The sequence below is a fragment of the Niastella caeni genome, assembly GCF_004834005.1.
Classification (GTDB): domain Bacteria; phylum Bacteroidota; class Bacteroidia; order Chitinophagales; family Chitinophagaceae; genus Niastella; species Niastella caeni.
Genome location: NZ_STFF01000003.1, coordinates 57,672 through 115,342, shown reverse-complemented (window position 1 = coordinate 115,342; position 57,671 = coordinate 57,672). Strand labels below are relative to the sequence as shown.

Sequence of the window (57,671 nt, the reverse complement as noted above, 5' to 3'; positions counted from 1 at the left end):
CAGCCGTAGTGACGCCTTCTTCCGGATTGCTGGCAGACCTTACATTAACCGGCCTTCAAACCGGTTTGCACCAGGCATATAACAGCATTACACTTGATCTTGAATTTGTATCTGATGGTAATTTCACGGCAGAAATTGTGAGTGCGACAACCATCGAAACGGCGTATGTTGGTTATCTATGCACTTACTATGTATATGATGATCTGGGCCAGTTGCGTTTTGTGATCCCGCCAAAAGCAGTGGCGCAGTTGCTGACCAACAACTGGCAACTGACGCCAGATATCATTAATGAGCTTTGTTTTCGGTATGAATATGATGCCAAAAAGCGCATGATCGCCAAAAAAGTACCTGGCTCCGGCTGGGTATATATGGTATATGATGTGCGCGACCGGTTAGTGTTTATGCAGGATGGTAACCTGTACGGAAAAAGTCAATGGAAAGTAACCCTATATGATGCATTGAACCGGCCTGTCATAACCGGTATAATGGCCGGTTATAGCGGTAACCCGACTGCATTACAACTGGCTGTAACAGCGCAAACCACCAGTGACAACGCAGTTACCATTGAAGGCATAACCATAAATAAAAACCCAATTCCATCAGGCGCTACCTTCACTGCACTGACTAAAACTCATTATGATTATTATAGTTGGACCAATAAAACATATACGACTGCATACAATAGTTTATTAGATGCCGGTTCTAATTTACATGCAGTAGCCATGCCATCGCAGGCGCATACAACAACTATTTCCCTGATCACTGGAATGCAAGCAAGAAAAATTGTGGATCCTGATAACCTGGCTGCAGGCGACTGGCTTACAACGGTCAATTTTTATGACAACCGCAACCGGGTGATACAGGTGTACCAGGAAACCCACAAAGGAACTGATATAATCACCAACCGGTATGATTTTACCGGCAAAGTGATCTGTGCCTATCAGGATCATACTGGTCCAGGTGGAACACCCGCCAGTGTTCACGTAAAAAGCAACTTTACATATGATCATGCCGGCCGGTTACAGGAAGTGTGGAAAACGATCAATGATGATGCGAGTAAAAAAACGCTGATTGTTAAAAACGAGTATGATGAACTGGGACAGATGAAAAACAAACAGTTGGGCCACAAAAAAGAACTAACCGGTAACTATACTGCTCCCACTAATGATCCTATTGAAGTATTGAATTATTCTTACAATATCCGTGGTCTACTGACCGGCATCAATAAAGCGTATGCGAATGGGACCAATATAGTGAATGGGCTGGAACCCTGGTTTGGCATGGAATTGAATTATGACAAAGGATTCCAGATAAATCAATACACTGGTAACATTGCCGGCGCCAAATGGCGCAGCAAAGGCGATGGTATACAGAGAGCCTTTGGCTATTCCTATGATCCATTAAAACGGATATTAGGCGCAGACTTTTCTCAGTTTGATGGAACAACTTACATCGATCATCCAACTATGAAGTTTGATATAGTGATGGGAGATGGACTTACCGTTTCATCGGCCTATGATGAGAATGGCAATATCAAGGCTATGAAACAATGGGGCTTGAAATTGGGTAATAGTACGCTCATTGATGATCTGCAGTATGAGTATCATAAAAAAGGTAATAAACTACGATATATATCAGATAATGCGGTTGATGCCTCGGGGGTAGTTGGGGGAAGTTGGGGGTTAGGCGATTTTACAGACAATAACAAGAATAGTAACGATTATGGCTATGATGCCAACGGAAACATGATCGCAGACCTGAATAAGAAAATGGCGGGCCCCACTGATGTTGACGTAACTGGCGGGGCGATCAGGTATAATCATTTGAACCTCCCCTGGCAGATACAAATAGGCGGAGGTAACAAAGGGACCATTACGTTTATTTATGACGCCAATGGTATAAAGTTGCAAAAAATAACTTTTGATAAAGGTGCCACAGTCAAATATAATAATACCGATTATACCAGTGATATTACCACCACTATCAACTATGTTACCGGCATGGTGTATGAAAGCAAAACATATTCAAACAGTAATTTAGTTGCATTAAATTATACCGACAAACTGCAGTTTATAATTCAAGAGGAAGGTCGCATCAGGTATATAGAAGCAACAGGAACAGCAGCGGCCCGGTTTGAATATGATTATTTTGTAAAAGACCACCTGGGTGATGTGCGTATGGTACTATCGGAACAAAAGGAGCAGTTTGGATATATGGCTACCATGGAAAACGGCGCCGGTAATGCGATACGAAACCAGGAAAACCAGTTATTCAGTAATCTGGCTGCCAGTGAGTTTTCAGCCCAAACTGCAGGTTATCCGGTTGGCGGTTCGGCAACAGATCCTAATCTGGTTGTAGCAAAAGTGAATGGGAGCAGTCAGAAGAAAGGGCCGGCCATTGTATTAAAAGTGATGGCGGGTGATGTGGTGGATGTAGGGGTTAAATCTTTTTATCACGACCAAGCCAATCCGGGAGGGACCGTTAACGTATTGAACGATATTCTTTCCTCACTGGCAGGTGGTATTGTATCTGCCTCAGGTGTAACAAAAGGAACCCTGGCTGAATTAAGTGATCCCGCTTCCAGTCCATTATTGGGAGCTTTAAGTACTTTCCGGCAAAATAAAAATCAGGACATACCTAATAAACCCAAGGCATACCTGAACTGGGTGCTGGTTGATGAACAATTTAAATACGTAGGTACCTTTCCTCAAAGTAATGCCATACCGGTAGGTGGAGCTGAACAGGTAAATCCTCTGGCATACCCTGGGATCAACATCACTAAAAACGGCTATTTATTTATTTACGTAAGCAATGAAACCGAATACTGGGATGTATACTTCGACGATCTCGCAGTAACCCATTATCCCGGACCGTTACTGGAGGAAACCCATTATTATCCCTTTGGGTTGACCATTGCAGGCATAAGCAGCCAGGCAATAGGTAAACTGGATAATAAGAATGAGTATAATGGCAAGGAAAAACAGGAAAAAGAGTTCAGTGATGGTAGCGGGTTAGACTGGTATGACTATGGCGCAAGAATGTATGATGCGCAAATTGGTGCCTGGCATGTTATTGACCCTATGGCCGATAAGTATGCACCGGTGTCTCCTTATGTTTATGGCATTGATAACCCGATCTCTGTTATTGATCCCGATGGCCAAGATGTAGTAGTATCGTACCGGGATGAAAATGATAAGGAACAGAAAATCACCATCTCGTCGATAAAAGATATCGAAAAATTAAAAGATATAAATAATAAATTTGTTAAGGCTGTTTACGAAGCATTTAACTACCTTAAGGACGACAAAGTATTTCAGGAAGCGGTTACTACAGATAAAGCCACTGCATTAATTAAATATCAGCCACACTACCAGGGAATGGCAATTCCGGATGTCGGTGATAATGGAGAAACCTTAGTTTTATGGGATCCAAGAGTTGGAAGTGCGATATTATCGGATGCTACAGCACAAAATAAAGATATTACCAAACGGAAGGTAATTGGAACCCAGTCTCCGGCGTTAGGGTTGCTGCATGAATTAGATCACTTTGTAGAAGAAGCTTTGCATCCGGGAGAGTATGATAAGAATCGAAAAATTCCGGATAAAAATTACAGCAATAAAGAAGAAAAAAGAGTTATTGAGGGCTCGGAAACCAATTTTGCAAAAGCGCATAAAAGTAATGGCGAAACTGTAAGCACTAATCATTTCAATTTTGCTATTTATACGGCCGGGCCTACTTCAACAAAAATGGTGGGTCTGCCACCTACGGAAGCACAAATGTTTGAAGCAGCTGGTCAAAAGGGCCTTCCTAAAATACAAAAAGGTAATTAATGAAAATATATCTTTTCATCATATTGTTTACAGGGTGGTATACCCTTGGGTATGCCCAGGATAGTGCCGCACTGTACTATATCCCGCTTCAGGCAACAACCCATGCTAACGTTGATTTTTATTCAATTAATAGAAATGCCGATCCTTATCCTATCAGCGACCGTGTATTAATAGGCCAGTTGAAGGGAATCATAGAAGATAGTTTAAAAGGGAAATATGTTGGACGCGTCCATAAGAAACATACTTACGAATTAAGAATTGTAATGAATATTTATCACGGTAGTAAGCTGGTAACGAGATACGGAATCGCTTATATCGGCGAAAAAATGATCTTAAACAATAAAATATATTCTATCGAAAACGTTCGTTCTCTGGAGCGGTTTATAAAACAAAATTTTAAACCGGTAACAGATAGGCAGAAAGGATTGTTTTTATTCCCGCGTGATCTGTGAATCAAATAATCCCGATGTAAAAGATCAAAACGTCATTGTTACAAAAAATCGTCGGCCCAATTGTGCCGGCCGTACAAATAAGTCAACCAACCATGTTCAGAACAACTGCCCTGTATTTCGTAGCATTTTCAGTAATGTTAAACATATTTGTAAGTTCTGCTCAGGCGCAACAACAAAACCGTCCTGCTGCAGCAGGAGTTTCCACCCCTTCAGTGCAACCTTTGCCAGTGATAAGCGGTAGTGTAAAAGTGAACTATGTGCGCCTGTGGGATGCCATGGGACCTGTCAGCGATCCTGGTGCAATGGTAACCGCCGGTTATCAGGATGTAAAGCAAACTACACAATATATAGATGGGTTAGGGCGGCCGTTGCAAACCGTGAACCGGCAAATTTCCCCGCAGGCAAAGGACCTGGTAGCGCCGGTGGTGTATGATGATTATGGAAGAGAATCATTCAAGTACCAGCCGTATGTATCAACAGAAAGTAACGGATTGTTTAAAATCGATCCGTTCAATGCGCAAAAAACGTTCATGCAGGTGCAGTATCCCGATGAGCAGGTGTATTATGGTAAGATCGATTATGAAGCATCCCCGTTAAAACGGGTGGTTAAAACGATGGCGCCGGGTAATAATTGGGCCGGTAGCAATAGGGGCATAGGCAAGGATTACCTGGTGAACACGGCGGCTGATGGGGTGAGAATTTGGAATATCACCAACAACTCACTGACCTACATTAATAATGATGTAACAACGAATATTCCCTTTATTGCAGCGACTACCTATGCTGCCGGGGAGTTGTATAAAAATGGAACCACCGATGAAGCAGGCAACAAGGTGATAGAGTATAAAGATAAGGATGGGCTGGTGGTGTTAAAAAAAGTGGAGTCAGGTGATAATACAGCCGTAGTGACGCCTTCTTCCGGATTGCTGGCAGACCTTACATTAACCGGCCTTCAAACCGGTTTGCACCAGGCATATAACAGCATTACACTTGATCTTGAATTTGTATCTGATGGTAATTTCACGGCAGAAATTGTGAGTGCGACAACCATCGAAACGGCGTATGTTGGTTATCTATGCACTTACTATGTATATGATGATCTGGGCCAGTTGCGTTTTGTGATCCCGCCAAAAGCAGTGGCGCAGTTGCTGACCAACAACTGGCAACTGACGCCAGATATCATTAATGAGCTTTGTTTTCGGTATGAATATGATGCCAAAAAGCGAATGATCGCCAAAAAAGTACCCGGCTCCGGTTGGGTATATATGGTATATGATGTGCGCGACCGCGCCGTGTTTATCCAGGATGCCAGTTTGCGCGACAAGGGACAATGGGCCGCTACTTTATACGATGGGTTTAACCGGCCCGTGATGACGGGGATCATGAACTGGAACATCGGCTCTGCTTCAGCATTGCAGCAGGCTGTAACAACGCAAACCTCCAGCGACAATGAATCTGTAGTTGATGGCATTACAGTAAACAAAAATCCCCTTCCTTCAGGGGTTACCTTCATTGCTCTCACTAAAATGTATTATGATAATTATAGCTGGACCAACACAACATACTCTACTGCATATAATGGCTTGCTTGATGCCGGTTTTAACCGGCATGTGGCAGCTATGCCATCGCAGGCGCATAGTCAGGCTATAGGTTTGGTTACCGGCTCTAAGGTGCGGGTTATAACCGATCCGAATAACCTGTCGGCCGGCAACTGGCTTACGACAGTAAATTTTTATGATAACCGGAAGCGTTTAATACAAACTCATAGCCAAACCCTCAAAGGAAATGATATACTAACCAATCTGTATGATTTTACCGGTAAAGTGTTATGCGTCTACCTGGATCATGCCAATCCCGCTGGTACGCCAGCCAGTGTACATGTTAAAACCGGGATGGAATATGATCATGGCGGGCGGTTGAAGAAAGTATGGAAAATGCTCAATGACGATGGTAAAAAAGTGGTCATTGCGGAAAATGAATATGATGAGCTGGGCCAATTGAAAAATAAAAATTTAGGGCATAAAAAAGATATTAACGGCAATTATACATCGGTTCCAATAGAAACACTCGACTACAGCTACAATATCCGTGGTTGGATGACTGGTGTAAACAAGGATTATAGCAATGCCAATGGTACTGACCGGTGGTTTGGCATGGAATTGAATTACGACAAAGGGTTTGACCAGAGCCAATATAATGGAAATTTGGCCGGCACTAAATGGCGCAGTAAGGGTGATGGCGAGCGGCGTGCTTATGGCTATACGTACGATAAGGCAAATAGATTATTGGGCGCTGATTTCACGCAATTTGCCGGAAGTAGCTATACAGATCATGCCACCATCAACTTTGATATGGTAATGGGCAATGGCACAGATGTCAACGCTGCCTATGATGAAAATGGCAATATCAAAGCTATGAAGCATTGGGGGCTTAAGCTCACCAACAGCCAGGTGATAGACGATCTTCAGTATTCCTACTTTAATAACGGCAATAAATTAAGTTCAGTTACTGATAATGCCCCGGCGCAAACCGGCGCCAGCCTGGGCGACTTTACCGACAATAATACGAGTGGTAATGATTATGGGTATGATGTTAATGGGAACATGCTTTCCGATAAGAATAAAAAACTGGCCGGTAGTACAGGCATCGATTTGACCAGTGGCGGCGCCATCAGGTACAATCACCTGAACCTGCCCTGGCAGATAAACGTAGAAAATGGAAACAAAGGGACCATCACTTATATTTATGATGCAACAGGCGCCAAATTGAAAAAAATAGCTTTTGAAAAGAGCGCCACAGTGACCTATAATAACAGCAGTTTTACCAGCGATATTACCACCACTACCAGCTATGTTAGCGGAATGGTATATGAAAGTAAATCGTATGACAACGGAAGCCTGTCTGCACTGAATTATACAGATAAGCTGCAATTTATGAGGCATGAAGAAGGCCGCATTCGGTATATCGACGCTACAGGAACAACGGCGGCGCATTATGAATATGATTATTTTGTAAAAGACCACCTGGGTGATATTCGCATGGTGTTAACAGAAGAGCAAAAGCAGGATATTTATCCGGCCGCTACCCTGGAAGGGGATGTGAATACAAGCACTGATGCTGCTTACATTGAAAAGGGCTATTACAATATCAATAGTGCTTATGTGGTGAGCAGCTCGGTGGCTACCGGCATCAGCACCTATCAAAACAACAACGGAAATCCACCGTATAATAATAATCCCAACAGCAACCCCACTGCTAATAGCACCAAGCTATACCAATTAAATGCCACTACCAATAAAGCAGGGTTAGGCATGACACTGAAAGTAATGGCAGGTGACCAGATCAACATCTTTGGGAAATCGTACTGGTTCAACAACGGCGGTAATTATAGTGATAAATATCCCATTCCGGTAAACAGTATCCTGGATGCGTTTTTAGGTACTCCGGCCATGTTTGGAAAGGGTTTAACAACAGTGGGCATCAGTACAACCCCGCTCGTTGATGCATTGGATGCGTTTAGAACTCGTAACGATGGTACAAGCACCCCCTGGGCTTATATAAACTGGATATTTTTCGATGAACAATTTAACTTTGCTGGTGGTGGTTTTGACCGGATTGGCAGCAACGGCGTTGTTAAAGATCATAACAATGTAACCATACCTACGTTGACCGCTCCCAAGAACGGGTACGTTTTTGTATATTGCAGCAACGAGAGCCAGTACAATGTGTTCTTTGATAATTTACAGGTGATCCATTCGCGCGGGCCCTTACTGGAAGAAACGCATTATTATCCGTTTGGATTGACGATGACTGGAATAAGTTCGAAAGCAAGTGGTAAACTGGATAATAAGTATGAGTATAATGGAAAGGAGAAACAAGAGAGAGAATTTAGTGATGGCAGTGGGTTGGAATGGTATGATTATGGGGCGAGGATGTATGATGCGCAGATTGGGAGATGGCATGTGATAGATCCATTAAGCGAAAAGTATTATTCTATTTCTCCTTATGCATACACGGCAAATAATCCCATTACGTATATCGACATTGATGGTAACGTAATAGGTAATCCAAATGATCCTCAAGTAAAAAGATACCAGGCTGTGTTAAGTAAAACAGAGGCAGGAAGACAGTTATGGAATAGCATGGAGACAAGTACGCGTACCATCTTCATATTTGAGCACAAGGCGTCAAAAAATGATGTTGTGGGTACAGCAATGAAAGCGACTAATACACAAGGACTGACGTCCCCAAAGAACGAATATGATAAATTAAAAAATACCGGTATTGTAAAGGAGGCAGATCATCTTAACAGTGACAATTTTACATTTAATGCTGAAACCGGAAATTATGACAAGACGTCGGAGTGGGATAATACGATTGTCTCTATTAGCTACGACGCTCTTAAATCTGAGGCGTTACAGATTGCATTAGATTATAATGTTGATGGAGCTACCGCTATGGAAATGGCCATTAATAAAATAGTAGGCCACGAAGTAAAGCATACATTGCAAAAATCAGAGGATTGGAAGCCGAAGGAGAAAGGTAAGGATGGGAAATATAAAGAGCAGAAAAAAGCAAAAAGTAAAGATTATGATGATAGGGAACATGAAAAAGAAGCAAATGCTGCAGCCGGCGATGTTCAGAATGAATATATGCATGATAATAATATCAGGCATTAATAAAATTGTTTGCATTGGGACTATTGTATCAGGCTTACTTGCCTGCAATCCGGCTTTTTCTCAAGATGTATTCTTTTTACGTGATGGAAAGGTTATTAGTGACAGTTCTTTCCGTATTGAGAGTGGTAATAAAAGAAGATCGATCAGAATAGGCTCAAGCTCTTCTGACTCTGTTTTTTTGCCTTTGCCTGTTAAAGTGATTAACATCGCGAGCATAGAGAATGTCTATGGCCTGATGCTTGAAACTGAGGATAAATATTATATTTATTTGGGAAACCTTAATAAGATCTTTGTTCAAAGAGGGCAAAGGATACTTAATGGCAAAGTTGTAGGACAGGTTCTTTTTGACAGTAGTTTTCATTTAAATCTTTTGGATATAAGTATTAAGAAAGATGATAAGGATTTAGATCCCGATGAAATATTAAACTATCTCCGGTTTATAAAGTAGTGTTAATAAGAAGTTGTATAGGGCCGAATAAGAATTAACGGTCGCCCCAGCCGGGGTGGCCGTCTTTTTTATATGTAAGCAATGCGGTAATCACGCAAGTGGTCATTCAATGCTCACGACATTTTTTCTGCACATCTATCGTCCAAATCTACACGCCTATTGACAAAACTGCACGTCTATTAATTTAGTCAGCCGTTTTTTATAATCTGGCATACATTCGCAACGCCACAACCAAAACAACCTGGGCCTGTATTTATGAATATTTTTCAATTCCGCCAACTGGTTATATCCAGCTTACTGATCACCCTATTCGCACTGATAAACCAAATTGACGTACATGCACAATCAGATCCCGATATCGAGCGGCCGCCGATAAGAGTTCCTTCGGCCAATGCTGCTTCTTTAGGCAAATACGGCGATATTCCTGTTTCGCAATATACCGGCATAGCGAATGTGAGCATTCCTATTCAAACACTGGAATACGCAGGTCTTTCAGTGCCTATCTCTCTTAGTTATCACGGCGGAGGTATAAGGGTAGAGGAGGAAGCCAGTTGGACTGGTTTGGGTTGGTCGTTAAATGCGGGTGGAGTAATAACCCGTTCAATCAGGGGGCTCGACGATTTTCCGGAATATGGTAGTAACCCCGGAAGAGGTTATTTTAAAGAAGATGCGATCCCTTCGCTCAATCATCCTATTAACCCTTATGTTTATGAACATTATACCCAGGGGGAATACACGATGGTGCATGCATTCAGTAACTACGGTTCATATAATTATCCAATAATAGACTATCAACTATCAATAGCGGGCGGAAACAGAGATGGGCAGCCTGATATTTTTAATTTTAATTTTAATGGAATTTCCGGTAAGTTCCTGATCGACAAAAAAAGGAATGCTACTGAATCGTATCACGTAGTATTGTACAGCAAAGCCAACTTAAAGGTTCAATTGGCTAATAACGATCTCACAGGCCAGCAGGGTTTTACCATTACCGATGAAGCAGGAAATGTATATTGGTTCCAGCAACTGGAAGTATCCAGAAGCAGATCGGGGCCGTGCAGGACCGGTAAACTGTTGTACGACCCCTCTATGCTACCAGAACCGGGATGGTGGTACCAGGTAGCTGAACTCAATAGGGACATAAGAAATGATAATTTTGCTAATTTTTATCATCCTTATAGTCAGTTAGTATATAACAACTATATTTCTTCCTGGTACCTTACAAAGATGGTTAATTCAGCGGGGGCTGAAATTAACTTTACCTATAACCAGCTTTCACAATATATTAAATCGCTTCCAACAAGAAGCCAGAAAGTGGTCAGCACAGAGGTTACGGTTAATCCATACGCCTTTAATTTTTCTTTTACCATTAATGAAACAAAGAATGTTTATCTGCAGCAAATTAGTTATCCCGGCACAACGGTAACTTTTAATACGTCTGATCGGATCGATATGCAGCCCGTCAATAATGTATATGCAAAAAAGCTCGACAATATCGAGTTCCGCTATTCGAATAACCTCAAGAACAAATGGTATTTATATTATGGCTATATGAACAGCGGATCCGGTATGCCTGATTATATTTCCAAAAGGCTGAAATTAGATTATGTTCAGCAGGGTGATGGCGGAAACTATGGGCCAAGGTATTTATTTGAGTATAACAACACCAACTCTTTAATATTACCCGATAAGGATTCATATGCGCAGGACCATTATGGATACTATAACGGCCAGTTGAGCAATGACAGCAAGCCTTATTTTGTTGAATACATGCCTTATTATATGGCCAGCAATGCGCCGTTTAGCTGGATAGGGCAGCAGGCATGCGACCGAAGCGTACATGCTGAATTTGTGGAAGCCGGCCTGTTGAAGAAAATAACTTATCCTACCGGCGGGGTTACCAGTTTTACTTATGAATCGAATGACTTTGCCAATGGCGACAGAATGAATTATTATGCCGGTAATTATCACCTTGTTGAAGGGAACCAGGACATACATGATATTCCTTCTCTTGGTGCAATAGCGGATGACAGAGTAACGCAGGGGGCTGGTTGCCGCATAAAGGAAATTACGAATTATGAGTATGCCGGTAAAATAACTTCGCGTAAGGTATTTACCTATACACAGTACGTGGGTGGAGGTTTGTCTACTGGCAAGATCATGTTCGCCATGAAGCATTTCAGTTTTGAAACCTGGAGCACATCACCATCATATAAGCTGTTTTCTTATAACCAATATGCCAATCCATCTTCTGCTGCCGGCAGCCCACTGGGTTATAGCAAAGTGCAGGAACTGCAGTACGACGCGCAGAATCATTATAACGGGTATATTGAATACACTTTCGAGAACGAAGTGGAGTCTAATAGCAGTATGTTTATTTACAAGCATCCTTGTCCGGTTCCTTCCCCCGACAGGTGGGAATATACGCCCGATCAATCTACTCCTTATTTTGTCTTTTGCCCGCTTCCTAACATGGTTAACAGAAGGGAAGTGTATCCTATCAATATTCCTAACGTAATTCATGCATCTAACGGAAATAATATTGAATATTCAGTTTATAACGCGAACGGAAACCTGGTATATCAAAAGGTAAATGTGTATGAAGAGAAAGATAAAGAAAAGATAAAATGCATCGAAAATCACCCACGTACAGGTAATGGCGATGTTTTTTCTATAATATTTAGTGAAACGGCTGCTTTTAAAGCGCTGACGCAATCGACCGTTTACCAGGATGGGGCAACCAGCATTACCAAATATTCTTATGATCCTAATTTCAAACACTATAAAGCAGTTTCGATAGAAACAAGCAACAGTAAAAAAGAAACGGTTACTGCCAATTTTAAGTATTTCACCGATTACAATGTTACTGCAGCATCGGGACCGGCAGCCCTCGGCATAAAATCACTGGCCGATAAATATATCCTGTCGCCGGTTGAGATCATAAAGCAAAAAGCGGTAAATGGTAATACCGTTATCACAAGCGCTGCCTGTTTTGAATATGCTGCAGGTAATGGCAAAATGCAGAATGTATATGCCGCGGATATCAAGGCGCCGGTTGCTACCGCCAGTTTTGCCAATAGTACGGTTAATGCCTCCGGCGTATTTACCAAAGATCCAACATATGAATCCAAAACCAGTGTGGGCAGTTTTAACAATCTGGGTGCGCCGAATGATATTACCACCGTTAGTGAAAGATCAGCTTACCTGTATGGCTATAACCAGGCCTACCCGATAGCCCTGGTTGCCAATGCCAAAAGCAATGAAGTGTTTTTTGATGGTTTTGAAGAAGCCGGCTCCTGGAGTGGGGTGGTATATGATAATACCAAAGCGCGAACCGGTTTTCAGTCTGGAAAAATTGAGAAAACTACCGCAGGTGAATTATACTATCACAGTACCAAATGGCTGGATGTAGCACTTGCCGCACCGGTTAAATACAAGTACTCGGGATGGGTATATAGCAACGGGCCGGGTGTTGAAATCTTTTTCTTCATGAAGCGGGCCGGTGAATCAGGGTATTTTAGCTACGTAGATGCGATTGCTACTTCAACCACCGGGCAATGGGTATACCTGGAAAAAGAATATACGGTTCCGGCAGATGTGGTTGCTTTGAACATGAGGATAGATAACAACGGCGGTGGAACGGTATGGTTCGATGACATCCGGCTGCACCCTTCTGCTGCCCAGATGACCACGTATACGTATGATCCGTTAATCGGGATTACGAGCCAGACCGATATCGCAAATCGCCCCAGCTATTATGAATATGATGCGTTGGGGCGGCTGATCGTAATCCGCGACCAGGACCGGAACGTGCTTAAAAAACTCTGCTATAATTTTTCAGGCAATCCGCAAAACTGTGATAATGTGCTGCTGTATTCCAACATGGGCATCAGCGGTAATTTTACAAAAAATGATTGTGGCAGCGGATATATACCCGGCACAGTGACCTATAATGTTTACCCGGGAACTTACACGTCTACGGTAAGCCAGGCCACGGTAGACCAGCAGGCTATAGATGATCTCAATGCCAATGGGCAGAACTATGCCAATGCGAACGGCGCCTGCACTTTGATAGTGTATTATAATGTATTTAAGTCCGGTATGTTTCAACGGAACACCTGTACGCAGGCAGGGTATGAAGGTAGTTGGGTAACCTACCACGTTTTGGCAGGGACATATAGCTCATTGATCAGCCAGGAAGATGCCAATCAAAAGGCACAGAATGAAATAAATGCCAATGGTCAAAACTATGCCAATACCAATGGTACCTGCAATCCGAAAGTATATTATAATGTCTATAAATCCGGGCTCTTCCAACGTAATACGTGCGATGCAGGTTATCTGGGCAGTTGGGTAAAATACGAGGTTTTGGCAGGTAAATACAGCTCATTGATCAGCCAGGAATATGTTGATCAACAGGCCCAGAGCGATATAGATGCCAATGGTCAGCACTATACGAATGTTATGGGTACCTGTACACTGATACCTACATCAGTAAATATCAAAAATTCAAACAACACTTCAAGGGAATTTTATGTAACGTTTACCAATACCTCGACTAATACGGTTTATAACTTTTTAATATATCCAAATGGGGGCGGTGCATCACTGGGAACTATTCCAATTGCCACCTATAATATATCCATAACGCCAGCACAACCAGGTGGAAGCACTGAGTACGAGTGGTGGGTCGGCAGTTTATATCAGGCCGGCGGCACTTCAATATCGATGACCGGAGAAAACTTAAGTAGTGGTGAAATAAACATCCGAATCGATCTGTACTAGAGAATCAAAATCATTACGGCCCTAAATAAATCAACCAACCATGCCCAGAGCAACTGCCTTTTATCCTGTAGTGATTGCGGTAATGCTAACTGTATTGATAAGTTCTGCCAAAGCGCAACAACAAAACCGGCCTGCAGCAGCAGCGGCTTCCAATCCTTCGGTACAACCAGTGCCGGTTTTGGGTGGCGGTGTAAAGGTAAATTATATCCGTAGTTGGGATGCGATGGCGCCAATAACCGACCCTGCTGCTTTAGTAACTGCCGGCTACCAGAATGTAACGCAGACCACACAATATGTAGATGGGTTGGGGCGGCCCTTGCAAACCGTTGCCAGGCAGGTTACGCCGCAGGCAAAAGACATGGTAGCGCCGGTAGTGTATGATGATTTCGGAAGAGAGCAACTCAAATACCTGCCCTATGTTTCAACAGACAACAATGGCTTGTTCAAAGTAGATCCATTTAATGCGCAAAAAGCGTTCATGCAGACGCAGTTTCCCGATGAGCAGGTGTTTTACAGTAAAAAAGAATATGAAGCTTCTCCATTGAACCGGGTAGATAAAACCATGGCGCCGGGTAATAGTTGGGCAGGTGGCAACAGGGGCGTGAGTTTAGAAAATCTGGTGAACACGGCGGCAGATGGGGTGCGCATCTGGAATATCACAAGTAATCCGCTGACCTATGCAAATAAAGATGTTTCAACGAATATTCCAACAATTACTGTTAATTATAATGCAGGGGAACTGTATAAAAATGTTACTACCGATGAATTGGGAAATAAGCTGATAGAGTATAGAAATAAAGATGGTAAAGTGGTGTTAAAAAAAGTGGAGTCCGGCGATAATACGGCCGTTGTGCAACCTCCATCCGGATTGCAGTCAGACCTCACTTTAACCGGCTTTCAAACCGGCTTACACCAGGCATATAACAGCATCACGCTTGATCTTGGATTTGAATCCAGCACAGATTTTACTGCAGAAATTGTGAATGCAAATACAAATACCATTGAAGCAGCGTATGTTGGCTATTTAAGTACATATTATATATATGATGATCTGAACCAGTTACGATTTGTGATCCCGCCCAAGGCGGTTGCGCAATTGCTGCTCAACAACTGGCAACTGACACCCGATATTATTAATGAGCTCTGTTTCCGGTATGAATATGATGCCCGGAAACGGATGATCGCTAAAAAAGTACCAGGCGCCGGTTGGGTATATATGATATACGATGTACGTAACCGTCTCATATTTACACAGGATGCCAATCAGCGCGACAAGGGACTGTGGGCGGCGAATTTATACGATGATTTAAACCGCCCGGTAATGACGGGTATTTTGAATTGGAGCAGCGGTAACCCCGATGCATTACAACAGGCTGTAACAACTCAAACCGCTAGTGACAATGCATCAACAATTGAGGGCATTACAGTAAACAAAAACCCCATTCCATCTGGCGCCACTTTCGTTGCACTGACCAAAACGTACTATGATAATTATAGCTGGACCAACAAGACCTTCACCGCAGCATATAATGGATTACTTGATGCAGGAAGCAATCTGCATGTGGTTGCCATGCCATCGCAGGCGAATACGCAAACAATGGGTTTGGTTACCGGATCGCAAGTGAGAGTATTAACCGATCCTAATAACTTATCAGCCGGCAACTGGCTCACCACCGTAAGTTTTTATGATGACCGCAACCGGGTAATACAAACGCATAGCCAAACCATTAAAGGAAATGATATACTAACTAACCTGTATGATTTTGCAGGTAAAGTGCTGTGCAGTTATCTGGATCATACAAACTCAACAGGTGCACCTACCAGTGTTAGGACGAAAACAGGGATGGAATATGATCATGCCGGTCGGGTAAAGAAAGTATGGAAAATGCTCAATGATGATGGTAAGAAAGTGGTCATTTCGGAAAATGAGTATGATGAGTTGGGCAAGCTGAAAAGCAAAAAGCTGGGACATAAGAAGGATATTAATGGCAACTATATAACAGATCCTCTGGAAACACTCGACTACAGCTACAATATCCGCGGCTGGTTAACGGGTATAAACAAGGACTATAGCAATGCCAGTGGCCCTGACCGGTGGTTTGGGATGGAAGTAAACTACGATCGGGGATTTGACAAGATCCAATACAATGGCAATGTTGCGGGTACCAAATGGCGCAGTAAAGGCGATGGCGAACGCCGGGCCTATGGCTATACATACGATAAAGCCAATAGAATATTGGGGGCTGATTTTACGCAATTTGCCGGCAGTGCTTATACAGATCATGCCACCATCAACTTTGATATGCAGATAGGAGATGGGACAACTGTTGCATCGGCGTATGACGAAAATGGCAATATAAAAGCCATGAAACAATGGGGGTTAAAGTTGACCAGCAGCCAGGTAATAGATGATCTGCAATATACCTACTTTAATAACGGCAATAAATTAAGTGCAGTTACTGATAATGCTCCTGTGCAAACCGGCGCCAGCCTGGGCGACTTTACCGATAATAATACCAGCGGTAATGATTATGGGTATGATGGCAATGGTAACATGATTGCAGATAAGAACAAAAAGCTGAATGGTATTGCCGATATGGATCAAGCCAGCGGCGCCATCACATACAATCAACTGAACCTGCCATGGCAGATACAGGTTGATGGCGGCAATAAAGGCACTATCACTTATATTTATGATGCAGCGGGTACAAAATTGCAAAAGATAACTTTTGAAAAGAGTGCCTCGGTAACCTATAACAGCAGCAGCTTTACGAGTGATATTACCACTACTACCAGCTATGTTAATGGAACGGTGTACGAAAGCAAAGCGTATGCAAACAGCAGCCTGGCAGCGCTCAACTATACAGATAAGCTGCAGTTTATGGGCCATGAAGAGGGTCGCATTCGTTATATAGCCGCAGCAGGGACTACACCCGCTAAATTTGAATATGATTATTTCATAAAAGATAACCTGGGTAATGTGCGCATGGTGCTCACGGAAGAACAGAAGCAGGACATTTACCCGGCTGCTACCCTCGAAGGCAATTTGAATACAAGCACAGACGCAGCTTACGTTGAAAAGGGCTTTTACAACATCAACAGCGCTTATGTGGTGAACAGTTCGGTAGCAACCGGTATCAGCACCTATCAAAACAATAATGGAAATCCTCCGTATAATAATAACCCAAACAGCAATGCGACGGCAAATAGCGCCAGACTATACCAGTTAAATGCTACCACCAACAAAACGGGGCTGGGGATGACGTTGAAGGTAATGACAGGTGATCAGATCAATATTTTTGGAAAGTCGTATTGGTTCAATAATGGCGGCAACTTTAATGACAAGTATCCGATTCCTGTAAGCAGTATCCTGGATGCGTTTTTGGCAACACCCACTATGGCGGCAAAGGGTTTAACGACTGCAGGAATAAGTACGACTCCACTTACGGATGCATTGAATGCCTTCAGGACCCGTAATGATGGTACAAGCGTGCCCTGGGCGTACGTTAACTGGATATTTTTTGATGAACAATTTAATTATGCCGGCGGTGGTTTTGACCGAATCGGGGGCAATGGCGTTGTTAAAGATCATAACAATGTAACCATACCTACTTTAACTGCGCCTAAGAACGGGTATGTTTTTGTGTATTGCAGTAACGAGAGCCAGTACAATGTGTTTTTCGATAACATGCAGGTGATCCATACGCGTGGGCCCTTACTGGAAGAAACGCATTATTATCCTTGGGGATTAACGATGGCAGGAATTTCTTCTAAAGCTGCCAATACATTGGAAAACAAACTTCAATTTTTGGGTAAGGAAAAGCAAAGTGCCGAATTCACTGATGGAAGCGGACTTGATATGTATGACCTGTCTGCCCGGTTTTACGATGCACAAATAGGACGTTTTGGTCAGATTGATCCGTTGGCTGATTACATGCGCAGATGGAGCCCCTATGTTTACGGGTATGATAATCCCGCTCGTTTTACAGATAGAGATGGAATGAGCCCCCAGGATAGTACAAAACCAAACGATGTTTACTTAAATCCCGACGGCACCACCCAGGTGAAGGAACTCGAAACAGTTACCGTAACAGCCAGTAAAAAATCTTCTTCCAGTGGCAGTGGTTGGTTTCATGGATTCTTAGACGTGGTTGGAATGATTGATCCTACAGGTATTGCCGATGGTTTGAATGCCGTAATATACCTTGCAGAAGGTAATTACAAGGATGCAGCACTCAGTGCAATAGGTATGCTGCCGTTAGGAGATTTAGCCAAAGGATTGAAATATGTAGATGAGGCGGAGGAAGTGGTTGAAGGAATAGTTAAATATGAAGATGAAGCAGTTGAAATAGCGGAAAAAAATTTTGTAGCTCACGGAAAAGTTCCCTGTGGTTGCTTTTTGGCGGGAACGTTGGTGCTTAGCGATAGTAGTTATAAGCCGATAGAATTAATAAAGCCGGGCGACAAAGTATGGGCATACAACGATACTACCCATACTTTTGGGCTGAAAACGGTAGTAAGGGTATTTGAATACGTTCGCGATACGGTGTACCGGTTGCATATTGGTAATGAATTGATCAATACTACCAGCGATCATCCTTTTTTTATAGGGGGCAGATGGCTCAAGGTAACACAGTTGAACGTTGGAGATAGCGTTACCACCTATAAAGGTAATAAGGTAATAATTTCTGCTATTGATATTGTTGTACAACGAACAAAGGTTCATAACTTTGAGGTTGCAGATTATCATACCTATTATGTATCGGCACAACAAGTATTGGTACACAATAGTGGGCCTTGCGATGTAAAGTTGCCTGAATCAGTAATAGTGAAACAGGATGGGGTGACCATTGAACATTATTACCATGGTATAGATCACGGCCCTGCGCATGCCCACGTTTATGGTAAGGGTACGAGCACCAAAATTGGACAGAATGGAAAGCCTTTAGACGGATCACCAGAGCTTTCAGCAAAGCAACAAAGGGTAGTTGAAGATAATAAAGCAAAGATCAGAAGATCAATGAAAAAGATTATGCAATATCATAGACATAATAATAAGCAAACAAATAACTCAAAATAATGTTGGAAGCAGTTTATGTGTTTCAAGGTGGACGTTTATGTAGTGGCGTTTTTTCGACCAAAGAAAAAGCAGAGGAGTGGATTAAAAAATATGCATTAACTGGAATGCTTACTGTTTATCCAATTGATGAAAGTGCTTATGATTGGGCTATTCGAATGGGATATTTTAAAGTTAAAAAGGAAAAAGAGTCAACGCCTGAATTTATCGGTGGATTTTCTTCGGGATCCCAGGAACACTTTCATTACAAAAACGGAGAATTGATTGCCCATGAGTAAAAGAATAATATTGTTGGGTGTATTGTGTATTATATTTCAATTGTCGCATACACAAAACTCCGTTGATCAAAAAGCATTAGCACAGGTTCTTGTTAAGAATGCCAGCGAAATGGCCTCTTTATTAAATTCAGGCGATTATAAGGGGTTCCTGAAATATATTCACCCGATTAGAATAAGTGCGGGTGGGGGAGAAGCAAAGATGATAACATTGCTGAACAACCAAAACGCCCAGTTAAAAAGTAAGGGTGTGCAAATAAAAGGTACCGTGTTTGATCAGCCATCAGAAATTGTAAAGAGCAAGAATGAATTGCAATGCACTATTTCGCAGCATACCGAATTAAAACCTGCCAAAGGAAGGGTTGTTACGCATACTACTTTAATTGCCATTTCCAATGATAATGGCAAGAGTTGGAAGTTTGTAGATGCATCCAATCTGGATATGGCAATCATCCGGAAAATGTTCCCTAACCTTAGCAGTAAAATAACTATTCCGCCAAAACAGCAGCCAACTGTTTATAAGGATTAAGGTTTAGGTTCGTTAATATTTTCACAGGCAGCCGGCCATGTTGTTTCGTATATTTACTTTTATTAAGTGGTGTTTTTCTTTTTGATTGTTTACAGAAGGCGGTTATCAATTGACAAAACCTCTTTGTTGAATTGCAAGGGGCATTGTTCGGATTACAATGACTATCGTTTGATTGCTTTTGGGTTTAGCCACTTGAAATGTTGTTTTCGCAACCGAGGATATCAAGGTTGCTGAAACCCTCGTCAAGCGTGTGGTTGTCGGAATTGTGCTACAACTAACTGTTAGCAGTATGTTGTTGCTTCGTTCTTCTTTACTTGTTTTGTCAGACTTCAGTTAAATTGAGTCCTGAATTCTAATGGACTTTTACCAACTTTTGATTTAAAGAGCTTTGAAAAACTTTGACTATGCTCAAAACCCAATTCATAAGCAATTTCACTTATGGTAAGTGTGGTGGTAGAAAGTTTTTCTTTTGCTTTTTCTATCAGCTTTTCATGTATATGCTGTTGAGTGCTTAAACCTGTTAAAGTTTTAAGCAATGTACCTAAGTAATTGGTCGATACGTTTAACTCACTTGCTATTTGATTTGCTGTTGGTAGTCCCTTTTGTATTATAGTATCTTCATGAAACCAACCGGTCAGCAAATTTTCAAGTCTTACAATTATTTCATGACTACTTTTTTTACGAGTAAGGAATTGACGCTGATAAAATCTTTCACAATAGTTTAGCAGTAACTCAATTTGTGCGATGATTATGTTTTGGCTAAACTTGTCGATATTGGCGTGGTACTCTCTTTGGATATTTTTTAGAATATCTTCAATCACACCTTCCTCTTTTTCCGACATAAAAAGTGCTTCATTTACTAAGTAGCCAAAAAACTCATAATTCTTGATGTTTTTGCCTAAAGAAGTATTCCAAATGAAATCAGGATGTATCAATAATAAATAACCTGACGGCTTTACTTCGGGCTTTTCTGTTAATAAATGTACTACTTGCTGTGGCGATACAAATGATAAAATCCCTTCATCAAAGTCATACTGTTGCTGGCCATAGCGAAATTTACCCTGAATATTTCTTTTCAAACCGATGGTATAAAACTGCTGTATCCAGCTAATTTCTTTTTCGTCTGTTTGGTAATCTACCAAACCATAATCAACCAAACTTACTAATGGATGCTCAGGCTTAGGCAAACCTGCCATAGTATGAAACTGGGTAACAGTTTTAAAAGTATGTATTTTATTATTGGACATATTAATGTAAAATTAGAAAAACAGATAGGATATTTCTACGCTATCTGTTTTAATGTTAAGCTAACTTAATTATTGTAAACTTGGTGATTCTTTCAAAATATCTATGATTGCCTTAGCCATTGGAATACTTGATGCAGGATTTTGCCCTGTTACCAGGTTGCCATCTACTTTTATGTATTCGCTCCAATTTTTGCCACAAGTATAGTTGGCGCCGTATTTTCTTAATGTCGAAGCTAAAAGCCAAGGGGCATTGTCTGCTGTGCCAAACTCAATTTCTTCTGCATCACTGAAAGATGTCATATTTCTACCTTTGAATAACCAGTTGCCTTTGTTGTCAAATGCACTTAAAAGCGCAGCTTGACCATGACATACAGCACCGATAATTTTTTTTGACTTTTCTGCTGCAAATAAAACCTTACCCATGTCTTTATCTTTGTACAAATCTTCAACTGGCCCATGCCCACCTGGAATTATCACTGCATCATAATCTTGCATGTTGATTTTGTCTAATGATAACGGATTACTTAATGTTTTAGACAAAGAAGCAAGATATTTTTTTAAGAAAGTTGCTTTTTCGGTACCTACTGTTTTTACTTCAAGACTTAAAGGGTCAGCTGTAGGTTGCTCTGCTCTTGGTGTAGCGATGTGTACTGTATAACCTGCTTCTACAAACTCTTTATGAACATCCACAAATTCTTCTGTCCAATAACCCGTTGGGTATTTTGCCCCGTTTGCCCGTGTCCATGTGTCGGCTGCCGAAAGTACGATAATTACTTTTTTAGTTGCTTTGCTTTGTTGAGCAAAAGCGGTAACACTTATTACAAAGATTGAAAGTAAGAGAGTAAGCGGTTTGATTGAAATTATTTTTTTCATTTTGTATGATTTTTTTAAATTATTAGAAATTAGTTGAATTGCTTAGTTCTTCTGTGGCAGTTAATGCTGATTGTAAGATTTCAATTTTTGTATTTGCCATTCCTACAGAATCAGAACCCATAAAGAAGTGCAATGGCGGGTTTTCCTTTTCGGCAAGTATAATGAAAGCCATAGCTGCCTTTTCAGGATCTCCAGGTTGGTTCCCGATAATTTGGGTATCATGGATAATTTCCAAATCTCTTGCTTCTTTATAATCTGCAATTGGATTAATAGCAAGTTTCATTGAACCTTGAAGCAGGAAATTGGTTTTAAAATAGCCGGGGTAAACTATGGTAGATTTTATACCCATTGAAGCAGTTTCAGCAGATAATGCTTCGGTTAATCCGGCTACTGCAAATTTGGTAGCATTGTAGATGCCCCAGCCTGGGAAAGCACCTAAAAAGCCAGCAATAGAGGAGATGTTAATAATGTGGCCTGCTTTTTTGCTGCGAAAATACGGCATCACATTTCTTATAACATTAAGAGTACCGAAAACATTTGCATCAAAATTTTGACGGGCTTCTGCATCTGTAAGCTCTTCAATTGTACCAAGCTGTCCGTATCCGGCATTGTTTACCACAACGTCAATGGTCCCGAATTTCTTGATAACATCTTTAATTGCATTGCCAACACTTGCATTGTCAACAATATCTACCTGTAAAGGTAAGAAGCTGGATGTACTGTTTCCAACGGCATCATTTAATTGTTTTACATCTCTTGATGTGGCAGCTACTTGGTAGCCTTCAGCCAACAATTTTTTTACTAAGGTCAAGCCTAATCCCTTTGAGGCTCCGGTTACAAACCATACTTTCTTTGTCATTTTTTATTATTTTAAATTGTTATTGAATAATTACAATGCAAAGATGCTACGCCATTACTGGCTGTATGTAGCCGAAAAAGGTGTGTTTGTAGCCAAATCGTTGTTTCTTGGAAAAAGGTTGTTATTCACATTTTTTCTATGTGTTTCATTAACCGTTATTTCCATTCCTTAGGGGACCATTATACGATGAGAATTTAGGGGCCATAAGCACTGAAGATGCGGTATCAGGAGGGTATTTTACCGGAGCAGATAGAAACCCGGCTTAACATTTTGGTAATACAGGTGGCATGGTACTATTGGCGGCTCGTGTTATTACTATGATGTATGAAACAAACCCCCTTACCGGTTGAAGCATTAATTCAACGGTTCAGGAACAATGAATGCACGCCCGAAGAATTAGCACTGTTAGAACAATGGATGAACCAACTCGACCTGGATGATGAATCGCCCGGGTTAACGCCGGAATTGTTGGATGCGGTTAAAAGCCGCATGTACGAGCAACTGATGAGCAGGCAGCCGGTGGTGATGAACCGGCATAAAAAATTGTACCGCCGCCTGGCGGTAGCAGCGGGCTGGCTCCTGTTCGCTGTTTCGGTTATTACCTTATGGTATTATGTGCGGCCAGCTTCAGATGGTACGCATGCCGCCAAATCGTCCCTTACCATTATTGAGAACAACCAGCCCGGCATCAGGCATATTACATTGCCCGATGGCTCGCAGGTATGGTTGAACATGTATTCCCGCCTTGAATTTGATCCGCAACAATTCAATAGCACCGAACGCCTGGTGAAATTATCGGGGGAAGGTTTTTTTGAAGTGACCCCTTCGACTTCGCCCAGGACTTCACAAAAGATCCCGTTTGTTGTTGAGACCGGCAGCTTGCGTACCCGTGTATTGGGAACTGCCTTTAATATTGAAGCGTATGCACAGGAATCGGAAGTGCGGGTTTCGCTGGTACATGGCAGGATCGCTTTGGATGATACCGCTACCGATCGCACCACCGTACTATCTCCCAATCATTCAGTGCGCTATTCAAAACAAACGCAAACCTGGCAGGTTATGGCGGTTGACGCCGCAAACGTGGCTTTATGGACAAAAGGTTACCTGGTGTTTAATGAAGTGCCTTTGCAGGAAGCCATTGAGCGCATTCGCGAAAGATACCATGTTGCCATTGAATACGATCCGGCGCTTTTACAACATAAACGCATCACTGCCAGTTTCCAGAACAGTACCTGGTCAACCGTGCTCGCAAATATTCTTTTTGTGCATGACCTGCAATTTAGAAAAGTTGGAGAGAAGGTGGTTATAAGCAAAAAGGCATAAGGCAATAATACATTAAGAAAATTCAGATAATAAAGCCATTAAGAACAAGAAACGTGATATGAATAAACTAACCGGTATACTAACTGTAATCATTTATTTTTCCTCGACCCTGTTTTCATTTGGACAGGTTATTACATTAAAAGATAAGATCTCCATTCAATTAAAGAACACAACCGCCGCGCGCGTTATTGAAGAATTAGATAAACGCACCGACTATACGTTTTCGTATACGCGCGATCAGTTGGAGAAAATAAATATCAGATCCTTTGTTTTCGACAATATAACACTGGGCAACGCACTGGAAAACCTGCAACGCCTCGCTAACCTGGAGTTCAATCTGCTGGGTAATACCATTGCTGTAAAAGTCAACACTAAACCAACAGTGGTTCCTGTATCGGCAAACAATCCACGGCCGGGCAAAATAGCCGGCATCATCCGCAATGAAAAGAACGAAGCATTGCCGGGTGTTACCATCTGGGTTGAAGAAGCTAATAAAGGAACCACTACTAATATAAATGGTGAGTATATGCTGGCGTTGCCGCCCGGCAGTTATACATTAAAAGTTTCCTTTGTAGGTTATCAGTCGCGCCGCATTACCGATGCCGTGGTGAAAGAGAACGAAGTGACCGATCTGGGCATTGCGCTCACGGGCGGTTCAAACCAATTACAAACCGTAGTAGTAACCGGTGGGGCCCGCAAGGAAAGCACCCGCTCCTTATTAATGACGCAAAAGAACAGTGCGGGCATGACCAACGGTATCAGCGCTGAACAAATACGGGCTACTGCCGATAACAATACCGGCCAGGTGTTGAAACGGGTAAGCGGCATTACCGTACAGGGCGACCGGTTTGTGACCATCCGCGGCGTTAGCGACCGGTACAATAACGTATTGATCAACGGCGCCTCATTGCCCAGTACCGAACCCAACAGAAGGAATTTCAGTTTTGATATTGTGCCCAGCTCATTGGTCGATAATGTGGTGGTGAATAAAACGGCTACACCCGATCTGCCCGGTGAATTTACCGGTGGTATGGTACAGATCAATACAACCGATGTGCCCTTCCGTAATTTTTTAAACCTGGGTATTGGTACCGGTTTCAATACCGCCAGTACCGGGAATGATTTTATCAGTCATAAACGCGATAAGAACGCTGCCCTCGGCATAGTGAATGATGAACGTAAATGGTTTGGCGATGGCCGGGCATTCGATCAGCAGCAATATGTACAGCATCATGCAAATAGAGATACGGCTGCATTACGGGGTATTGGCGCAAGAATACCTAACCGCTGGCAAACCTACCGCTATCATTATACGCCCATGCAGAGCTACCAGGTCTCGGGTGGGTTGAGCAAACAACTTAAATACAATAATAGCGTTGGCGCTGTTGCGGCTATAACCTATCGCAATGAAATGTTGTATGAAGAAGGGGAAGCGCGCAGCTTGCAGAATTATGATTATTGGGGAAAGCGTTACCGGTATAATACTACCATCGGTGGGTTATTGAATGTGGCGTATAAATCGAAAGGTCATAAACTGGCCTTTAAGAACCTGTACAATAACCGGTACGGCACGCAATACGATGATCGCTATGGTTACCAGATCAGTAACAGCGGTTTTGAAAATCGTACCGGCGAAACTACGTTGACGAACCGCATGATCCAAAGCAGGGTAGAAGGTGAACATAGTTTGTTCAATGCAAAACTGCGGGTAGACTGGTTCGGGGATTATATTACGTTGAAGCGGGAACAGCCAGATGGCCGTTATGTGGTTGGCCGCGATGTTGATTCCGGCAAACATACTTACACTTACAACTTAAACGACCGTAATTTATTCTGGGGAGGTTTGTATGCATCCACCCTCGATGAAAAAAGGACCAACACCGGGGCTAACGTGTCTATTCCTTTTACCGTGGCTAAAGCAAAGCAAAGCTTTAAAACGGGTTATTCTTATTCCAAACGGGAAGCCGATTATGATGCTACCGGCTTACGCGTTTTGTCGGCCAGTAATGCTTATGAAAATAGCTCCAAAGGGGCCCCTTATTATGAAATAGCAACGGTAGATGCCATGAGCCAGGGCAACCTGATTTATGTACCAACCTATATAAGATCCGAAAGTACGGGTGACCGTTACACCGGTAAGCAGGTTTTACAATCGGCTTATGGAATGCTTGATCTGAAATTACTGCAGCATTTGCGGTTGGTGGGCGGTTTCCGGTACGAGCACAACAAGGTTACCATGTCTACCGAAACCTATAATACGGATGGATTCCCGGTATTCAGCGATTCGGTGTATTATGAAAAAGACTGGTTGCCTTCTGTGAACCTTATCTATAGCGTAACAGATAAATTTAATATCCGCGGGGCCTTTAGCAAAACCCTCGCGCGGCCCGATTTTGTGGAGCGCTCACCTTATGTATACTACGATTTTGTGGAGCAACTGCAGGTAACGGGGCAAAAGGCATTGCAGGTAACCCGCATCAAGAACTACGACCTGCGGTTTGAATATTATCCTACAGGCAATGAAATTCTTTCCGCCTCTTTGTTCTATAAATTTTTCGACAAGCCGGTAGAGCGCTTTTACATTCTGGGGAATCCCAATAACAGTGTTGAATACTGGAACCTGTACAGCGCTACGGCAAAAGGAGTGGAAGTGGAGATCAGGAAATCGCTGTCGTTTATTTCGCCAGCCAGTGCCTGGTTGCAGAACCTGTACTTCAGTGCCAATGCCACTTACCTGGAAGGAAGTATAAAAAATCTTGTTGTAGATACCCAGAAAGATACCAGCTACATTGAAAATGGCAACCGCCCCATACAGGGGTTATCGCCCTACATCATCAACATGGGTGTGAATTACCAAACCAGTGACTGGGGTTTTAATGTGGCCTATAATCGTTTTGGCCGGCGTATAGTAAATGGGGGAACAAATCCTCGATTGATACAATACGAAAACTCGCGGGATGTGGTAGATATTCAACTGAGCACAAAGATCATGAAGCAAAAGGCCGAGCTCCGTTTCAATATCTCCGACCTCCTGAATCAATACACTGTTATTTACAGTAATAATTTAAACCGGGAACCCGATGGCACTCATCCAACCGAGAAAGATAACAATGATCCCAAAGGAGCAAACTTTAATAAAGATCTTGACCTGGTGAATTATAAAGTGAAGAAAGGAACAGGGTTTAGTTTGAGTCTCACCTATAAGTTATAAATGAATATTGAATATCGAAAAGTGAATGTAGCATGTTGAAGGAAAACAAAGAAATGAAGGATTAAAATGAAGAATGAGAAATGAAAAAGGAAATACACAACATAATAAGAAAGATAAATATGCTATCAATTATCAATAAATGTAGCGTTGGTTTACTGTTCGTTTATTGTATCGGTTGTTCAAAAGGAGAAGAGGCTATTGAGCCATTGCGCTTTACCACGGTAGGGTTAAATGCCGTTACCGTTGATTCATTTCGGTTTGCAGTTACAGATAATGGCACGCTTTTGACAGATTCGTTAATTACACCGGTAGGCAATAGAAGTATGGTAGTTAAATACAAGGAAACTGTTCGGCGCTACCGGGTTACTGATCTGTACAGCAATTCGCTGTTGCTCGATACGCTTATTAACTATAAACCAGGTTCATTGAATGCCATTACCTTCTTTCAGCCAACGGCTGGGAGTAAGTTGGTATGGGTAGGTCCGCCAGCGAATGAGCCGGCGCCCGAGGCAGGAAAAATAAAATTATCCGTTGTATATGCCTCGCCATTTACTACCGCCAAATACGACGAAATAAAAGTAGTGGTGGAAAATAGCCAAAGTGGTAATTCGGGAACTGACTATGTTGCAAAAGACAGCTTTTTGTTAAAGCGCGGCGAGTTCTCCCGGTTTTTCACAGGGGGTCTCGATAGAAAACCACGCTTAAGATTATATACTACTGATGCCAGTCGCGCGGCTTTAGCCACCCTTAATCCTGCTTCATTCTCTGAGGCCAATTCCGACTTTTCCATTTTCTACATTAACATCAATTCTACCACCAGCGCAGCCCTAACTAAATTTTACTAAATTCTATAATTGTTCATACAATGAAATTCGGTTTTACTTTTCTTTTTTCCATATTGCTCGCACAACTGGCATTTAGCCAACCTGCCGTTTCCGTGATCTATTTACCACAGTATGTACATGCAGCAGGCACTGCCACTGCCAACAGAACACCTTATGTATGCCGGTTAAAGCTGACCGGGTTAACCGCCAATGCTACTTACCGGTATTATTGCCGGTTTGCGCCATCTGGCGGTTCGGCTACTGCAGGCGAAGGGGCCTTTATCTATGTAAAGCAATCCGGCGAATTTGTTCGCATACCCAACCCTAACCTGGCAACCACAGCTAACCCGTTGTATGGTGAACTTACGACAGATGGTTTGGGTACTTATACCGGTTGGTTTATGGCGGAAGTGGCTGCTACTGCTACTTTTAATGCAGGCAACAAACTGAAGTTCAGAATATTTTTAAATAACGGCGCCGGCGGACAAACCGTTGTTGCCCCCCGACCTACTACAACCCAGGAAATTACCGTTGTGAACTTTGGAACCGGCAGCACAGAAGGTACGGCCATTCGCAGTACACCGGTAACCGGTGGCATTGGCAAAAATTTTGTGTTGTTATGGGATAAGGATAATATAACGGGTGCCGACCAACCTATATCTGGCAGTGTTATTGAAAGCGATGGGGTAGATGCCTCCAACAGTTTCGCTTCTTTTTATGTGAACGATGTAAATGGAATTGATAAAGCATGGGGAACGGTTATTCCAAATAATGTAACAGCCGGTATTCGCAGGATCTCGCAGTACAGCCTGGCTACGGGTAATGAAGTTGGTTATAAGTTATCTTCCGATGGTAACTGGCCTGTTTCAGGAGGCGGCCGGGCAAGTACGGTCAACACTACTGGCGGACTAACCAATGTGATCGTGTTGGATGGTGCTGTGGCCCGGTTAGATGGTGCAAATGTAAGATCAGATCAAACGATCACGTTCAATACACTCACAGCGAAAACGTATGGCGATGCTGATTTTGATCCGGCTGCAACTATATCATCGGGCTTGCCTGCTTCTTATACAAGTGATAATACAACAGTTGCTTCCATCATAAGCAACCAGGTACATGTGGCAGGCGCAGGCAGTGCGAATATTACCGCGGCACAGGCAGGAGATGATTTTTATAACGCGGCTACAGCAGTTGCGCAACCCTTAACAGTAAATAAGGCGTCGCTTACCATTACAGCCAATGATGACCGCATTTTGCAAGGCACAGCAATACCAACTTTCACGGTAAGCTATTCCGGTTTTGTGAATGGTGAAACAGAAACCAGTCTTGCCACCTTGCCAACTGCTACTACAACGGCAACATCCGCATCACCTGATGGTATGTATGATATCGTACCGGGTGGTGCTGCTTCGCCCAATTATACTTTTACATATGTAAAGGGTACATTAACCATTACCGCGTCGCAGCAACCGCAGTCCATTACGTTTGGCGCCCTGGCGACAAAAACGTATGGCGATGTTGATTTTGATCCCGGAGCACAAGCCAGCTCGGGTTTGCAGGTAGCTTATGCCAGCAGCAATACCGGCGTGGCCACTATTATAAATGGGAAAATACATATAACCGGGGCAGGCACTACTACCATTACGGCTTCGCAGGGCGGCACCAGCGCCTGGCATCCGGCCGCCGATGTAAGTCAATCATTCACGGTTAATAAAGCAGCTTTAACTATCACGGCCGATAATAAAACAAGACTGGTTGGTCAACCCAACCCAACATTTACGGTCACCTACACCGGCTTTGTAAATGGAGAAACCAATACGGTGTTGACCACGCAACCGGTAGCTGCCACTACCGCTGGCAATACCTCACAGGCCGGAACATATGATATTACGGTGAGTGGCGCAACCGCCGACAATTACGACATCAGTTATGTAAAAGGTGTTTTGAAAATTGATCCGCTGGCAGTGCAAACCATTACGTTTGCCACATTGCCAGCAAAAAAATACGGCGATACAGAATTTAAATTATCGGCCACGGCCAGCAGCAGGTTACCGGTAACTTATAGCAGCAGCAATGCAGCCGTAGCAACCATACAGAACGATACAGTATATATTCATTCAGCAGGCACTACTGTTATCACAGCATCACAGGCAGGCGATGCAACGTATGAATCTGCCAGTGCTATGCAAACACTTACAGTGCAAAAAGTGCGGTTGTATATTCAGGCCAATGATGTAACAAAGAATGAAGGGGAAGTTAATCCACCATTGACTATTACCTACAGTGGATTTGTTAAAAATGAAGACTCGTCTGAATTAACGTCATTGCCGGTTGTAACTACCAGTGCAACCGCCACTTCTATAGCTGGTACCTATCCGATCACCATAAGCGGCGCTGCTTCACCCAATTACACCATAGCGCAATTGAACGGCACATTAAATATCTTACCGGCGCAGGGTGCTGCTCAGGATAATATGTTCGCCTACATCAGCAGTCCCGGTCAAATGCAGGTAAATGTATATGCCGTAACAGGTGGCAAAGGAGTTGTTCAGCTCTTCGATCAAAATGGCACCCGGTTGGTGCAGGTGAATGTGACCCTTGTGAAAGGCCATAATACATTCCATATTCCAACAGGCAATGTGTTGAAGGGGCTATACCATGTACGGGTCGCCATTGCGGATGTTTTACTGAAAGGAAAAATCATTATTCAATAATCATACATCATTCTATCCAAAACTTTTTTGTGATGAGAAAGCTTTTAACAACCGGTGTCGCTGTTCTTTTTTCTACGATCACCGGAGTTTCTGTTCAGGCCCAGGAAAACAGTTCTATCAATATAACTACTACTGCAGTTCCCTTTTTACGGATCTCACCCGATGCGCGCAGCGGCGGGATGGGTGATGCAGGAATTGCTATCAGTCCAGATGCCAATAGTGTTTTTTATAACCAGGCCAAAATACCGTTTGCCAAAAAGAGAGCTGCGGTAGGGGCAACCTATACGCCCTGGTTAAAAGAAGTGGCCGATAATATGTACCTGGCAACGCTGGCCGGGTATCATCAACTGGATGAACTGCAGGCGGTGTCGGCATCACTGCGCTACTTTAATGCCGGAGATGTAACCATGGTTGATTATGGCGGCAATAAACTGCAATCAGTTCGTCCGCGGGAGTTGGCGTTTGATCTTGGTTATTCACGGAAGTTGTCTGATAAGTTCGCTTTGGGCGCTGCCTTGCGGTACATTTCTTCCAAGCTGGTTACCGGCGCCATCAATGGCGCCAACTACAAAGCCGGTCATGCGGTAGCGGCGGATCTGTCGTTCTTTTATAACGGAACAGATGAGAACAGTAAAGGCTGGACAGCCGGTATTTCTTTATCGAACCTGGGCACGAAGATCGGGTATACCGATGATGCGAGCAGCAAGGATTTTCTGCCCGCCGGTTTGGGTATCGGCGCTGCTTATACCGAAGTTTGGAACGACGATAATAAAATGACATTTGCTGTACAGGCTGATAAGTTATTAGTGCCGAAAATACCTGGTTCGGCCGAAGATATGCCTGCTTACCGCAATAAAAGTGTAGTAGCCGGCTGGTTCGATTCTTTTGATAACAACGCCACGCAACTGGCGTTTGGAACTGAATATATTTTTAAAGATCAGTTATACCTGCGACTGGGGTATAACAGCAAGTCCTATTCGTATGGTAACTGGCAGTATGTAACTGCCGGCGCCGGAGTACGGTTTAATATGGCCATGGTGAACTTCTCTTACCTCGTTCCTATAGGTGATAAAGTGAACAGGAATCCGTTGGGAAATACCGTGCGGTTGGGAATTGTTTTTGGGATCGAATAATGAATGACGAATATTGAATGTTGAAGTGGGAGAGAAATGAAAAATGAAGAACAGAGAAATGAGAAAGGTTGAAAAATAGATGAATGTTAATTTCCAAAATGCTGAAGTTAAGATGCAAAAAATTGTATTTGCTTGCAGCTTGTAGCTTGAAGCAGTATTCCTTCTTACCCATTGCCCATTGATTCTTCGGCTTGATTTGTTGAATGTTTAGTTATTGCATTAGTTATACCTGAAAATGCAAGCGGACTGTTGCTGTACAGGCACGTCCGCTGCATTTAACGGGATTGTTATGCGCCTACATAGATGAGTATGCGCAATATTAACAAACCAATAACTAATTGCTAAATCGATGAAGAAGTGTTTTATGATATGTTTTGCTGGTTAATTTTACAACGTGATGCATGGGTAACCGAAACAATAAACTCTCTAAATCTCCAGATCGCTAAATCGGCAATAAAGGATTACCTGTTTCATATATATTCCATTTTTAGTAATTGTTTAAAAAACCAAATTAATCATGAAAAGACTTATCCTAAGCGTGGCTGTGCTTGCTGTAGCCGCCACTGCTTGCAAGAAAAATGGTATTGACAAAGGGTTTAGCCCACGCAGTACTTTTGCCGGTCCTTATGTTGACACTGTAGTATTACCATTAACCATCACTGCAGATCGTTTCCTGGCAAAAGATACTTTGTATGTATTAGATGGAAAGTGTTATGTTACCAATAACGCTACACTTATCCTTCAGGAAGGTACCCATGTAGAAGCTGTGAAAAAATCAACCAACGACTCTGCTTCAGCGTTGATTGTAACTCGCGGTGCACAGCTTTTTGCTGCCGGTACACCTGAAGATCCTATTGTTTTCACTTCACATCAGGCTTCACCTGCCACTGGCGACTGGGGTGGTATTGTGTTATTAGGCAATGCGCCTTTGAACAGAGCTGATGCTACCGTTGAAGGTATCAACCTGCCCAGCGTTCCTGCTGGTGTTGATGTTAACTATGGCGGCGGTGGCGCTGGCCTGGGTGATGTTGATCACAGCGCAGGTCAACTGGAGTATGTGCGTATTGAATATGCAGGTGCTTCAATCGCTCAGGATAATGAGCTGAACGGTTTAACCTGCGGTGGTGTTGGCGCCGGTACTGTTCTGAACCACATTGAAGTGGCTTATGGAAATGACGATGCATTTGAATTCTTTGGTGGTACCGTAAATGCCTACTACCTGTTTGCATTGGCTCCGGATGATGATGCATTCGATTTTGATTTTGGTTACAGAGGCCATATCCAGTATGCACTTTCTGTACTGGATGCTGGTGAAAATTATTCTGCTAACCCCAACGGTATCGAAAGCGATAATAATGCAACCGGTGCTACCGATGAGCCTCGCACCAAAGCCATTATTTCTAACATGACTGTTATTGGTGTAGAAACCAGCAGCCAGGCTGCTTCACTGGGCCTGTTGAACGGCGCTCAATTCCGTCGTCATAGCAGCTACGAAGTTCGTAACTCTATTTTCATGGGCTTCCCTACAGGTTTGGCACTTGCTTCTGCAGGTTCTCAGGCTGATTTCGCCAACTACAGCTACAACCTGGTACATGGATTCAATGCTGTGATCAACCCGGCTACTATCACATTACCAGTTAGCAACGGTCAATATGTAAGCAGCAATGCCAATACAAACATTCAACTGGCTGATCCGTTCAACGGAGATTTCAGACCATTGGCTACTTCACCTGCTTTATCATTGGGCACCAACTACACTGGTTTACCCAGCGACTTTGAAGTTCAATCTTACCGTGGTGCTTTCGGCGCGTTTGTTTCAGGCGATGCCACTGCTAACAACTGGTTAGCAGGTTGGACAAGATTAAATTATTAATATTTTCCTGCCATGTTATATGAAACAGGTAATTTTTTATACACCGGGCTTTTGTAAAAAGCAGCCCGGTTTTTTTATTAACTTAACCTAACACTAACAGTTATGAAGACCGGAGTTAATATACTCATCCTGCTCCTGGTAGCTACCGTATCATTCGGTCAGACTATTTCAGAAGTGTATTTCCCCCAATATATTCAAGGTGTTGGTAACTTCAACACGGCTGATGATCGCAAAGTACCGTTCGCCTGCCGGATGACAGTAAGCGGTTTAACACCCAATGCAACCTATCGTTACTTCAACCGGTTTGTGTCGGCCCCAACCAGTACAAGCATCGGAGAAGGCGCTTACATTCTGGTAAAAGACAGCGGCGATTTTGTACGTATTACTACAGCTACTTTAGCATTGAGTGGCCGGTATGGCGAATTCACTACCGATACCACCGGTTCTTATACCGGCTGGTTTGTAAACGAAGCTGCTTCTTCCACCTTATTCAGACCGGGCAACAGCATTTATTTTCGCCTGGTGTTGAACAATGGGGCCAATGGTATCACCGTAGCCCACCGGTTAACAGCTCCCAATCCGGTTACCGTACTCAACTTTGGTACTACCGATACCACCCGCGGCACAGCCATCCGTTGTACGCCCTTGCGTAATGGCGCCCCCAAACAATTCATTTTATTATATGATAACCTGCTTGCACAAGGCCGTCCCGTTGCCGCAACATTTATTGAAAGCGATGGAACGGATAACAGCATTGCCAATGGCTATGCGCCTTTTTATGCAGACAGCGTAAATGGCATTAACAAAACCTGGGGTACTATTATTCCTAACACCTTATCAAACGGTATTCAGCATATTGCCCAACGTTCCCTGAACGGCAACCTGTACCGCCTGTATCTGTCATTCAATGGTAAATGGCCTTCTGTAAACTGGTCTTCGATTGATACTAAAAACACTGCAGGAGGTTTAAATAATGTGCTGGTAATTGACGGCAGACGACTTTTCATCATCAACTTCTTCCTGAATGGCGAAGCAACCGACGAAAAATTGATCACTATGGAATGGAGTACGCCTGATGAAGCCAATGCTCGTGAATATGTAGTAGAAAAGTCAACTGATGGTGGCAAAACGTTTGCTACTGTCAGCACGCTGAAAACCGCTGGTGTTAAGCCTTCATATCAGCTTACTGACAAACGTTCTGAAACAACTTCGTTTTACCGTGTAACACTGGTAGGTAAAGATGGCGTTAAAGTAACCAGTGATGTACTGGCTGTAAAAGGTGTTATAAAAATGAACGTGTACCCCAACCCGGCACAAAACCAGTTAGTAATGCAACACCCGGCTGCTGAAGCGGGTACTACCGTACAATTGGTAGGCATCGACGGTCGTCAGTTGTTTACACAAAATGTTCAACAAGGCGCTTTGCAAACTGTGGTGAATGTTTCCAAATTGTTACCTGGTAATTACCTGGTGGTATTTAACATGAACGGACAACGGCAAAGTAAGGCGTTCATCAAAAAATAGGAAAAGGATCGTTTGGTGAAACTTTATCTTAATAAATAACAGTTGCAAGTGGCAGGTTTCAGGTTACAAGGTTTAATACAATATTTTCCCTGTAACCTGGAACTTGCAACCTGTAACAATAAGAAAGGGCATTCCGCCTGCTCGCGGAACACCCTTTGTAAGTAATTGTTTAAATCCACTACAAAAATAATTTTTAGTACTTAACAAAAAAATAAAATTAAGATAAAGGTGCAAAAAGCATAAGGCCTCGGCTTAAAGCCTAAAGCTGCTGTAGAACGGTTATGAATAATTGATTTGCCTTCGGCTTTTGGCTTTCAGCATTCAGGTTACAACATGTGAACTTAAAACCCAGAATTAAGAATTGTAATGACTATTGGTAAAATCATCGTATATATATTGCTTTCAGCTGCATTGCTACCGGGGCCGGCCTGTAGTAAAAAAGAAGCTAACTGGCAACCTGGCGATTCATTGGGCGTCTTAAATAAATGGGTGTACGACAGCATGCAATTGTATTATTACTGGAGTGCCGAGATGCCGGCACGTCCGGATTATACGTTGCCTACACAGGAATTTTTCAGGTCGCTCTTGTCGCCTAAAGACCGGTTTTCCTGGATCAGTAACCGAAGCACGGTCGGTTCGCCCAAAACATCGGCCGAGCTGTATGGTTTTCATTATACGTTGACTACCCATCCCTTTGATGCACAAAAGCTGGTAGGCGTTATCACCTGCGTAGTGCCAGGCAGTTATGCCAGTAATCGCGGACTAAAGAGAGGTATGCTCTTCAGTGCAGTGAACGATAAAACCATCACGCAACAAAGCCGGCAAACAGCCATGCAGGCCTTGCAGGGGGAATCGGCTGTTCTGCAATTGGCAACATTTAACAACGACCAAACGGCATTGACTGATTCAGCCAGGGTAGGGGTGCAACGTTCATTTGTGCCACAAAAGAGCGTATATGCTACCAGGGTATTTGAGTTGAATGGAAAAAAGACCGGCTACCTGGCCTATTATCTGTGTGCAGAAAAAGATGATGTTGTGCTGTTGCAGAGCATACAGAAACTACAGCAGCAAGGTGTTTCAGAATGTATCCTCGATCTGCGATACAATGCCGGTGGTAGCGTGGCATCGGCGACCAAATTAGCAGCGATGCTGGCTAACACTTTCAAGGCAGATAGTAAATTTATAACGTACCGGGGCAACCGGCATGGCGGCACGATCAAACAATCGTTCCAGCAAGCCATTTCCTTTTCCGGAAATGCCAGTGGTAAAAATATGAATGAGCTGCAATCGTTGAACCTCCATTTGTCACGCCTTTTTATTTTAATGTCTCCCGAAACGGCAAGCGCAGCAGAGTTGTTGATCCATAACCTGGCGCCTTATTCCAATATTATTCGCATTGGGGAGACCACTTTAGGCAAAGATGAAGCGGCATTCCCGATCGAGGACCAAAGAAATCCCCGGCAGGTAGCCTGGGTGTTGATGCCTATTGTGTATAAGATTGCAGATGGATTTGGCAAAGGCGATTATGCCACAGGTCTGGTACCTCATTACCCGGTTATTGAAACCAGCCGTCTTCCCATATCACCCATAGGTCAGCCCGGTGATTTACCGGTCGATAAAGCCCTTACGCTAATTTTTGGAACAACAGGAGTGAATGTGATGGCGTTGTGAGCTATAAATATTCATTTATTTCTTTAGGTGTAATAAAAAAAGTTAAGAACACAGGCCGACTGGTTAATAAATAAATATTATATATAAATTTGGCCAGATGTATCTGGCGCTGCAGGTAACCGCCTGTAGTTCGTTCAGGTATGCTATCATTTATTTAGTAACCAATAAGCCCCATTCCATGAAACTCAATCTGCGAACAGAAGATGTAGAAAAATTACATCTGGCCAAAGCCATTATTGAAAAAGAATACCGCCAACATTACACCAGTCCCCAACTGGCACAGAAAGTAAGGACCAATGAATACAAACTCAAGCACGGATTTAAGCAAACCTTCCACATGAGTTTGTATGAATTCCTCACTAACATTCGCATTGAAAAGGCAAAAGACCTCCTTGAGTATACCGAAGACCCGGTATCGCGGGTAGCCATTAATGTTGGCTTTCCTGATGGTGGTAGTTTTTGTAAAAGATTTAAACAGTATACCGGCCTTTCACCATTGAAATACCGGCAAATGCGGTTGACTGTTACCAGGGACCAGCATACTGGCGTTGCGTAATAACTGAACTCGCAAGAAAATCCCGATTCGTCAATTTTTTATCCCGATTTGACATTTTTCTATCCGTACCTTGTTATTGAATTTCCGCACCGGCTTCCCGGCTGTGATGAGGATGGTCCTGACCTGTTTTCCCCGCTATATGAAAATGTAATTTTCTGATAATTCACAAGCAATAAGGCTTTCATTTTAATTCATGGGTTCATTTTAGTAGCTGCCGGCAAGGCATGAGCAACCTTAAAAGATGGTATTTTATTGTAAACAACTACCAATATAACCTGGTATGAACGAATGTAGTATTGCCAATAACCTCTCAAAGCAAAATGCTTCTGCAAAACCGGTAAGTAAATGGATAAATAAGCGTTTTGGGGTGGAGTTAATATGCTTTCTACTGTTGCTGTTATTTTCGTATGCAGCGGTAAGTAAATTAATAGAATACAACTCTTTTGTTGGGCAGCTTCGTAAATCGCCCTACCTTGAACAATACGCTTCCATTGTTGCCTGGTTGGTTCCCGTTGTAGAATGCATCATTGTGCTGCTGTTGTTATTTAAAAAAACGAGGTTGACCGGGTTGTTCGCTTCATTCGGGCTTATGCTTATGTTCACCGCATATATATATACGATGTTGAATTTTAGTTTTTACATTCCATGTTCCTGCGGCGGCATCCTGGCTTTGATGAGCTGGACACAGCATTTCTGGTTTAATGTAATTTTTACTGTGTTGGCGTTAACGGGTGTTTTGTTAATGGTTGTCAGGCGCCAATAAATCAGCAACTATGAAACGGAAATATATTTACATATTATCTGGTATTATAGCCATTGTATTTCTTGTAATGACTTTTTTAAAAGCCTCCGTGCAGGGAATGAATTCCGGTAACAATGGTTTTGTAAGAAAGACGGGAGCATTATCGATAATAAAAGAAGGGGAGAAAGAATTTCGACAACCATTACGGGATATAGCGGGCATCAGCGGTGATAGTATATTTATTGTTACAGCACAGCCCGATAAAATTATTATTACAGATGGAAGTCTGGGCAAAGAAAACCTGATCGAATTGCCTGTTACTGTTCACAAAAAACTACCCGGGAATTTCACAACGCGGTGTCTCTATCCTGATCTGTATATTTTTGGTTCCAATGTGCCTTGTGTTATCCATTACAATTTCACAAGCGGAAAAGAAACGGTTTATCCCATCAGCCGCGCTTTTAGCAGGAGTGCGCTTTTGTCGCCTTTTACCGTAGTGGTGCGTGGGTTCGATGCTCAATTTAAAGATGAGCACTTGCGAACCATTAACCTGCTTACAGGTACGAGTGTGGAAGAGAAGGGCATCACTGACAAAACCGAAGGCGGTGGTTTTGTAACAGATGGGATGTTACATTATGATGCATATACCCATACGGTTGTGTACAACCATTTTTATTCGAATAAAATTTTATACCTCGATACCAATTTGCATTTGTTACGTACAGGAACCAGTATCGACACCTTTAGTACGTATACGGCCAAAGCCACCGCCAAACCCTCATCAAAAGGTACTTCCTTCACTTTTACTTCTCCGCCAAAATTATTAAGCGGGAGCAGTTGTGTAAGTAATGGCCGGTTATATATCAGTTCAAGGTTAAAAGCAGATAATGAAACGCATGACCGATTCATAAATAATGCGGTGATTGATGTATACGATATTAAAACCGCCGATTATACCGTCAGCCTGTACATACCGGGTGTGCCAGGAAAACGCATGACAAAATTTAAAGTATTGGGTGACCGTCTTTTTGCCATTTATGATAATAAGGTGGTTGTTTATCGTATTCAATAAACGATTTGTTGCAACAAACAGGGTAAGCCGAAAACCTGCAAACAGAGTAGGCACATTACATCAAAAGAGCGGGGCAGCAACCCCTATATGTACTGTCCGTTCTTTGTTAACCATTAAATATTTATTTATGAAACGGTTTAAAGTTAATCTGCTGGCATTGGCATTGCTGGTGGGCGTTACCAGCGCGTTTGCCAAAGCAGGACCAGAAGATGGCTGTAACGTATGGACAAGGGCTGAATTAAACTTACAGTGTCCAGTAGGCGAACCTGTGTGCTGCCAGTTCCTTGCATATACGTGGCTTTATGATAGCAATGAAGATTTTCAGCAAGGCGAGTTTTATCCTGGTGAATATACGCCCCTTCAATAAACGGGAAATAGATCTCATAGGTAATTAGTATAGCTTTCTTATAAAAGGGCCTGCGCCAACCGGCACAGGCCTTGCTGTAGTGGCCATAGAGGCTCACATCAAAGCAGAAATCCCCCTTATCGTTCATTCTGCGGCATTTCATTAAATGTTAATTCCTGGTCGGGAATGGGGTATATATATCGTAAACTATTGGCAGAAAGATGGAACGTGTCATTCCCAATGATCCTTTTCAGATTAATGTCGGCGCCGGCCAGGTTTAGTCGCCGCAGGTCCATCCAACGCAAACCCCGGAATAGTAGTTCTTTTCTTCTCTCCCTTAATATTTGCTGCAGGGCATCCTTTTTAGTAGTTGCCTGAAAAGGTTTAAAACTGTTGTTGTTATTCCATCTCTTTGTCATTAATGTATTCAAATCGTTCATGGCTTCCCTCAGCATATCTTTATGTGCATAACATTCTGCCCGGGTTAAATACAATTCATCCACTGCCAGTCCGCAAAATTTGAAAGATGTTGTTAAACCCGCATAAGTGCCCTTGAAATAAGGGCGGTTACCAATGCCAAAAAACAATTGTTTTCTCATGTCATTGCTGTCAAAACTTTCGTATAACGCAGTATCCACTGAACAATTATTGTCTGCATTGAAAATCATTGAGCCTCCCATTACAGTGTGCCAGATAACTTCATCATTGAACTGTTTAAAAGGTACGCCTGTGTTTTTAATAGTATGGTAATTCATCAGCACATTGTATTGCGACAAAGCCTTGTCGGCATATTGAAATGATCTGTCGTAATCAGACATGCTCAAATACACTCTTGATAACAGGGCTGCGACGGCCAGTTTACCCGGCCGGGTTTTATAATCCGGCAAAGGAGGTAATAATTTTTCGGCCTCCAACAGATCGGCAATGATCTGGTCGTAAGTTTCCTGAACCGTTGAACGGGCTATACCCAGCGTAACATCTGATCTTTTTCGTAATGGAATGCCCAGGTCGGTTTTTGCTGTAGCAGGATCATACACTTTACAGAATAATTGCGCTAATTGAAAGAAAGCATGCGCCCGATGAAAATAGGCTTCGCCTGTTGCCCGTAAACCTGCCGGTGAACCCTTTTCAGCTCCAAGGCGGTTAATTCCTTCCAGCACTGTGTTGGCATAGTAAATGGTGGTATAGCTCAAATTCCAGTCGTTAACAGTGCCGCCTTCAAAAGGGTCCTGGGCCCATATATAAGAATATTTGCAAACGGCGTTAAAGTTTGTCCATGCATTTTCGGTTGCATAATAGTTGTCAGATCCTGTCTCTGCCAGAAAAGTAGTGTAATTAAAGTAATTCTGATTGTCGAGCAACATCTGGTAATAGGCAATCGTTTCCGGGATGATCTGTGTTGAATCGGGTTTGGTATTGAGTTTATCTTTTTTACAAGCCAGTAACCCTAACGCAGAATAAATGAGCAAAACAATTTTCTTCATATAGATGCGTGTTTTATTATTTAAAATCAGCCTTAATTCCAATGGTATAGCTTCGAGGGGTTGCATAGCCGGAAATAAAATCCGGATCGAGCCCCAGTTTATTTGCTTTCCATAGTAATGCAACGTTGTTTACATAGAAGTACAGCCGGATAGTGGTTGCGGGTATATGGCGCCATTCCGTTTTATTGAACTCATACGTGATCTTGATATCCTGTAATCGAATATTATCCGCTTTATGAACATTAATGGCGGCGTTGGTATAAAAAGCATCCCGCGCTGTATTGGTAACATATTTCATTGAGGGCACCTGGGTAGTTAATTCATCGCCGCTTTCTTTCCATCTTTTTGCATAATCCTTATGCATGTGGCCTGTATTGAATAAAGCGTAATAAGAAAGAGAGGGTGCTCTGAAATAATAACCCAGGCGGTAGGCGATGTTGAATAACAACGTTACTCTTTTTTTATAAGTAAACGTATTGGCAATAACACCGGTCGATGTTGGCAGGGCAGGGCCATGCGCTACTAATTTGTCAATAGGCAGGTTGTTTAACAATGTATAATCTTTACTGATCTTATTATCGGCTATGCCGCGGGGATCGCCATCATTCGGATCGAGCCCGGCCCAGGGATAACTATAGATATAATGCAACGGTTTACCAACTACCGGCGTTATGTTACCACTTGATCCGCCGCCCGATTTTGCAATGGTAGCGCCGGGGAATGTATCGCTGTAATGCGTTATTTTGTTGGTATTGTAATTATAGATCAGCCTGGTGGTCCATTTGAAATTGCCATTCAGGATCTTGGCATTGATCTCTACTTCTGCCCCCCGGTTAATCATTCCTGCGCCATTGGCCAGAAATCCACGCATGCCTTGTCCGGCCAAACCGGCACTGGGAGCTACCTGGCGCATTTCCATCAGGTTGTCTGCTTTTTTTGCGTAATACTCAATGGCGCCTGTTACCCGGTGATTAAGGGAAGCAAAGTCAATGGCCACATTCAGGGTGTTCGATCTTTCCCAGCCCAGGTAAGGGTTGTTAGGGTTGTTGATAGCGGCCGATCCCAGGCCAAGCGCATTAACCGGTAACAGGTCAACACTTAAAATGGCCGGAACATTCCGGTTTGCATTTCCGCCGGAGCCATAAGTTGCGCGCAACTTAAGGTCGCGCAGCCAGTATATACTGTAAAAATCTTCTTCACTGATCTTCCAGGCCATACCTACTGAGCCCAGCAAAACATTTTTATTATTGAATGCACTGCCGAAAAAATTAGCCTGATCGATCCGGCTGCTTGCAGAAATTATATACCTGCCGGCATAGGAATAGGAGGCGTTCATGAAATAAGAGATCGTTTCATCTCTGGTTGTTTTCGAATCGTCAATATTAGGTATAGTGCTTTTGGGCCGCAAATTCTGGAAAATGGGAAGCGGGGTCTTATAATCGAGGTTGCCGCTATTCGTATTTTTATTGGTACTGTATCCATAAAATCGTTTAATGACCTCTGTATTGGTAACACTACCGGTTTCGCTACCGATTATAGCCGCTATAGTATGTTTGCCAAAACTGGTGTCAATATTGATCTGGAATCTTGAACGGATACTTAACAGGTTCGCATTGATTTCATCGAAAATTGAACCGCGGGGAATGCCATACTTTTTATCACCGGTTGCCAATGGGTTGAAATACTTATTGATCAGATCCCGGGTAAAGTAAAGGTCTTCCGATTGCAGGTTCCTGGTGTTGGTCAGCTGCTTTTCTACCTGCAGTTTTCCTTCAATACGCAGTCCTTTGTACAAATAATATTGGGCGCCAAAATTGAACAGGATATCGTTCAGGCGGGTGATATTATTGGCTGAACGCAGGTCCTGTAAAGGACGATAATTCCAATCCAGGGCAGCCTTTGTAGTGTCTTTATATCTTTGCGAAATTTCACGCGCTACCACGGCCGGGTTTCCGTCATCGTCTGCCAGCCGTGCATACGGATATATTTTGCGGTTATGCATAGTAACTGAGCTGATACCGCCATTGTGGTTGGATGATTTGCTATCGGTAAGGAAGAAGCTGGTTTGCATCTCCAGCTTTTCGATTGGATAAAATACATTATTGAAGCCGATATTAAATCGTTCGTAGCTGTTACGGGTGAGTGGACTGTTGCTTTTTTTCCAACCAGCCAAAAAACTGATAGCGCCTTTGGGACCACCGCGGCTTACCGTTAATGAATATTGCTGATTCACACTTTGCTGGAAATAATATTTATTTAGATCCCTGCGAATATCATTGGCTGATAACGCATCTATTTGCCGGGCAGAATCTGCGGCATCAATAATACCAGCCCGCCGTTTGGCAAATATGTCTACGCCTGGTGTAGTGGCCGGCCTGGTGGTTGTATTTGTTAACGTGGCATCATAATGCTTGTTCCTGAATAAAAACTGTTCTACGTTCAAATAATCGCTGGCCCCCATATAGTTTGGGTCATTAAATGCATTATACTTTTCTCCAATTGTGGTATTTATGTTAAGCTCTGTACGCAGGGGGTCATTTCTCTTTGATCTTTTCGTACTGAGGTTGATAACTCCGTTTGCAGAAATAGCACCCCAAATAGATGAAGCTGCGGCATCCTTCATTACAGTAACGTAATCAATGTCGTCTGGATTAATATTTCTAATATCGCCATCATATGGGAAGCCATCTTTAGCCAACTCGGGCGATCGGGAGGAAAGGATCGTGCTTTGCCCCCTGATATTGAACGATACTTTTTTCGACTGATTTGTTGCATTGGGTTGAAAGTCGAGTCCGCTTGCTTTATTACGCAATAAGTCATTGATATCGCCATTCACACTTTTATTTTGTGACTCGTTACTGATAATGCTAAACGATCCTGTAGCTCTTTCTTTAGGTATTTTTTGGTAACCGCTATTGGCAATTACTGTTAGGTCGGCAAAACCTGCCGGAGTTCCATACAATTGACATTCTATATAATAGCCATGCTCTTTAATTTTTATCGTTTGCTTTTCATAACCTACAAAACTGATTTCTAATTCTGCATTCTCGTCAACAACCTTAATAGTAAAATATCCGTAATCATCTGCTGTTGTTCCCTGAGTAGTGCCCTTGATCATAATACTTGCGCCTGCGAGCGCCATCCCATTCTGATCAGTTATCTTTCCGCTAATGGGGATTTTTTCCGGTGCCTTTTTACTACTATCTTTATTAGTAATGCGCTCTGCTTTATAAAGAGTAATGAGATTGTCGGAGATATCATATTTGAAAGGCTGATTGCGGCAGATTGAATCCATCAATTGTTTTATTGGCATCTTTGTTACCTTCATGGTAATTGGACTGGCATTTTCAATGTCCGCATCACTGTAAAATACCGGGATCTCGGTTTGTTGCCAGATAATTGTAATTATCTTTTTAATTGTGACATTCTTTTCATCAAACGTTACAGTTTTGTCCGTTTGCGAATAACATACCGAATACCATGCACTTAATGTTAAACAGATTAAAATTGCTTTCATAATCGTTTAATTGACTTTTTAGAAAATCAGGATACTGTTTTAGTATAAGGTTAGTTAGCCGGTAGGCATACCGGAGGCGATCAATATAGGCAGGTGTCAAAGGTGGGTTAACCCTCTTCGAACGGTCAAATACATGTTAAACTATTCCACTCCCTCCTGGTAAGTGGATAAAAAATGTTGCTGCTATTGCTGCGTTTGCATAGCATGGTTTGTATTGCACGCGCAATGGAGCTATGCTTGGCCTGCACAATGGCAGGAAACGCAACGGCAGCCAGTTACATACATTTGCCGTCGTGAAACTTAAGGTTAATGGTAAAGGTTAATGATCGACATTTAGGCGCGTAGGAATAAATTATTAGCCTGCAGATGGGGGAGAGGAGGATAGTAAGTCAATAGCTCTACAATGAAATATCGCCTAATTCACTTCCTTCCCTGTGCAATCCCATTTAAATACAGTTCCCCGTGTTCAATTGGGTGCAGAGAAATAATAACATATTCCGGATAGGTTACCCGGATAGGTTCTGATTAGTATAATTGCAAGTCACATCTTTCTTAATAAATTCCGGCGAAAACAGTCCTGGCTTTCGCCTTTAAAAGCCAGACGGTTGGCAGACTGCTATAACCGGAATGGAAGAACGAATGTTTAAGGCTTAGGACTTATCGTAAAACTTCTTTTTCCTTCATAAATGTCAAATTTCACACCGCTGGTCATTTCCACTTTTTCCAGGATCTTTGACAATGGCATATTGCGCATGATCCTTCCACTGAATGTTTTATCGGATAGTCGTTTATCAATTACGAAATAAACATCGTACCACCGGGCTATCTGCTTTATCACAGTTGCCAGGCTGTCACGGTCAAAATAGAAATAGTTCTTTTTCCAGGCCACTACCTTGTCTATATTAACCTCCCTGGCAATATCAATATCTCCGGTTGCTTTCCACAATACACCCTGCTGCCCGGGCTCGCTAAGAACTACGTTCTTTCCATTCTTAATTCTTACTTTACCTTCTAATAAAGTAGTGGTAATGTTCTTTTCATCTTTATACGCGTTTATATTGAATTGAGTGCCGAGCACTTCAACTTCTTCACTGGTATTGCCTGCAGAGTCTTCAACTGTTACTAAAAATGGCACTTTCTCTCCCTGATTTTGTGCCAGCGGCTTAATTTCAAAGAAAGCTTCTCCTCTGATCTTCACCCGTCGTTCCTTATTACTGAAGGAAACCGGGTAATTAATGGAAGATGCTGCATTCAGCCAAACCTGGCTTTCATCGGGCAATACAACACGGTAAGTTTGCCCATTTTCCGTTTTGAGGGTATTATAAAGAATATCATCCCCTGTATTTGTACGATTAGTAACATTATATACCAGTTGCCCATCGGCATTGTTAATTATATCAGTTCCGCCTTGTTGGGCTATTTGTCCAGGGGCCATGCTATCCAATACGATCTGTCGTCCATCGGCCAGGGTTAGCGTAGCTTTTGAGGAACCTGGCGCAATATCAGTTTGCAGTTGATCCTGGTTTTCATGTATAGTTGCTGTTTTCCCAGATCCCTTCTCATCATTAAACCAGAAATAAAGTGCAAAAGAAAGTACGATCAATATGGAAGCTGCGATTGTTGCGATAGTTACCCCTGTCCAAAGGCGTTTTGTTTTTTGATTACGTTTTATTTTTTCATTTACAAGTTCTCTTCCATTTTCCAGATCCATCACATGAGCATGCATTTTTGCAAGGGCTTCGTTCTGATATGCAGAATCGGTCATGTTGTCGAAAAACTCCCTGTTTTCAGGCCTGGTAAGCCATTCATTCAAAACGATTTGCTCATTTTCGGTTAATTCCCCTTGAATATGTTGATATATTAAATGTGGTATGGTGTTCTGGTCTATGGACATAATTGCTCAGCTTTGCATTTGCTGTAAGTATAAATTTTACGGCACCCCGCAAACTGGCTTCACATATACTTACTTTTAAGAAGGAACGCATTCAATTACTTTTTGTACTACCCTTTTTTTAAAAAAAAATAGCGGTGGTGTAAATACCGCTTTAATTTTTAAAAATTTTACAGGAAATAATAATGAGTAAAATGATTAAGTCTTTGTCTTTGAATGCGATGCGCAATAATTCCATAGCCCTTGCATTATGCCCCTTTACTGTATTGGGCGAAATATTTAATAACCTGGCCACTTCATCTCTGGGTATCCGTTCCAGGTAAGTGAGTTTAAATACTTGTTTCATTTTTTCGGGCAATTTGTCTATTTCCAGGTAGAGTTTTTGGATGATTTCCGCTTCATAAGCAGGTAGCTCCATATTGTCTTCAGAAAACGGCTGAATGTATTTCAGGTAATTATCGTACTTGATCTTTGTTTTCTGCTTTCTTAAATAAGAGATACAGGCATTTTTTATAATGGCAACTAGATAGTTTTTTATATCGCCCTTGCTTTTGAACGCATCCATTTTGCCATATAATTTGGCAAAACATTCTGCCACAATATCCTGCGCTTCATCTTTGCTTGATACCAGCGATTGGGCATAAAAGCATAGCCAGGGATATAACTCATTAAAAACATCTTTGAATGAAAATGGCTGCCCGTTTTCAGCAGGAGTAAGGAATTGATTGTCATCCATAAATTGTTCTTTTCTTTTAAGGTAGTAACACCCAGATATAATATAAATGGATACCCCTCAGGTATTGCAACACACTTTTGTTGGATACAATAGATTAAACGGGAATGAACGGGAATGCTTGGTTGGTAATATAACAGGCAATATTACACACAATTTCGATGACTATACATTACCATTTAGTAGTATTTTATAGCCGTTCTATATATTTTATAACACTTATTAATTATGCAACCTTAATAATTGTAATGAAAATAATATACAGGTTATTTTAATTCAGTGGTTTGTTGATTATTGGCAATATAAGTGTAGATGTTCTTACCGGTTATTAATAAAAATGGGGCCATTGGTATAGCGGCCCCATAGTTAACGTGTTTGCGGGTTAAAGATTTCAGTACTTCTTCGCTCAAACGGCTGTACCTGATATTTGCAGCGGGTATCTGGGTATCCGGCAATATTTTTGACAATTAATTTTACCACCGCACTGCTTCAAACTTCCAGCCCGGCACTACTTTTTGCATTTCTATTTCATCATCGCGTTTGGTTAATCCGCATTTTTTATAATTTTCATGAAGTCGTACCAGCGCCTTTTTATCAAGCTCTACGCCTAAACCGGGTGCTGAAGGAACAGCAACGGCGCCGTCTTCAAAGGCAAAACGGCCCGCACTGATCACCTCATCCGACTGCCAGGGATAATGCGTATCGAGGTCGTAGGGCAAATGGGGCAGGGCGGCTCCCAGGTGAACCATAGCCGCCAGCGATATGCCCAGGTGGCTGTTTGAATGCATGGAAAGACGCCGCCCGAACGTGCCGCATATTTTTGATAATTCCATAGAGGACCGTAACCCGCCCCAGAAATGATGATCGCTGAGAATAATATCTTCGGCGCCTATAGCAACACTGGCCGGTATATCGTCGAAGGAGGTGGTGCACATATTAGTCGCCAGCGGTGTTTTAAGCGCCTGCCGTACAAGCGACATATTTTTCTGACCTCTCGTAGGATCTTCAAGGTATTCGATGATGCCTTCCATTTTACGGCCGTATTGGATAGAAGTTTCAACCGTCCACAAAGCATTTGGGTCAATACGTAATGGAATATGCGCGCCAAAGGCTTCGCGTAAGGCAAATATGGCGGCTGTTTCCCGGGCCGGTTCAAATACACCGCCTTTTAATTTAATAGAACGGAAACCGAATTCATTACACATGGCTTTTGCCTGTTGTACAATTCCTTCGGGGTCCAGCGCTTTAGCCTGACGGGCGGCGCTCCATCCCGTGGCCTCTTCATCGATGTTAAATCCCAATTCACCGCCGGCGCCTTCGTACTTATAAAAAAGATAGGCCGCAAAGGGAACACGGTCGCGCATCTTGCCACCCAGCAGGTCAACCACCGGCAGGCCGGTAATTTTTCCTATGATATCGAGGCAGGCCACTTCAATAGCGCTGAAAATATGCACCAGCTTTCGCTGGTCCCAGGGCGTATCGCCGCGTTGCGCGGCAGTTTCTTTGCCGAAATAATTCTCCAGCTCGCGGCCAATGCTGTTTAGCTGTATGGGCGATTGTCCTATTATTAAAGGACGGGCCGATTCAAGGGCCTCGTTGATGCTTATATTACCCGGAATTTCACTTACGCCCGAAATATTATCATCAGTGATCAGTTCAACAATGGTGCGCAATGCATAAGGCGCGTGTAAGCCTGCTGCATTCAATAAGGGTGGATCTGTAATAGCTATTGGCGTTACGATCATTTCCCTGATGCGGGGGGCATTTTTTATTTTCATATGAAGGTATAAACTAAGAGTTGGATTTAATGATTCTAATCGGGTGGCGATAGGCCGTTACCGGTTACCGGTTTCCAGGCCCCTGGTAACTATTGTATTCCCGACAACTGTTGTATGAGCCAGGCAATAGCGCTGTGGTCCCATTCGCCTTTGCCCTGTGCTATCAATGCATCCATATGCGCACTAACCTGTGCAGTGCCATATAACGGAACCGAAAAATCTTTTCCGGCCTGCAGCGCGATATTCATATCTTTTCGATGCAGTTTTATTTTGAAGCCGGGCGTAAAGTTTTCTTCAATGATCCTTTTACCATGTAAATCGAGTATGCGGCTTTGCGCAAAACCACCCAGCAGCACTTCACGCATTTTCTCCAGATCAACGCCTGCTTTTTTCGCCAGGGCAAAGGCTTCGGCCACGGCATTTATGGTCATGCCCACGATCATCTGGTTGCAGGCTTTTGTCATTTGTCCGGCGCCTGCTTCTCCGATGTGCACAATATTCTTTCCCATTGCTTTGAACAGGGGCAGGGCCCGCTCAAAAGCAGCGGCGGTACCGCCCACCATTATAGAAAGAGAAGCTGCTGTAGCGCCTACCTGTCCGCCCGATACGGGGGCATCCAGCGCTTCAACGCTTTTTGATTGTAACAACTGAAAAACTTCTTTGGCGGCCGACGGCGCAATGGTGCTCATGTCGATAAACAAACTCCCGGCCTTTACGCCTTCCAATATTCCTTCCTGCCCGGTAACTACTTCCAGTACTTCGGGCGAATCGGGCAGCATGGTGATAATAATGTCACATTCCTGCGCTATGGCCTTACCGGTAGCCAATACCCTGGCGCCTGCTTCAACCAGTTCTGCAGCGGCTTTACTTTTTTGCAATACACATACAGGATAACCTGCTTTTACCAGGTGCAATGCCATGGGCTTACCCATGATGCCTAATCCAATGAATCCAATCTTTTCCATATTGATGCTTCACTTTAAATTTTAAAATTTCTTCCAAACCCTCTAATAAATGTCGGGTATTGAATGTTGAATCTCGAATGTTGAAGAAAAAAACACCTTCTACATTCATCATTGCACATTTGCTATTCCATATTAAACCAATGGCAACAACTTAGCTGCAATCATAATAAGGATCAATCCCGCAAGTCCCATCACCAGCAGCATAGGTGCAAATGCTCTTAATGTTTCTCTTTCGGTAAGGTTGCTCATTTTACAGATGAGCCAGAACCCGGCATCATTCATCCATGGTATTAATTTCGATCCACAGCCAATGGCCAGCCCTAAGTACAATGGATGATAAGGCAGATCCGTATTATGTGTTAATCCAGATAAAATGCCTGATGCTGTTATCAGTGCCACCGTGGCCGATCCCTGCGCTGTGCGCACAATGGCGGTAATAAAAAACGCCATCGGTATCAATGCCATCTGATAATCTTTTGTCCACAGGGCAATGCGCTGGCTGATGCCCGTTTGCTGCAGCATACCGCCGAACGCGCCGCCGGCTGCAATGATCAGTATAATGCCGCCCGCGCTGATTACGGCTCCCTGAACAAATGCGCTTAAACCGGCCCTGCTTTCTTTTTTGTGTACCCTCAGAATTAATAATGCTATGAGCGCTCCAATGACAAGGGCAATATTTCTGTCGCCCAGGAATTTTATTACTGCTGCCAGTTTTTGTACAAACAACGAAGAAGATACCGTGGCGGTTTTGCCGCCGTGTATTGAGTGCAGTGCTGTATCGGCGCAGATAAACACCAATGGTATCAGCAGCGGCAATAACGACAGCCATAGGGGCGGAAGCTGTTTTGTTTCCTGTAACGAAACCGACCTGATATCTTCCAGTTTTGCATCGATTGAATCCCTTACTTCAACGGGCCATTTTTTGTTTACCCACACGGCGTAATAATAACCTGCTGTAATGGTAAAAAGTCCCAGTATAATGCCGGCGATCATCATGGTGCCCATGGCAATATGCATTTCGCCTGCAAGGAACAAAGGCCCCGGGGCCGGTGGCACCAGTGAGTTGGCCATAGCTGCGCCGCCGGCGATGGCAAGAATGAACAGCAGGTAATTTTTCCCCATGCGTATGCTGATCGTTTTCCCCAGCGGCGTCATGAGTAAGATAACGGCATCAAAGAACACGGGAATGCCCACAAAAAAACTGCTTATTATAAATGCTACCGGCGCTTTTTTTAAACCAGTAAGCCGTAAAACCGATCGTACAATGCGTTCTGCGCCGCCACTTTCCAGCAAACATTTTCCGATAATGGCTGCCATGGCTATGATGATGCCTATTTTTGAACAGGTATTGCCAAACTCCAGCGCCACTCTTTCACCGGCGCTCCGGTTCGCTTGTTGAAGGGCTGATGCCACCGTAGCGCCTTTCGATAATGCGTATTGCTCAACTGCCGAAGCGGGTGTCATAATAGCAACCACCAGCGCCCCCAGTAAAAGGGCAAGGAACGGTTGCAGTTTTAGCCAGATGATGCCACCGGCTACTATGATGATACCGACAAATAATATAACGGCAGGTTCTGTAATGAATAACATCATGACAGGCCGGTTTTTCCTGAGCTTCTCATTGTTTGTAATGTATTGGCCATGTTGCGGGCGGCATCGGCTACAAAGGTGGCGTCGGCGCCACAGGCGATCATGCGTATGCCCATGCTGTTGTAGCGGGCATATTCGGCAGGATTAAAGAATAATATGCCCGTTGCCTTGCCAGCCTTATTGGTGGCATTCACTGTTGCCTTTACCGCATCGATGAACAGCGGATGATCGAACTGGCCAAAGATGCCGAGGGCCATGGTTAAATCGGCAGGGCCAATAAATAAAACATCAATGCCATCCAGGGCGGCAATTTCATCGAGGTGGTCAAGCACTTCGGTAGTTTCTATCTGAACAATGCCAACTATATTTTCCTTTGCCTGTTGATAGTAGTTTTGAAAATTTTGTCCGAATGCGGTGGCCCGAACCATTTTGGCAACACCGCGGGTGCCATCGGGCGGATAATGCAATCCGCTGGCTACAGCAGCCGCTTCTGCTGTATTGGTAATGCGGGGGCACATAATGCCTTCAGCGCCCATATCGAGTATGCGATGTATTCGTTGCCGCTGAGAGCTTTCGATGCGTACCACAGCAGCGGCCGGTGTATGTTCCAACGCCTGTAATTGATGATAAACATCCTTTTCGGTTCCCGCGCCATGCTCAAGGTCTATCAGCACCCAGTCGAATCCTGATAATCCTACAATCTCTGCAGTTACCGAACTGCCTAAATTCAGCCAGCAGCCATGCAGCGTGGCGCCCTGTTGCAGTTGTTTTTTTAAATTCTTCATATGGACAAGCTCCTGTGGTAAAGGATCACCTAAATTAAAGAGATATAAATTACGTAATTACCTCATTCTACCAGAATGATTAGCTTATTTGGCGTTTAGACGAAGGCAAAGAGGTAAAAAGGGCAAGGATAGGAGGCAAAAAGGCATAGAGCATAGAATTTAGAAAACTCTATTTTGTTGCCTTCGCTACATACTGCCATCATGTAACCGCCTGTTTTTATTATTGAGATTAACACAAACGCCAACAGTATACTAGTCACCGCTTAACTTATTTAGCACAATTTGCTTACCCTGTAAAAAGATCGCAATACGTTATACCTGAATAAAAATCATTTTATATCAATAGAAGCAGATCCTGACAAAAAAAATGCGATCAGTATCACAACTAATTCACCTAAATTTTATACTGCAGATAGCATAAAGGTTGGCAGTACATTTGAACAATTGGTCAATAAATACGATGGGTTAATATTCCTGGATGGAGATGGCGGAGAACTGTCTGCTTATCTCAAGAAAGAAAATATCGTATTTCAAATGCCAGACTTAGCCTTCAAGGATGGGTTTAATTATGACAATAGAAAAAGAAAGCTCGAAAAGTCTGTACTGCTTAAGAATGTAAAGAATAAAAAGGTGAAGGTGCAATTTATAAAGGTTGAAAATTATCCTCGATTTTAACATTGGCAGAAGAATGTATCCAAGTACACCGTAATAGAAGATTTTTAGCCCTGCGATAGCGGGCTTTCTGCTCAATTTATTAATCAATATCATACGACGTAATATAATTAAAGGGTCTCCTGCAAAGAAGACCCTTTAATTATATTACGTCCTAAGACGAATTACAAAAACTTCAACACTTCTTCGCCAATCGCGTCTGTACCTAATATTTTGTTGGCCAGAGTTTGTGCATCGGCGATATCGCGGGTGCGGAAACCTGCTTTCAACACTTTATCTACTGCACTGATAACCGCTTCTGATTCGGCTTTCATGCCAAATGAAATATCCAGCAACAATGCGGCTGATAATATAGATGCCAGCGGATTGGCTACGCCCTTACCGGTAATATCATGCGCTGAACCGTGAATGGGTTCGTATACGCCTGTTCCATCGCCAACTGAAGCTGATGCCAGCATACCCATTGAGCCTGCAATTTGCGATGCTTCGTCGGTAAGGATATCACCAAACAGGTTGGCGGTTACCACCACATCAAATCGACGGGGATCTTTTATCAGCAGCATAGCCGTAGCATCTACAAACTGATGCTCCACTTCTACATCGGGGTAATCCTTTGCTACTTTCTGGATCACTTCGCGCCACAGGCGGCTGGTTTCAATTACATTGGCTTTATCTACAGAGCATAATTTCTTTCTTCTGGTACGGGCAGCTTCAAATGCTTTGCGGGCAATGCGTTCTACTTCGTAACGGCTGTATTCAGCAACATCGTAAGCGGTATCGCCATTGTTCTTTCTGCCTTTCTCACCAAAATAAATATCACCGGTAAGCTCGCGGAAGAATAAGATGTCGGCGCCTTTTAATATTTCGGGTTTAATGCTGGATGCACCCAACAATTCATCGAATAATTTAATGGGACGTAAGTTGGCATACAAGCCCAGTTCTTTACGCATTTTCAGCAGTCCTTGTTCAGGACGTACTTTGGCAGACGGGTCGTTATCGTACTTGGGATGCCCTACAGCGCCAAACAACACGGCATCTGATTTGCGCATTTTCTCAAGTGACTCATCCGGCAGGGGATTTCCAGTTGCTTCAATGGCCACGTGACCGATCAATGCTTCGTCGTATGTAAATGTGTGTCCGAATTTTGCAGCGATCTTATCTAAAACTTTTTTACCAACTGCGGTAACTTCCTGGCCTATTCCATCTCCAGGTACAATTAAGATTCTTTTATTTGCCATATTTTAATTTTTAAAGGCATAAAGGCAACAAGGCATAAAGGCATAAAGGAAATACAATAAGCCACAGCCTGTCTTATTTATCCTTTTACTCTTAAATTTTTTTTATTAAAGCTATCAACATATATTCAATTTCCTTTGCTTCATTAAACAAAGCATTGAATTTTTCTGCTGCAAGATACTTCAGGTTAGCTGCAATTTCAATTTGTGTTTGCAATTCAAATAAAGAACCTGTAGCAATTTGTAAAAAACGCTTATAATCGGCTGTAGAATTTCTTCCATAACCCTCGGCAATGTTGCTTGGGATTGATATTGCACATCGCCGTAACTGGCTCGTAGCGAATATAATTCATCTGTTGGAAATGACTTTGAGGCTGAATAAATGTCAGTAACTAATATCATTGACTTTTGCAAAACAATCAAATCTCTATAAGTTCTTACGTTTGTCATGCTTGCAAGTTTGGGTTAAAAATGTTAGCCCACTCGCAATCCTCATTAAAATGTATTCCCCCGTTGCCTCTATGCCTTTATGCCTCGTTCCCTCTATCCCTTAAATAAGATTCAACATCTTCTGCGTCGCCTTTATCGCTGCAACCGTTTGATCGCTATCCAGCCCGCGGGTCTTGAATTCTTTCCCGTTAGCGCTTTTCCAGGTAATAACGGTCTCGCACAAGGCATCTGTTTTGCCCCCGGGCGGAATACGCACTGCATAATCCGTTAACACAGGCAGGTCCTGTTTCAACTTTTTATATACTTTCTTCAGCGCATTCATAAAGGCATCGTATTGTCCGTCGCCTTGCGCATGCTCTTCATGTAATTCGCCGTTGATCGAGATCTTCAGTGTTGCCGAAGGATGGAGGCTTTTGGTATGGGTGAGTACGTAATTATCGATCCGTACTTTTTCTTCAATGTTCTTGCTGTCGATCACATCGGAAATGATATACGGCAGATCGGCCTGTGTAACCACTTCCTTCTTGTCGCCCAGTTCAATAATGCGCTGCGTTACCTTTTTCAGATCGGGCTCACTTAACTGAATACCCAATTGCGCCAGGTTATTTTCAATATTGGCCTTGCCGCTGGTTTTGCCGAGTGCATACTTGCGCTGGCGGCCAAAACGCTCCGGCATCAGGTCGCTGAAATATAATTTGTTCTTTTTATCGCCATCGGCATGGATGCCCGCTGTTTGCGTGAACACGTTTTCGCCCACCACCGGTTTGTTAACCGGTATGCGGAAACCCGAAAAGGTTTCTACCAGCTTGCTTACGCGGTACAGCGATGCTTCTGCCACCGAAGTTTTTACTTCCGGTAAAAAATCGTTCAGCACGGCAACCGCACTGGCAAGAGGCGCGTTACCCGCTCTTTCTCCCATACCATTAATGGTAAGATGAATGCCATGCGCGCCGGCTTTTACGCCTTCCAGTACATTGGCAGTGCCCAGGTCGTAATCATTATGTGCATGAAAATCAAAATGTGTATTGGGATAGCGTTCTACAATAGCCGAAATGTATTCTTTTACTTCCGAGGGGGTAAGTACACCCAGGGTGTCGGGTAACATGACGCGTTTGATCGGCAGCTTTTGCAGAAAATCGAGATATTGAAATACGTACTCCCGCGAGTGGCGCATACCATTGCTCCAGTCTTCGAGGTATACGTTGCTTTCCAGTCCTTTTTTCCTGGCCAGGCTGATCACTTCCGCTACTTCAGCAAAATGTTGCTCGGGTTTTTTCTTTAACTGGTGGGTGAGGTGGTTGAGCGAGCCTTTGGTAAGCAGGTTCATCACTTTGGCGCCGGCCTGCTGCATCCATTGAATAGACACATCGCCATCGACAAAGGTGAGCACCTCTACCCGGTTTAATAAACCATTGGCCTTTGCCCATTTGGTAATGGCTTTTACGGCGGCCAATTCACCTTCACTTACACGCGCCGATGCAATTTCAATGCGGTCAACTTTTACTTCTGTTAAAAGCAGTTGGGCAATCGTTAGCTTTTCGGTAGGGGAGAACGACACGCCGCTGGTTTGTTCACCATCGCGGAGTGTGGTATCCATAATCTCTATGCGTCGCTGGTCACTAGACATACTAAATGAGGAATGAGGAATTAAAAATTAAAAATGAAAAAGTAAAACTCCGGGCTTTTACTTTTTCATTTCTTATTCCTCATTATTAATTTTTAATTTCTAATAGATGCTATTTACTGCGAATGACTGGATATCAGATTTCAGGCTTTGCAGAAAATCGATATCATCGAAGCCATTCATCATATTGTGCTTCTTGTAGCCATTGATCTCAAATGATTCTGATGCACCGCCAACGATGGAGATCTTTTGCTCGGCCAGGTTTACTTCCAGCTCCGTTTTGGGATTGGCTTCTATTGCTTTGAATATCTGATCGAGGAACGATTCGCTTACCTGTACCGGTAATATGCCAATGTTCAATGAATTGTTCTTGAAGATATCGGCAAAAAAGCTGCTCACTACGCAACGGAATCCATAATCGTAGATGGCCCAGGCGGCGTGCTCACGGCTACTTCCACTTCCGAAGTTTTTACCACCTACCAGTATTTTACCGGTGTAAATGGGATTGTTCAGTACAAAATCTTTTTTAGGCGTGCCGTCACCTTCAAAGCGCCAGTCGCGAAACAGGTTATCGCCAAATCCTTTGCGCTCGGTGGCTTTTAAGAAACGGGCCGGAATGATCTGATCGGTATCTACGTTCTCGATAGGCATAGGTACCGCGGTGCTCTTTAGTACTGTAAATTTATCGTAAGCCATTGTTCTGTTTGTCGTTTGTTGTTTGTGGTTTGTAGTTACTGTTTCTGGTTTATTGTTTTTAGTTTCTGGTTGTTCCCGTTCAAACGACCGGAAGGCTTCAATCACTCCGCGAGTGCGGCAATAATGAACCATAAACTATAAACCAAAAACTAGAAACTGCATTTAGATCAACTCTCTCGGATCGGTAACAAATCCTGTGACCGCAGCT

Annotated in this window: 37 protein-coding genes (2 of these 37 cut by a window edge); 20 read left to right on the top strand and 17 right to left on the bottom strand. The window is 43.0% G+C overall.

Annotated features, from left to right (window positions below; all coding sequences use genetic code 11):
- The 8 genes from FAM09_RS11985 to FAM09_RS11950 all read left to right on the top strand — a co-directional run.
- Positions 1-3,830, top strand: partial view of a DUF6443 domain-containing protein gene (locus FAM09_RS11985; protein ID WP_208025550.1) — the 3' portion only. Its footprint begins 799 nt before the window's first position; the window shows 3,830 of its 4,629 coding nt (coding positions 800-4,629); its start codon lies beyond the left edge, outside the window; its stop codon occupies positions 3,828-3,830.
- Positions 3,830-4,282, top strand: a complete 453-nt coding sequence (locus FAM09_RS11980) for a hypothetical protein (RefSeq protein WP_136577357.1) — start codon at positions 3,830-3,832, stop codon at positions 4,280-4,282. The genes FAM09_RS11985 and FAM09_RS11980 overlap by 1 nt, the downstream gene beginning before the upstream one ends.
- A 92-nt stretch (positions 4,283-4,374) precedes the next feature.
- Positions 4,375-8,961 carry a DUF6443 domain-containing protein gene (locus tag FAM09_RS11975; protein WP_208025549.1) on the top strand — a complete coding sequence of 1,529 codons (4,587 nt, stop codon included), beginning with the start codon at positions 4,375-4,377 and terminating at the stop codon, positions 8,959-8,961.
- On the top strand, positions 8,939-9,409 hold the full coding sequence (locus tag FAM09_RS11970; protein ID WP_166437112.1) for a hypothetical protein: 471 nt from the start codon (positions 8,939-8,941) through the stop codon (positions 9,407-9,409). Before FAM09_RS11975 ends, FAM09_RS11970 begins: the two co-directional genes overlap by 23 nt.
- A gap of 255 nt (positions 9,410-9,664) precedes the next feature.
- Complete coding sequence (locus FAM09_RS11965; RefSeq protein ID WP_136577355.1) at positions 9,665-14,194, top strand: DUF5977 domain-containing protein; 4,530 nt, start codon at positions 9,665-9,667, stop codon at positions 14,192-14,194.
- A 40-nt stretch (positions 14,195-14,234) separates the two neighbouring features.
- The gene (locus FAM09_RS11960; protein WP_136577354.1) at positions 14,235-19,274 is read left to right on the top strand and encodes a DUF6443 domain-containing protein; all 5,040 of its coding nucleotides are present in this window, start codon (positions 14,235-14,237) and stop codon (positions 19,272-19,274) included.
- A complete protein-coding gene (locus tag FAM09_RS11955) occupies positions 19,274-19,549 on the top strand; it encodes a DUF7710 domain-containing protein (protein ID WP_136577353.1) in 276 nt (91 codons plus the stop codon). Before FAM09_RS11960 ends, FAM09_RS11955 begins: the two co-directional genes overlap by 1 nt.
- Entirely contained in the window at positions 19,542-20,075 is a 534-nt protein-coding gene (locus tag FAM09_RS11950) for a hypothetical protein (protein WP_136577352.1), read from the top strand. The genes FAM09_RS11955 and FAM09_RS11950 overlap by 8 nt, the downstream gene beginning before the upstream one ends.
- Positions 20,076-20,404: 329 nt before the next feature.
- On the opposite strand, the gene FAM09_RS11945 is transcribed toward FAM09_RS11950, so the two are convergent.
- The 3 genes from FAM09_RS11945 to FAM09_RS11935 all read right to left on the bottom strand — a co-directional run bounded on the left by FAM09_RS11945 (position 20,405) and on the right by FAM09_RS11935 (position 23,054).
- The gene (locus FAM09_RS11945) at positions 20,405-21,322 is read right to left on the bottom strand and encodes a helix-turn-helix domain-containing protein (protein WP_136577351.1); all 918 of its coding nucleotides are present in this window, start codon (positions 21,320-21,322) and stop codon (positions 20,405-20,407) included.
- A 69-nt stretch (positions 21,323-21,391) separates the two neighbouring features.
- On the bottom strand, positions 21,392-22,195 hold the full coding sequence (locus FAM09_RS11940; RefSeq protein WP_136577350.1) for a type 1 glutamine amidotransferase domain-containing protein: 804 nt from the start codon (positions 22,193-22,195) through the stop codon (positions 21,392-21,394).
- Between the two features lie 22 nt (positions 22,196-22,217).
- Positions 22,218-23,054: an SDR family NAD(P)-dependent oxidoreductase gene (locus FAM09_RS11935; protein ID WP_136577349.1), complete on the bottom strand. Its 837-nt coding sequence runs from the start codon at positions 23,052-23,054 to the stop codon at positions 22,218-22,220.
- A gap of 324 nt (positions 23,055-23,378) precedes the next feature.
- Here FAM09_RS11935 and FAM09_RS11930 point away from each other — a divergent pair, with 324 nt between their 5' ends.
- From FAM09_RS11930 to FAM09_RS11875, 12 genes are all read left to right on the top strand, one after another.
- On the top strand, positions 23,379-24,377 hold the full coding sequence (locus FAM09_RS11930; RefSeq protein ID WP_136577348.1) for a FecR family protein: 999 nt from the start codon (positions 23,379-23,381) through the stop codon (positions 24,375-24,377).
- 58 nt (positions 24,378-24,435) lie between these two features.
- Entirely contained in the window at positions 24,436-27,588 is a 3,153-nt protein-coding gene (locus FAM09_RS11925; RefSeq protein ID WP_136577347.1) for a TonB-dependent receptor, read from the top strand.
- 80 nt (positions 27,589-27,668) lie between these two features.
- Positions 27,669-28,433 carry a hypothetical protein gene (locus FAM09_RS11920; protein WP_136577346.1) on the top strand — a complete coding sequence of 255 codons (765 nt, stop codon included), beginning with the start codon at positions 27,669-27,671 and terminating at the stop codon, positions 28,431-28,433.
- Positions 28,434-28,453: 20 nt separating this feature from the next.
- The gene (locus FAM09_RS11915; protein ID WP_136577345.1) at positions 28,454-31,126 is read left to right on the top strand and encodes an MBG domain-containing protein; all 2,673 of its coding nucleotides are present in this window, start codon (positions 28,454-28,456) and stop codon (positions 31,124-31,126) included.
- A gap of 32 nt (positions 31,127-31,158) precedes the next feature.
- Positions 31,159-32,259, top strand: a complete 1,101-nt coding sequence (gene porV / locus FAM09_RS11910) for a type IX secretion system outer membrane channel protein PorV (RefSeq protein WP_136577344.1) — start codon at positions 31,159-31,161, stop codon at positions 32,257-32,259.
- Between the two features lie 517 nt (positions 32,260-32,776).
- Positions 32,777-34,132, top strand: coding sequence for a hypothetical protein (locus tag FAM09_RS11905; protein WP_136577343.1), 1,356 nt, complete (start codon positions 32,777-32,779; stop codon positions 34,130-34,132).
- A 102-nt stretch (positions 34,133-34,234) separates the two neighbouring features.
- The gene (locus FAM09_RS11900) at positions 34,235-35,656 is read left to right on the top strand and encodes a T9SS type A sorting domain-containing protein (protein WP_136577342.1); all 1,422 of its coding nucleotides are present in this window, start codon (positions 34,235-34,237) and stop codon (positions 35,654-35,656) included.
- A gap of 366 nt (positions 35,657-36,022) precedes the next feature.
- Complete coding sequence (locus FAM09_RS11895; protein ID WP_136577341.1) at positions 36,023-37,327, top strand: S41 family peptidase; 1,305 nt, start codon at positions 36,023-36,025, stop codon at positions 37,325-37,327.
- Positions 37,328-37,424: 97 nt separating this feature from the next.
- On the top strand, positions 37,425-37,883 hold the full coding sequence (locus tag FAM09_RS11890) for a helix-turn-helix transcriptional regulator (protein WP_136577340.1): 459 nt from the start codon (positions 37,425-37,427) through the stop codon (positions 37,881-37,883).
- 280 nt (positions 37,884-38,163) lie between these two features.
- On the top strand, positions 38,164-38,646 hold the full coding sequence (locus FAM09_RS11885) for a MauE/DoxX family redox-associated membrane protein (RefSeq protein ID WP_136577339.1): 483 nt from the start codon (positions 38,164-38,166) through the stop codon (positions 38,644-38,646).
- Positions 38,647-38,656: 10 nt separating this feature from the next.
- The gene (locus FAM09_RS11880; RefSeq protein ID WP_136577338.1) at positions 38,657-39,697 is read left to right on the top strand and encodes a hypothetical protein; all 1,041 of its coding nucleotides are present in this window, start codon (positions 38,657-38,659) and stop codon (positions 39,695-39,697) included.
- Between the two features lie 127 nt (positions 39,698-39,824).
- The gene (locus FAM09_RS11875) at positions 39,825-40,064 is read left to right on the top strand and encodes a hypothetical protein (protein ID WP_136577337.1); all 240 of its coding nucleotides are present in this window, start codon (positions 39,825-39,827) and stop codon (positions 40,062-40,064) included.
- A 116-nt stretch (positions 40,065-40,180) separates the two neighbouring features.
- On the opposite strand, the gene FAM09_RS11870 is transcribed toward FAM09_RS11875, so the two are convergent.
- From FAM09_RS11870 to leuC, 14 genes are all read right to left on the bottom strand, one after another.
- Positions 40,181-41,527 (bottom strand): RagB/SusD family nutrient uptake outer membrane protein, encoded by a 1,347-nt coding sequence (locus FAM09_RS11870; protein WP_166437111.1) that lies wholly within the window; start codon positions 41,525-41,527, stop codon positions 40,181-40,183.
- A 16-nt stretch (positions 41,528-41,543) separates the two neighbouring features.
- A complete protein-coding gene (locus FAM09_RS11865) occupies positions 41,544-45,044 on the bottom strand; it encodes a SusC/RagA family TonB-linked outer membrane protein (RefSeq protein ID WP_136577335.1) in 3,501 nt (1,166 codons plus the stop codon).
- A gap of 643 nt (positions 45,045-45,687) precedes the next feature.
- Positions 45,688-46,938 (bottom strand): FecR family protein, encoded by a 1,251-nt coding sequence (locus FAM09_RS11860; RefSeq protein WP_136577334.1) that lies wholly within the window; start codon positions 46,936-46,938, stop codon positions 45,688-45,690.
- Between the two features lie 151 nt (positions 46,939-47,089).
- A complete protein-coding gene (locus FAM09_RS11855) occupies positions 47,090-47,671 on the bottom strand; it encodes an RNA polymerase sigma factor (RefSeq protein WP_136577333.1) in 582 nt (193 codons plus the stop codon).
- Between the two features lie 263 nt (positions 47,672-47,934).
- On the bottom strand, positions 47,935-48,135 hold the full coding sequence (locus FAM09_RS11850) for a hypothetical protein (RefSeq protein WP_136577332.1): 201 nt from the start codon (positions 48,133-48,135) through the stop codon (positions 47,935-47,937).
- A gap of 6 nt (positions 48,136-48,141) precedes the next feature.
- The gene (locus FAM09_RS11845) at positions 48,142-49,446 is read right to left on the bottom strand and encodes an enolase C-terminal domain-like protein (protein WP_136577331.1); all 1,305 of its coding nucleotides are present in this window, start codon (positions 49,444-49,446) and stop codon (positions 48,142-48,144) included.
- A gap of 89 nt (positions 49,447-49,535) precedes the next feature.
- Complete coding sequence (locus FAM09_RS11840) at positions 49,536-50,411, bottom strand: 2-hydroxy-3-oxopropionate reductase (RefSeq protein ID WP_136577330.1); 876 nt, start codon at positions 50,409-50,411, stop codon at positions 49,536-49,538.
- Between the two features lie 132 nt (positions 50,412-50,543).
- Entirely contained in the window at positions 50,544-52,004 is a 1,461-nt protein-coding gene (locus FAM09_RS11835; protein ID WP_208025548.1) for a GntP family permease, read from the bottom strand.
- A complete protein-coding gene (locus FAM09_RS11830) occupies positions 52,001-52,786 on the bottom strand; it encodes an HpcH/HpaI aldolase family protein (RefSeq protein ID WP_136577329.1) in 786 nt (261 codons plus the stop codon). The genes FAM09_RS11835 and FAM09_RS11830 overlap by 4 nt, the downstream gene beginning before the upstream one ends.
- Positions 52,787-53,622: 836 nt before the next feature.
- Positions 53,623-54,696, bottom strand: a complete 1,074-nt coding sequence (gene leuB, locus FAM09_RS11825) for a 3-isopropylmalate dehydrogenase (RefSeq protein ID WP_136577328.1) — start codon at positions 54,694-54,696, stop codon at positions 53,623-53,625.
- Between the two features lie 91 nt (positions 54,697-54,787).
- A complete protein-coding gene (locus tag FAM09_RS31650; protein ID WP_449406775.1) occupies positions 54,788-54,988 on the bottom strand; it encodes a four helix bundle protein in 201 nt (66 codons plus the stop codon).
- 255 nt (positions 54,989-55,243) lie between these two features.
- Entirely contained in the window at positions 55,244-56,770 is a 1,527-nt protein-coding gene (locus FAM09_RS11815) for an alpha-isopropylmalate synthase regulatory domain-containing protein (RefSeq protein WP_136577327.1), read from the bottom strand.
- Positions 56,771-56,869: 99 nt separating this feature from the next.
- Complete coding sequence (leuD, locus tag FAM09_RS11810; protein ID WP_136577326.1) at positions 56,870-57,463, bottom strand: 3-isopropylmalate dehydratase small subunit; 594 nt, start codon at positions 57,461-57,463, stop codon at positions 56,870-56,872.
- Positions 57,464-57,625: 162 nt separating this feature from the next.
- Positions 57,626-57,671: the 3' end of a 3-isopropylmalate dehydratase large subunit gene (leuC, locus tag FAM09_RS11805; RefSeq protein WP_136577325.1), read on the bottom strand. Its footprint extends 1,358 nt past the window's final position; only the last 46 of its 1,404 coding nucleotides appear in the window; its start codon lies off the right edge, out of view; it ends in the stop codon at positions 57,626-57,628.

Bases quoted from the DNA above. Each gene is read 5' to 3' on its own strand.
- FAM09_RS11955 (WP_136577353.1), top strand. From the start codon at position 19,274: ATGTTGGAAGCAGTTTATGTGTTTCAAGGTGGACGTTTATGTAGTGGC.
- FAM09_RS11880 (WP_136577338.1), top strand. From the start codon at position 38,657: ATGAAACGGAAATATATTTACATATTATCTGGTATTATAGCCATTGTA.
- FAM09_RS11970 (WP_166437112.1), top strand. From the start codon at position 8,939: ATGATAATAATATCAGGCATTAATAAAATTGTTTGCATTGGGACTATT.
- FAM09_RS11845 (WP_136577331.1), bottom strand. From the start codon at position 49,446: ATGAAAATAAAAAATGCCCCCCGCATCAGGGAAATGATCGTAACGCCA.
- FAM09_RS11870 (WP_166437111.1), bottom strand. From the start codon at position 41,527: ATGAAGAAAATTGTTTTGCTCATTTATTCTGCGTTAGGGTTACTGGCT.
- FAM09_RS11865 (WP_136577335.1), bottom strand. From the start codon at position 45,044: ATGAAAGCAATTTTAATCTGTTTAACATTAAGTGCATGGTATTCGGTA.
- FAM09_RS11980 (WP_136577357.1), top strand. From the start codon at position 3,830: ATGAAAATATATCTTTTCATCATATTGTTTACAGGGTGGTATACCCTT.
- FAM09_RS11950 (WP_136577352.1), top strand. From the start codon at position 19,542: ATGAGTAAAAGAATAATATTGTTGGGTGTATTGTGTATTATATTTCAA.
- FAM09_RS11920 (WP_136577346.1), top strand. From the start codon at position 27,669: ATGAAAAAGGAAATACACAACATAATAAGAAAGATAAATATGCTATCA.
- FAM09_RS11860 (WP_136577334.1), bottom strand. From the start codon at position 46,938: ATGTCCATAGACCAGAACACCATACCACATTTAATATATCAACATATT.
- FAM09_RS11940 (WP_136577350.1), bottom strand. From the start codon at position 22,195: ATGAAAAAAATAATTTCAATCAAACCGCTTACTCTCTTACTTTCAATC.
- FAM09_RS11900 (WP_136577342.1), top strand. From the start codon at position 34,235: ATGAAGACCGGAGTTAATATACTCATCCTGCTCCTGGTAGCTACCGTA.
- FAM09_RS11945 (WP_136577351.1), bottom strand. From the start codon at position 21,322: ATGTCCAATAATAAAATACATACTTTTAAAACTGTTACCCAGTTTCAT.
- FAM09_RS11885 (WP_136577339.1), top strand. From the start codon at position 38,164: ATGAACGAATGTAGTATTGCCAATAACCTCTCAAAGCAAAATGCTTCT.
- FAM09_RS11835 (WP_208025548.1), bottom strand. From the start codon at position 52,004: ATGATGTTATTCATTACAGAACCTGCCGTTATATTATTTGTCGGTATC.
- FAM09_RS11875 (WP_136577337.1), top strand. From the start codon at position 39,825: ATGAAACGGTTTAAAGTTAATCTGCTGGCATTGGCATTGCTGGTGGGC.
- FAM09_RS11930 (WP_136577348.1), top strand. From the start codon at position 23,379: ATGAAACAAACCCCCTTACCGGTTGAAGCATTAATTCAACGGTTCAGG.
- leuD (WP_136577326.1), bottom strand. From the start codon at position 57,463: ATGGCTTACGATAAATTTACAGTACTAAAGAGCACCGCGGTACCTATG.
- porV (WP_136577344.1), top strand. From the start codon at position 31,159: ATGAGAAAGCTTTTAACAACCGGTGTCGCTGTTCTTTTTTCTACGATC.
- FAM09_RS11830 (WP_136577329.1), bottom strand. From the start codon at position 52,786: ATGAAGAATTTAAAAAAACAACTGCAACAGGGCGCCACGCTGCATGGC.
- FAM09_RS11965 (WP_136577355.1), top strand. From the start codon at position 9,665: ATGAATATTTTTCAATTCCGCCAACTGGTTATATCCAGCTTACTGATC.
- FAM09_RS11905 (WP_136577343.1), top strand. From the start codon at position 32,777: ATGAAAAGACTTATCCTAAGCGTGGCTGTGCTTGCTGTAGCCGCCACT.
- FAM09_RS11925 (WP_136577347.1), top strand. From the start codon at position 24,436: ATGAATAAACTAACCGGTATACTAACTGTAATCATTTATTTTTCCTCG.
- FAM09_RS11915 (WP_136577345.1), top strand. From the start codon at position 28,454: ATGAAATTCGGTTTTACTTTTCTTTTTTCCATATTGCTCGCACAACTG.
- FAM09_RS11975 (WP_208025549.1), top strand. From the start codon at position 4,375: ATGTTCAGAACAACTGCCCTGTATTTCGTAGCATTTTCAGTAATGTTA.
- FAM09_RS11935 (WP_136577349.1), bottom strand. From the start codon at position 23,054: ATGACAAAGAAAGTATGGTTTGTAACCGGAGCCTCAAAGGGATTAGGC.
- FAM09_RS11840 (WP_136577330.1), bottom strand. From the start codon at position 50,411: ATGGAAAAGATTGGATTCATTGGATTAGGCATCATGGGTAAGCCCATG.
- FAM09_RS11895 (WP_136577341.1), top strand. From the start codon at position 36,023: ATGACTATTGGTAAAATCATCGTATATATATTGCTTTCAGCTGCATTG.
- FAM09_RS11890 (WP_136577340.1), top strand. From the start codon at position 37,425: ATGTATCTGGCGCTGCAGGTAACCGCCTGTAGTTCGTTCAGGTATGCT.
- leuB (WP_136577328.1), bottom strand. From the start codon at position 54,696: ATGGCAAATAAAAGAATCTTAATTGTACCTGGAGATGGAATAGGCCAG.
- FAM09_RS11960 (WP_136577354.1), top strand. From the start codon at position 14,235: ATGCCCAGAGCAACTGCCTTTTATCCTGTAGTGATTGCGGTAATGCTA.
- FAM09_RS11815 (WP_136577327.1), bottom strand. From the start codon at position 56,770: ATGTCTAGTGACCAGCGACGCATAGAGATTATGGATACCACACTCCGC.
- FAM09_RS11855 (WP_136577333.1), bottom strand. From the start codon at position 47,671: ATGGATGACAATCAATTCCTTACTCCTGCTGAAAACGGGCAGCCATTT.